This is a genomic window from Altererythrobacter xiamenensis (genome assembly GCF_900177715.1).
GTDB lineage: Bacteria > Pseudomonadota > Alphaproteobacteria > Sphingomonadales > Sphingomonadaceae > Erythrobacter > Erythrobacter xiamenensis.
In genome coordinates, this window is record NZ_FXWG01000004.1 from 1 (window position 1) to 54,640 (window position 54,640).

Annotated in this window: 60 protein-coding genes and 1 tRNA gene (1 of these 61 cut by a window edge); 21 read left to right on the forward strand and 40 right to left on the reverse strand. The window is 62.7% G+C overall.

From position 1 onward, the window contains the following. Positions 1 to 229: 229 nt before the first annotated feature. Both CCE89_RS14630 and CCE89_RS14635 read left to right on the forward strand, forming a co-directional pair. Complete coding sequence (locus tag CCE89_RS14630; protein ID WP_086438846.1) at positions 230 to 1,411, forward strand: saccharopine dehydrogenase family protein; 1,182 nt, start codon at positions 230 to 232, stop codon at positions 1,409 to 1,411. Between the two features lie 91 nt (positions 1,412 to 1,502). After that, positions 1,503 to 1,748 (forward strand): hypothetical protein, encoded by a 246-nt coding sequence (locus CCE89_RS14635; protein ID WP_086438847.1) that lies wholly within the window; start codon positions 1,503 to 1,505, stop codon positions 1,746 to 1,748. Positions 1,749 to 1,764: 16 nt separating this feature from the next. Here the strand turns inward: CCE89_RS14635 and CCE89_RS14640 are convergent, their stop codons facing one another. Both CCE89_RS14640 and CCE89_RS14645 read right to left on the reverse strand, forming a co-directional pair. After that, entirely contained in the window at positions 1,765 to 3,975 is a 2,211-nt protein-coding gene (locus CCE89_RS14640; protein WP_234990118.1) for a TonB-dependent receptor, read from the reverse strand. 161 nt (positions 3,976 to 4,136) lie between these two features. Further along, positions 4,137 to 4,211, reverse strand: a tRNA-Gly gene (locus CCE89_RS14645). A 197-nt stretch (positions 4,212 to 4,408) separates the two neighbouring features. Between CCE89_RS14645 and CCE89_RS14650 the strand changes: the two genes are divergently transcribed. Together CCE89_RS14650 and CCE89_RS14655 are read left to right on the forward strand one after the other, a co-directional pair. Next, positions 4,409 to 5,341 (forward strand): tetratricopeptide repeat protein, encoded by a 933-nt coding sequence (locus CCE89_RS14650; RefSeq protein ID WP_086438849.1) that lies wholly within the window; start codon positions 4,409 to 4,411, stop codon positions 5,339 to 5,341. Between the two features lie 4 nt (positions 5,342 to 5,345). After that, a complete protein-coding gene (locus CCE89_RS14655) occupies positions 5,346 to 5,960 on the forward strand; it encodes an LON peptidase substrate-binding domain-containing protein (protein ID WP_086438850.1) in 615 nt (204 codons plus the stop codon). Positions 5,961 to 6,100: 140 nt separating this feature from the next. Here the strand turns inward: CCE89_RS14655 and CCE89_RS14660 are convergent, their stop codons facing one another. From CCE89_RS14660 to argB, 5 genes are all read right to left on the reverse strand, one after another. Further along, on the reverse strand, positions 6,101 to 6,724 hold the full coding sequence (locus tag CCE89_RS14660) for a MarC family protein (protein ID WP_086438851.1): 624 nt from the start codon (positions 6,722 to 6,724) through the stop codon (positions 6,101 to 6,103). 3 nt (positions 6,725 to 6,727) lie between these two features. Further along, entirely contained in the window at positions 6,728 to 7,465 is a 738-nt protein-coding gene (locus tag CCE89_RS14665; RefSeq protein ID WP_086438852.1) for a DinB family protein, read from the reverse strand. A 40-nt stretch (positions 7,466 to 7,505) separates the two neighbouring features. Next, positions 7,506 to 8,399 (reverse strand): bifunctional methylenetetrahydrofolate dehydrogenase/methenyltetrahydrofolate cyclohydrolase FolD, encoded by an 894-nt coding sequence (folD, locus tag CCE89_RS14670; protein ID WP_086438853.1) that lies wholly within the window; start codon positions 8,397 to 8,399, stop codon positions 7,506 to 7,508. Positions 8,400 to 8,469: 70 nt separating this feature from the next. Then, positions 8,470 to 8,763 (reverse strand): YggT family protein, encoded by a 294-nt coding sequence (locus CCE89_RS14675; RefSeq protein WP_086438854.1) that lies wholly within the window; start codon positions 8,761 to 8,763, stop codon positions 8,470 to 8,472. 92 nt (positions 8,764 to 8,855) lie between these two features. Next, positions 8,856 to 9,752, reverse strand: a complete 897-nt coding sequence (gene argB, locus CCE89_RS14680) for an acetylglutamate kinase (RefSeq protein WP_086438855.1) — start codon at positions 9,750 to 9,752, stop codon at positions 8,856 to 8,858. A gap of 178 nt (positions 9,753 to 9,930) precedes the next feature. On the opposite strand from argB, the gene CCE89_RS14685 reads away from it, so the two are divergent. Continuing rightward, complete coding sequence (locus CCE89_RS14685; protein ID WP_143256059.1) at positions 9,931 to 10,413, forward strand: thermonuclease family protein; 483 nt, start codon at positions 9,931 to 9,933, stop codon at positions 10,411 to 10,413. Positions 10,414 to 10,442: 29 nt separating this feature from the next. Here CCE89_RS14685 and CCE89_RS14690 read toward each other — a convergent pair whose 3' ends face one another. Both CCE89_RS14690 and CCE89_RS14695 read right to left on the reverse strand, forming a co-directional pair. Then, positions 10,443 to 10,679 (reverse strand): hypothetical protein, encoded by a 237-nt coding sequence (locus tag CCE89_RS14690; protein ID WP_234990119.1) that lies wholly within the window; start codon positions 10,677 to 10,679, stop codon positions 10,443 to 10,445. A gap of 122 nt (positions 10,680 to 10,801) precedes the next feature. After that, entirely contained in the window at positions 10,802 to 11,335 is a 534-nt protein-coding gene (locus tag CCE89_RS14695; protein ID WP_159456666.1) for a DsrE family protein, read from the reverse strand. A gap of 108 nt (positions 11,336 to 11,443) precedes the next feature. Here CCE89_RS14695 and CCE89_RS15290 point away from each other — a divergent pair, with 108 nt between their 5' ends. After that, a complete protein-coding gene (locus CCE89_RS15290) occupies positions 11,444 to 11,587 on the forward strand; it encodes a hypothetical protein (protein WP_159456667.1) in 144 nt (47 codons plus the stop codon). Positions 11,588 to 11,617: 30 nt separating this feature from the next. On the opposite strand, the gene CCE89_RS14700 is transcribed toward CCE89_RS15290, so the two are convergent. Beyond that, positions 11,618 to 11,881, reverse strand: coding sequence for a hypothetical protein (locus CCE89_RS14700; RefSeq protein ID WP_086438858.1), 264 nt, complete (start codon positions 11,879 to 11,881; stop codon positions 11,618 to 11,620). Positions 11,882 to 11,988: 107 nt separating this feature from the next. Here CCE89_RS14700 and CCE89_RS14705 point away from each other — a divergent pair, with 107 nt between their 5' ends. After that, the gene (locus CCE89_RS14705; RefSeq protein ID WP_234990120.1) at positions 11,989 to 12,675 is read left to right on the forward strand and encodes a hypothetical protein; all 687 of its coding nucleotides are present in this window, start codon (positions 11,989 to 11,991) and stop codon (positions 12,673 to 12,675) included. Between the two features lie 29 nt (positions 12,676 to 12,704). On the opposite strand, the gene CCE89_RS14710 is transcribed toward CCE89_RS14705, so the two are convergent. Continuing rightward, positions 12,705 to 12,959 (reverse strand): YdcH family protein, encoded by a 255-nt coding sequence (locus CCE89_RS14710; protein WP_086438860.1) that lies wholly within the window; start codon positions 12,957 to 12,959, stop codon positions 12,705 to 12,707. A gap of 435 nt (positions 12,960 to 13,394) precedes the next feature. On the opposite strand from CCE89_RS14710, the gene CCE89_RS14715 reads away from it, so the two are divergent. After that, positions 13,395 to 13,787: a hypothetical protein gene (locus CCE89_RS14715; protein ID WP_086438861.1), complete on the forward strand. Its 393-nt coding sequence runs from the start codon at positions 13,395 to 13,397 to the stop codon at positions 13,785 to 13,787. A gap of 12 nt (positions 13,788 to 13,799) precedes the next feature. Here CCE89_RS14715 and CCE89_RS15295 read toward each other — a convergent pair whose 3' ends face one another. The 4 genes from CCE89_RS15295 to CCE89_RS14730 form a co-directional block, all read right to left on the reverse strand. Further along, positions 13,800 to 13,967 carry a DUF1294 domain-containing protein gene (locus CCE89_RS15295; protein ID WP_159456668.1) on the reverse strand — a complete coding sequence of 56 codons (168 nt, stop codon included), beginning with the start codon at positions 13,965 to 13,967 and terminating at the stop codon, positions 13,800 to 13,802. 119 nt (positions 13,968 to 14,086) lie between these two features. Further along, the gene (locus tag CCE89_RS14720; RefSeq protein ID WP_159456669.1) at positions 14,087 to 14,815 is read right to left on the reverse strand and encodes a DUF3800 domain-containing protein; all 729 of its coding nucleotides are present in this window, start codon (positions 14,813 to 14,815) and stop codon (positions 14,087 to 14,089) included. Positions 14,816 to 14,817: 2 nt separating this feature from the next. Beyond that, positions 14,818 to 15,291, reverse strand: a complete 474-nt coding sequence (locus tag CCE89_RS14725) for a DUF4145 domain-containing protein (protein ID WP_143256060.1) — start codon at positions 15,289 to 15,291, stop codon at positions 14,818 to 14,820. Between the two features lie 206 nt (positions 15,292 to 15,497). Then, entirely contained in the window at positions 15,498 to 16,562 is a 1,065-nt protein-coding gene (locus CCE89_RS14730) for a ribonucleotide-diphosphate reductase subunit beta (protein WP_086438864.1), read from the reverse strand. A 268-nt stretch (positions 16,563 to 16,830) separates the two neighbouring features. Between CCE89_RS14730 and CCE89_RS15300 the strand changes: the two genes are divergently transcribed. The 3 genes from CCE89_RS15300 to CCE89_RS14740 all read left to right on the forward strand — a co-directional run bounded on the left by CCE89_RS15300 (position 16,831) and on the right by CCE89_RS14740 (position 18,912). Continuing rightward, positions 16,831 to 17,001 (forward strand): hypothetical protein, encoded by a 171-nt coding sequence (locus CCE89_RS15300; RefSeq protein WP_159456670.1) that lies wholly within the window; start codon positions 16,831 to 16,833, stop codon positions 16,999 to 17,001. Positions 17,002 to 17,143: 142 nt separating this feature from the next. Further along, positions 17,144 to 17,389 (forward strand): DUF2171 domain-containing protein, encoded by a 246-nt coding sequence (locus CCE89_RS14735; RefSeq protein WP_086438865.1) that lies wholly within the window; start codon positions 17,144 to 17,146, stop codon positions 17,387 to 17,389. A 275-nt stretch (positions 17,390 to 17,664) separates the two neighbouring features. Next, on the forward strand, positions 17,665 to 18,912 hold the full coding sequence (locus CCE89_RS14740; protein ID WP_086438866.1) for a GGDEF domain-containing protein: 1,248 nt from the start codon (positions 17,665 to 17,667) through the stop codon (positions 18,910 to 18,912). A 54-nt stretch (positions 18,913 to 18,966) separates the two neighbouring features. On the opposite strand, the gene CCE89_RS14745 is transcribed toward CCE89_RS14740, so the two are convergent. The 11 genes from CCE89_RS14745 to nadB form a co-directional block, all read right to left on the reverse strand. Beyond that, on the reverse strand, positions 18,967 to 20,325 hold the full coding sequence (locus CCE89_RS14745) for a GntP family permease (RefSeq protein WP_086438867.1): 1,359 nt from the start codon (positions 20,323 to 20,325) through the stop codon (positions 18,967 to 18,969). Positions 20,326 to 20,576: 251 nt separating this feature from the next. Then, the gene (locus tag CCE89_RS14750) at positions 20,577 to 20,855 is read right to left on the reverse strand and encodes a hypothetical protein (RefSeq protein ID WP_086438868.1); all 279 of its coding nucleotides are present in this window, start codon (positions 20,853 to 20,855) and stop codon (positions 20,577 to 20,579) included. 56 nt (positions 20,856 to 20,911) lie between these two features. Further along, positions 20,912 to 21,280 carry a PilZ domain-containing protein gene (locus tag CCE89_RS14755; RefSeq protein WP_086438869.1) on the reverse strand — a complete coding sequence of 123 codons (369 nt, stop codon included), beginning with the start codon at positions 21,278 to 21,280 and terminating at the stop codon, positions 20,912 to 20,914. Between the two features lie 107 nt (positions 21,281 to 21,387). Then, positions 21,388 to 21,591: a hypothetical protein gene (locus CCE89_RS14760; protein WP_086438870.1), complete on the reverse strand. Its 204-nt coding sequence runs from the start codon at positions 21,589 to 21,591 to the stop codon at positions 21,388 to 21,390. A 9-nt stretch (positions 21,592 to 21,600) separates the two neighbouring features. Further along, entirely contained in the window at positions 21,601 to 21,876 is a 276-nt protein-coding gene (locus CCE89_RS14765) for a hypothetical protein (RefSeq protein ID WP_086438871.1), read from the reverse strand. Between the two features lie 26 nt (positions 21,877 to 21,902). After that, complete coding sequence (locus tag CCE89_RS14770; protein WP_086438872.1) at positions 21,903 to 23,981, reverse strand: ribonucleoside-diphosphate reductase subunit alpha; 2,079 nt, start codon at positions 23,979 to 23,981, stop codon at positions 21,903 to 21,905. Between the two features lie 557 nt (positions 23,982 to 24,538). Further along, the gene (locus CCE89_RS14775) at positions 24,539 to 25,447 is read right to left on the reverse strand and encodes a LysR family transcriptional regulator (RefSeq protein ID WP_086438873.1); all 909 of its coding nucleotides are present in this window, start codon (positions 25,445 to 25,447) and stop codon (positions 24,539 to 24,541) included. Between the two features lie 273 nt (positions 25,448 to 25,720). After that, entirely contained in the window at positions 25,721 to 25,996 is a 276-nt protein-coding gene (locus CCE89_RS14780; RefSeq protein ID WP_086438916.1) for a hypothetical protein, read from the reverse strand. Positions 25,997 to 26,095: 99 nt separating this feature from the next. Beyond that, positions 26,096 to 26,998, reverse strand: coding sequence for an alpha/beta fold hydrolase (locus tag CCE89_RS14785; RefSeq protein WP_086438874.1), 903 nt, complete (start codon positions 26,996 to 26,998; stop codon positions 26,096 to 26,098). A gap of 138 nt (positions 26,999 to 27,136) precedes the next feature. Next, on the reverse strand, positions 27,137 to 27,634 hold the full coding sequence (locus CCE89_RS14790) for an energy transducer TonB (protein WP_159456672.1): 498 nt from the start codon (positions 27,632 to 27,634) through the stop codon (positions 27,137 to 27,139). 289 nt (positions 27,635 to 27,923) lie between these two features. Further along, a complete protein-coding gene (gene nadB / locus CCE89_RS14795) occupies positions 27,924 to 29,510 on the reverse strand; it encodes an L-aspartate oxidase (protein WP_086438876.1) in 1,587 nt (528 codons plus the stop codon). A gap of 599 nt (positions 29,511 to 30,109) precedes the next feature. Between nadB and CCE89_RS14800 the strand changes: the two genes are divergently transcribed. Next, positions 30,110 to 30,298: a hypothetical protein gene (locus CCE89_RS14800; protein WP_086438877.1), complete on the forward strand. Its 189-nt coding sequence runs from the start codon at positions 30,110 to 30,112 to the stop codon at positions 30,296 to 30,298. 24 nt (positions 30,299 to 30,322) lie between these two features. On the opposite strand, the gene CCE89_RS14805 is transcribed toward CCE89_RS14800, so the two are convergent. Continuing rightward, positions 30,323 to 31,057, reverse strand: a complete 735-nt coding sequence (locus tag CCE89_RS14805) for a class I SAM-dependent methyltransferase (protein WP_086438878.1) — start codon at positions 31,055 to 31,057, stop codon at positions 30,323 to 30,325. Between the two features lie 7 nt (positions 31,058 to 31,064). Further along, the gene (locus CCE89_RS14810) at positions 31,065 to 32,003 is read right to left on the reverse strand and encodes an ABC transporter ATP-binding protein (RefSeq protein WP_086438879.1); all 939 of its coding nucleotides are present in this window, start codon (positions 32,001 to 32,003) and stop codon (positions 31,065 to 31,067) included. A gap of 119 nt (positions 32,004 to 32,122) precedes the next feature. On the opposite strand from CCE89_RS14810, the gene CCE89_RS14815 reads away from it, so the two are divergent. The 3 genes from CCE89_RS14815 (at position 32,123) to CCE89_RS14825 (ending at position 33,467) form a co-directional block, all read left to right on the forward strand. Beyond that, positions 32,123 to 32,383, forward strand: coding sequence for a zinc-finger domain-containing protein (locus tag CCE89_RS14815; RefSeq protein WP_086438880.1), 261 nt, complete (start codon positions 32,123 to 32,125; stop codon positions 32,381 to 32,383). Positions 32,384 to 32,464: 81 nt separating this feature from the next. Further along, complete coding sequence (locus CCE89_RS14820; protein ID WP_200810364.1) at positions 32,465 to 32,878, forward strand: hypothetical protein; 414 nt, start codon at positions 32,465 to 32,467, stop codon at positions 32,876 to 32,878. Positions 32,879 to 32,915: 37 nt separating this feature from the next. After that, positions 32,916 to 33,467 (forward strand): DUF924 family protein, encoded by a 552-nt coding sequence (locus tag CCE89_RS14825; protein ID WP_086438881.1) that lies wholly within the window; start codon positions 32,916 to 32,918, stop codon positions 33,465 to 33,467. A 45-nt stretch (positions 33,468 to 33,512) separates the two neighbouring features. Here CCE89_RS14825 and CCE89_RS14830 read toward each other — a convergent pair whose 3' ends face one another. Genes CCE89_RS14830 through CCE89_RS14850 form a run of 5 tightly spaced genes read right to left on the reverse strand, consistent with a single transcriptional unit; the run spans position 33,513 to position 37,882 of the window. Next, complete coding sequence (locus CCE89_RS14830; RefSeq protein ID WP_086438882.1) at positions 33,513 to 34,487, reverse strand: NAD(P)H-dependent flavin oxidoreductase; 975 nt, start codon at positions 34,485 to 34,487, stop codon at positions 33,513 to 33,515. Then, on the reverse strand, positions 34,484 to 35,167 hold the full coding sequence (locus CCE89_RS14835) for an endonuclease III domain-containing protein (protein WP_234990121.1): 684 nt from the start codon (positions 35,165 to 35,167) through the stop codon (positions 34,484 to 34,486). Before CCE89_RS14835 ends, CCE89_RS14830 begins: the two co-directional genes overlap by 4 nt. Beyond that, positions 35,160 to 36,347 carry an NRAMP family divalent metal transporter gene (locus tag CCE89_RS14840; RefSeq protein ID WP_143256061.1) on the reverse strand — a complete coding sequence of 396 codons (1,188 nt, stop codon included), beginning with the start codon at positions 36,345 to 36,347 and terminating at the stop codon, positions 35,160 to 35,162. The genes CCE89_RS14835 and CCE89_RS14840 overlap by 8 nt, the downstream gene beginning before the upstream one ends. Then, complete coding sequence (locus CCE89_RS14845) at positions 36,344 to 37,063, reverse strand: endonuclease III domain-containing protein (protein WP_086438884.1); 720 nt, start codon at positions 37,061 to 37,063, stop codon at positions 36,344 to 36,346. Before CCE89_RS14845 ends, CCE89_RS14840 begins: the two co-directional genes overlap by 4 nt. A 30-nt stretch (positions 37,064 to 37,093) precedes the next feature. Further along, entirely contained in the window at positions 37,094 to 37,882 is a 789-nt protein-coding gene (locus CCE89_RS14850; protein WP_086438885.1) for a hypothetical protein, read from the reverse strand. A gap of 151 nt (positions 37,883 to 38,033) precedes the next feature. Here CCE89_RS14850 and CCE89_RS14855 point away from each other — a divergent pair, with 151 nt between their 5' ends. Next, positions 38,034 to 39,296 (forward strand): cytochrome P450, encoded by a 1,263-nt coding sequence (locus CCE89_RS14855; RefSeq protein WP_086438886.1) that lies wholly within the window; start codon positions 38,034 to 38,036, stop codon positions 39,294 to 39,296. A gap of 12 nt (positions 39,297 to 39,308) precedes the next feature. Here CCE89_RS14855 and guaA read toward each other — a convergent pair whose 3' ends face one another. The 3 genes from guaA to CCE89_RS14870 all read right to left on the reverse strand — a co-directional run bounded on the left by guaA (position 39,309) and on the right by CCE89_RS14870 (position 44,611). Then, complete coding sequence (guaA, locus tag CCE89_RS14860) at positions 39,309 to 40,883, reverse strand: glutamine-hydrolyzing GMP synthase (protein WP_086438887.1); 1,575 nt, start codon at positions 40,881 to 40,883, stop codon at positions 39,309 to 39,311. A gap of 671 nt (positions 40,884 to 41,554) precedes the next feature. Further along, complete coding sequence (locus tag CCE89_RS14865) at positions 41,555 to 43,111, reverse strand: class I adenylate-forming enzyme family protein (RefSeq protein WP_234990122.1); 1,557 nt, start codon at positions 43,109 to 43,111, stop codon at positions 41,555 to 41,557. Between the two features lie 84 nt (positions 43,112 to 43,195). Continuing rightward, positions 43,196 to 44,611, reverse strand: coding sequence for a M20/M25/M40 family metallo-hydrolase (locus tag CCE89_RS14870; RefSeq protein WP_086438888.1), 1,416 nt, complete (start codon positions 44,609 to 44,611; stop codon positions 43,196 to 43,198). 104 nt (positions 44,612 to 44,715) lie between these two features. Between CCE89_RS14870 and gyrB the strand changes: the two genes are divergently transcribed. From gyrB to CCE89_RS14895, 5 genes are read left to right on the forward strand one after another with little or no spacing between them, the layout of a single operon-like run. Continuing rightward, positions 44,716 to 47,259, forward strand: coding sequence for a DNA topoisomerase (ATP-hydrolyzing) subunit B (gene gyrB, locus CCE89_RS14875; RefSeq protein WP_086438889.1), 2,544 nt, complete (start codon positions 44,716 to 44,718; stop codon positions 47,257 to 47,259). Beyond that, positions 47,256 to 47,645, forward strand: coding sequence for a hypothetical protein (locus CCE89_RS14880; RefSeq protein ID WP_086438890.1), 390 nt, complete (start codon positions 47,256 to 47,258; stop codon positions 47,643 to 47,645). The genes gyrB and CCE89_RS14880 overlap by 4 nt, the downstream gene beginning before the upstream one ends. Positions 47,646 to 47,675: 30 nt before the next feature. Beyond that, complete coding sequence (locus tag CCE89_RS14885) at positions 47,676 to 48,803, forward strand: AI-2E family transporter (RefSeq protein WP_086438891.1); 1,128 nt, start codon at positions 47,676 to 47,678, stop codon at positions 48,801 to 48,803. After that, a complete protein-coding gene (locus CCE89_RS14890) occupies positions 48,800 to 49,549 on the forward strand; it encodes a M50 family metallopeptidase (RefSeq protein WP_086438892.1) in 750 nt (249 codons plus the stop codon). The genes CCE89_RS14885 and CCE89_RS14890 overlap by 4 nt, the downstream gene beginning before the upstream one ends. A gap of 55 nt (positions 49,550 to 49,604) precedes the next feature. Continuing rightward, positions 49,605 to 51,353, forward strand: a complete 1,749-nt coding sequence (locus tag CCE89_RS14895; protein ID WP_086438920.1) for a bifunctional metallophosphatase/5'-nucleotidase — start codon at positions 49,605 to 49,607, stop codon at positions 51,351 to 51,353. A gap of 4 nt (positions 51,354 to 51,357) precedes the next feature. Here the strand turns inward: CCE89_RS14895 and CCE89_RS14900 are convergent, their stop codons facing one another. From CCE89_RS14900 to CCE89_RS14915, 4 genes are all read right to left on the reverse strand, one after another. Further along, on the reverse strand, positions 51,358 to 51,987 hold the full coding sequence (locus CCE89_RS14900) for a hypothetical protein (RefSeq protein ID WP_234990123.1): 630 nt from the start codon (positions 51,985 to 51,987) through the stop codon (positions 51,358 to 51,360). A gap of 136 nt (positions 51,988 to 52,123) precedes the next feature. Next, positions 52,124 to 52,921, reverse strand: coding sequence for a DUF1295 domain-containing protein (locus CCE89_RS14905; RefSeq protein WP_327078651.1), 798 nt, complete (start codon positions 52,919 to 52,921; stop codon positions 52,124 to 52,126). After that, positions 52,911 to 53,561: a lysophospholipid acyltransferase family protein gene (locus tag CCE89_RS14910; protein WP_086438893.1), complete on the reverse strand. Its 651-nt coding sequence runs from the start codon at positions 53,559 to 53,561 to the stop codon at positions 52,911 to 52,913. The genes CCE89_RS14905 and CCE89_RS14910 overlap by 11 nt, the downstream gene beginning before the upstream one ends. 62 nt (positions 53,562 to 53,623) lie before the next feature. Further along, on the reverse strand, positions 53,624 to 54,640 hold the 3' portion of the coding sequence (locus CCE89_RS14915) for a carboxyl transferase domain-containing protein (protein ID WP_086438894.1). The gene runs 594 nt beyond the window's last position; only the last 1,017 of its 1,611 coding nucleotides appear in the window; its start codon lies off the right edge, out of view — the gene reads right to left on this strand; the stop codon is at positions 53,624 to 53,626.

Below are 54,640 nucleotides of genomic sequence, written 5' to 3' on the forward strand. Positions count from 1 at the left end.
CGCCTTCACCGGCGGAAGGCTGTCCCGGCTGGAGGGTTCGCTCCTTGTGACAGGCTATGCAGGCTACACTGCGGTCACCGCCGGCCTGGTATGATTCGAACGCCTCAGCGCTCGAAGGGCGCACGGCCCATGGCCAAGCTGATTGCGCGGGTCCGATACCCTTTTGCTGCCGTAACGGCTTTGACACACGGCCACCGCGCGCCCATTCATGCGGCAAAGGAGAGTGACAATGGCTGACACCGACACCCGCGAGTTCGACATCATCGTCTATGGCGCCACCGGCTACACCGGCCGGCTCGTCGCCGAATATCTCGACAAGCACTATGCGGGCCGGGATGACGGACCCAATTGGGCCATGGCCGGGCGAAGCCAGGCGAAGCTCGAGAATGTCCGCGACGAGATCGGCGCGCCTGCCGATACGCCGCTGGTGGTCGCCGACGCGGACGATCCGGCGAGCCTCGAAGCGATGTGCCGCCGCGCCCGCGTCATCATCTCGACCGTCGGCCCCTACCAGCTCTATGGCGATGCGCTGGTCGCTGCCTGCGTCAAGACCGGCACCGATTATGCCGACCTGTGCGGCGAGCCGGCCTGGATGCGCGAGAAGATCGATCAGCATCACGAAGACGCGAAGAAAACCGGCGCGCATATCTGCTTCTCGTCCGGCTTCGATTCGATCCCCTTCGACCTCGGCGTGCTGATGCTCCAGAAGGAAGCGGAGAAGCGCTTCGGCAAGCCTGCACCGCGTGTGCGCGGCCGCGTGCGAGCGATGCAGGGCACCTTCTCGGGCGGGACCGCAGCCAGCCTGACCGCGACGATGAAGGCGGCGGCCAAGAACCCGAAGATCATCAAGATCCTCGGCAGCTCGTTCGGCCTGACGCCGGGCTTCGAGGGGCCGGACCAGCCCTCGGGCATGGTCCCGCGCTACGAGAAGGATCTCGACAAATGGGCCGCGCCCTTCGTGATGGCGCCGATCAACACCAAGAACGTCCACCGCACCAACTTCCTGGCCGGGCACCCCTATGGCGAGGACTTCCGCTATGACGAAATGGTGCTGACCAGCCCGGGTGAAGCGGGCAAGAAAATGGCCGATGCAGCGGTCGACATGATGAAAAACCCGTTCGGTGCGAAGCCGCCCAAGCCGGGCGAGGGGCCAAGCAAGGAAGAGCGCGAGAACGGCTTTTACGACGTGCTATTCATCGGCGACATGCCCGATGGTGAAAGCATCCGGTACGGGGTGAAGGGGAAATACGATCCGGGCTATGGCTCGACCAGCCGCATGCTCGCCGAAACGGGCATAGCGCTGCTGTCATGCGACAAGCCGGGCGGCGTCGGCACACCCGGCTATTTCCTCGGCGAAGACCTCGTGAAACGGCTCGAAGAACACGCGGAAATCAGCTTCGCCGCGGAATAGGAGGGCCGATCGCGCGATCGCCGATCCGGAACTGGCATCCCTCTTTCCCCGTTGAACGGATGAACCCGTTCCGCTCACGAGGAGAAGAGCAATGTCACTTCTGGCTCAACAGATCATCATATTCGCGCTCGGCGCAGCCGCCTTGATCAGCGGCATCTGGCTGTTCGCTCACGCGCGAGACGTCGCCCGCGTTTTCAGAACCGTGCCGCAGATCGAGCCGGGTCCGGGGCGAAAGCAGGCAAGCCGCAAAACGGTTGTCGGGATGCTCATCCTGTTCAACCTGAGCTGGATCGGTGCGCTCCTATTCTGGGCCGTCACGTATGGCGCGGTCTTCTGATCAGCCTCGATGGTTGTCAGAAACTGAACCGCACGCTGGCCTTGGCGTTGCGTCCGGCGAGCGGGACGAAATCCTTGGTGAAGCTGGCGTGGCGGCGACCGGTTACGTCGAAGACATTGTCGACACCAACGAGAACGGTAACCGATTCCTCGGCCAGCGGGCGCCAGCTGAGCGACAGGTTTACCAGCGCAAAGTCGCTCGTCGGCGTTTCGAAATCGGCAACCCGGTCCTGCTCGGCGAACCACTGGACCTCGGCTCGCGCGTCGAAGCTCTCGGTCTGTGCCTCGAGCGCACCCAGCAGGCTCAATGGCGGGATGCGCGGGAGCGGCGTGCCATCATCGAGTTCGGCCTTGATGTAATCCCCGCGTACATCAGCCAGCAGGGCGAAGTCGCCGGTATCATAGAGCGGAAGGCTGACCTCCGCCTCGACCCCGAAATACTTCGCGTCATCCTGCAAATACTGGAAAACCGGAAGGTCATCCTCCTCCAGTCCGGTATCGACGAGGTAGATGTAATTGTCGAACCAGCTTTGATAGACGGCGGCGCTCAGTTGTACTCCACCGATGCGGCCACGCACGAAGGCCTCGAGCCCCAGCGCGGTCTCCGTATCAAGAAATGGATCGCCAATCTCGAACGCCTGTGTCGCGATGTGCGGTCCCTCGGAATAAAGCTCCTCCGCGCTCGGCGCGCGTTCGGCACGTGAGGCGTTGACGCCGAACCGTAGCGCATCGTCAGTCTCGTATATGACCCCTACAGCGCCGGAGAAGGTGCTGAAATCGCGTGCAAGCCCCAGGGTTTGCGCTTCGACATCGGTGGCTTCGAAACGTGCGGCTGCTTCTATCTGGACGGGACCGTTGCCGAACTCCTGCAGGGTGAACAGCGAATACTGGTCGGTGACGTTGGGTGAGACATAAGCTTCCGCACCTTCGGCAAAGAAATCTCGATAGTAATACTGGCTGCCGATCGAACCGCGCCACCAACCGCGATCCTTCTGCGCCAGCTCTACACGCGCTTCGATGCCTTGCACGTCAAAAGTGGTGCCGACTTCGTCACCTTCGAACTCGGTATGGGTATAGTCCGAATAGCCAGCGCGCATGATCAGGCGTTCGAAGAAACCATCGCCAAGCGCGATGTCGCCACGAAAATCGGCCCGGACCTGCTCGAGGTCGATCGAGACACGCTCTTCGCCTTCTTCCTCGCCGCCTTCTTCTTCGCCCTCTTCACCTTCCTCGCCATGATGATGCCCAGCGCCGGGGCGGCCGGGGACGCCGTAGCGCGTATCGTAAAACCCGACCGAGGCGCCGAAGTTGCTCTCGCCCGCGAAGATCGAGAATCCCGCGTTGCCGGTGTAGGTGCGGGTCGCGCTGTTGGGCAGGACACCGCGCTGGTCCGCCGCTTCGCGCAGCTCATCGGCTTCTTCGAACTCGCCCTCGGCTTCTTCCTCGGCTGCCTCTTCGAGAAGCTCTGCCCGCAAACTGTCCGAGACGGTGAAACCGGCGACACTCATATCGTCGGTCTCGCGGTAGCTGCCGTCGAAATGGACGACGAGATGCGAAGAAACCGGGAGGTCGATCGAGGCACCGCCTTCGATCTTGTCGTATGCGTCATCAACCGCGAGAAGACCGTCAAAATGGATCGGTTCGTCCGGCGTCCGGCGCGGAATACGCTTGTCGATGACATTGACCGCGCCTCCGATCGCCTGGCTGCCATAGAGCATGACAGCAGGGCCGCGCAGCACCTCGATACGCTCGGCCGTGAGCGGATCGATCGTGGTTGCATGGTCGACCGACGTGTTCGAAACGTCGATCGAGCCGAGCCCGTCGATCAGAACCCGCACGCGTTCACCCTGGAAGCCGCGCAGGACCGGCCTCGATGAGCCGGGCGAGAAACTGGTGGCCGAAACTCCGGGCAACTTCACCAGCACTTCGCCAAGCTGGCCCGCGAGGTTTTCCTGAATGTCATCCGCCTCGAACACCGAAGTTCCGGCGAGGATATCGAGCTGTGCAAGGCCAGCTGCCGACACGATGATATTGTTCTGGTAATCGAGCGTCCGGTTATGGAAGTCGTCGTCGACCCGATCGGCGGCTCGCCCTTCGCGGGCCCTTTCCTCCGCATGATCCTGGGCTGGAGTTTGCTGTTCGGATTCTGCGTCCTGAGCGTAGGCAGGAGTATGAGAGAGGGCGATCGCAAGCGTGCTGGCAACAGCGAAAACCGAAGTTCTGGTCATGAGAGAGAGCATTCCGAGAATTAAAGTTTATGTGACAACGTATCATCCACCTAGCATCTGTTCTCGATTATGCAACCCTCGCACGTGCAGCATCGACGAACGGCGCAATGCGTCCGATGGTTGGTGGCCAGATCGGCCATTTTTCACGATTTCGAGAGTAATGGAGCGGGCGAGGCGATTCGAACGCCCGACCCCAACCTTGGCAAGGTTGTGCTCTACCCCTGAGCTACGCCCGCTCACTGGCGCTCACCCGGGAATCAATGTGTCCCGGTGGGGAGGCGCGCAACTAGCAACGCTTTTATAGCACGGCAAGCGGAAAATCGCAGGCAATTGGACGCGGCCCGGTTTACCCTTCACATTGGGCCTAAAAGGCCCACATTGGGCACGAACGATACAACGCATACAGTAAGCAAGGGGACAGAACTTGGCCAGCATGGGTCTGAACATCGACGAACAGAAGGCTGTCGATCGCTTCCGTACGAAGGTCGTCGAGCCATCGATGAAGAAGCTGGTGATCCTCGACTTCTGGGCCGAATGGTGCGGGCCGTGCAAGGCGCTGGCGCCGATGCTGGAGAAGGTCGCCGGCGAATATGCCGACAAGGGTGTGGTCCTGGCCAAGGTCGATGTCGACGAGGAAAAGTTCATCGCCTCGCAGTTCCAGGTGCAATCGATCCCGACCGTCTATGCCATGTTCCAGGGCCAGCCGGTCGCAGACCTCACCAATGCGCGCAGCGAATCGCAGTTGAAGCAGGTGCTCGACCAGCTCCTCGCCCAGCTTCCGATCGAGGCTGGCGCGGGCGATGACACCGCACAGCCGGGTGCGCCCTCCAAGGAAGATCTCGAACAGTTCATCGGACTGGGCGAACAAGCGCTGTCGGATGGCGATGCGCAGCGCGCCGCCGGTATCTTCGGGCAGGTCGTGGAGATGGCGCCGGACAGTGCGCCAGCCCATGCCGGTCTTATCCGCGCGCTTGTCCAGCTCGAGCAGGTCGAGGAGGCCAGGGCCGTGCTGCAGTCGGCCGAGAGCAATCCCAAGATCGCTGGCGATCCTTCACTGGACGCCGCAAGGAGCGCGCTCGATCTCGCCGGAAACCAGGTCGACGAAGGCGAGCTTGAAGCTCTTCGCAACGACGCGCAGGCTGCGCCTGACGACATGGACAAGCAACTCGCCTATGCCGAAGCGGCCTTTGCCGCCGGCAAACGCGACGAAGCCGCCGACACGCTGCTCGCCATGGTCGAGAAGGACCGCGAATGGAACGAAGGCGCTGCGCGGACCAAGCTTCTGCAGATTTTCGAAGCGGTCGGCCTCGAAGACGAATGGGTCGTGGCAACGCGTCGTCGCCTGTCCAAGATTCTGTTCGGATAATCGGATGAGCAAGCGCCTCTCGATCTTTCCCCTGCCCGGTGCGATCCTGTTTCCCGGGCTGCAGCTGCCGCTCCATATTTTCGAGCCGCGCTACAAGGCGCTGGTTTCCGATGCGCTAGCCCGCGACCGGAAGATTGCGATGGTGCAGCCGCAGAAGCCGGTCGATGGCGCGCCGCTCTACGCGGTCGGCTGCGTCGGGCGGATCGGCGAGATCGAGGCGATGGAGGACGGGCGGTTCAACCTCGTCCTCGAAGGGGAAGCGCGTTTCCAGATCGTGCGCGAGCTCGACGTCACGACCGCCTTCCGCCAGGTCGAGGCGGAACTGATCGAGGACGACGAGTACGAGGCGCTTTCGAGCGTCGAGCGCGCGGGCTTCGAGCAGGAAGCAAGGCGCTTTGCCGATGTCCAGGGCTACAGCGTCGATTGGGATTCGGTGTCGCGGCTCGATGACCAGTCGCTGATCAATGGCGTCTCCCAGATCGCTCCGTTCGACCCGGCCAGCAAACAGGCGCTGCTCGAATGCGATACGATCGCGGACCGCTGCGAATTGCTGATCCAGCTGATGCAATTCTACGGGTTGCGCGATGGCGGCGACGGCGAAATCGTCACCTTGCAATAGGGCTTGAGCGGCCCCATCCGGGTCCGCATCCTCGGCACCATGCCCTTCGCTTCGCTCCGGTGCACCTGCGGACGCGCGGTCGCGCTAGCACTCGCCTTCGGCTCGCGAACGGAACGCGCCCGGATAGGCGTGCGCAAGAATCAGATCCCGAACGCGCCCCGCAATCCGTCGATCACATATTGCGCGGCGAGCGCGGCCAGCAGCACACCCAGCAGCCGCGTGATCACCGCTTCCACGCGGTCGCCAAGCAACCGGATCAACGGACCTGCCGCGACCAGCGCTAGCGCGGTGATGACGAGCACGCTGGCCAGCGCGCCAAGCACGACCAGCGATTGTTCGAAGCCGGCTGCCTCGTTCATCAGCAGCATGATCGCCGCGATCGCGCCCGGCCCCGCCAGCATCGGCATGGCCATGGGGAAAACAGAAACATCTTCCACCTGCTCGCTCGCTGCGACTTTCTCCGCGCGTTCCTCGCGGCGCTGCGTACGTTTCTCGAACACCATTTCCCAGGCGATCCAGAACAGCATGAACCCGCCGGCGATGCGGAAGCTGTCGAGTTCGATATGAAGTGCGCCGAGAAGGTCTTCGCCGAATAGTGCGAAAACGAGCAGGATCACCGCTGCAATGGCGCTGGCGCGCAAGGCCATCGCGGTTCGCTGCGCGGAACTCGCCCCCTTGGTCATGCCAGCATAGATCGGCGCACACCCGGGCGGGTCGATAACCACGAACAGCGTGATGAAGGCAGAGATGAACAGCTGCGTCATGGGTCAGTTGACCCCGCCAGCTGGCCAAAGCTCGTCCATCGCCACTTCCCAATTGCCGTCAGCCAGCCAATAGGCAGTGAACTTGCGCTCTCCCTCGCCGACATGTTCCCAGCGATAGGCGAGCGTGCCGTCAGGCGAAACGCCCGACGCGCTTTCGAGCGGTAGCGCAGGTCGTGGTTCTTCGCCCTTGTGGCAGTCGGCGACATGGCCGCGGACCGAATCCATTGCCGTGACCACGATGTCGCCTTCCTCGGGCACGGCGCGTGGCGGCGGCTGCGGATCATCGGGCGTGCCCGAATCGTAAACCCAGCGATACTCGCCCTCAGGCTGGCGCTGCCATACGGTGATGAAATTGCCGACGATGCCATCGGGATCGCGAAAACGCCCGGTACTCACGGCAAGCTTCGCGTCGCAGCTCATCCAGATCTCGCGCGGCCCCCACTGGACAGCTGCCGGAGGATCGTCCTGCGCAGCAAGCCAGGGTTCTGCCGGAATAGCGCCATTGACGCCGTGAATTATCGCGCCTGGTGCAGCGAAGGCGCGGAAGGCGGTCCACTGACCTTCTTCGCGCGCCATGCGGGCGAATGCGCTTTCGGTGGCGACGATCCTGCTCGGCTGGGCCTCCCCGGGTGCCCCCGAGATCGAACGCTCGATAACCTGGTCGGAGAAGCGCGGACGCTGGCCGCCACTGCAGGCGGCGAGCGCAAATGTCGTGGCAAGGATTATCGAGGCTCTGATCATGAATCGCCCCTAGCCGCTGACGATCCGATTGTCGAAGGGTTCAGAGACCCTCGGGCGCGTCCATGCCCTCGTTGCGATAGGCGGCGACGAGCGTGTTCCTCAGCAGGACCGCGATAGTCATCGGGCCGACCCCGCCCGGCACGGGGGTGATTGCTGCTGCGACTTCGGCCGCTTCGTCATAGGCGACGTCGCCCACGAGCTTGCCCTTCTCCTTGCCCGGTTCGGGCGCGAGCCGGTTGATACCGACGTCGATCACCGTTGCGCCTTCCTTGAGCCACTCGGCCTTGACCATCTCAGGTCTGCCCACCGCCGCCACGACGATATCGGCGCGTTTCACAACGCCGGGCAAATCCCTGGTCCGGCTATGCGCAATGGTGACCGTGGCATTGGCATCGAGCAGGAGCTGCGCCATCGGCTTGCCGACGATGTTCGAGCGGCCGATTACCACCGCCTCCAGGCCCGAGAGGTCGCCCAGCCGGTCCGCCAGCAGCATCATGCAGCCGAGTGGCGTGCAAGGCACGAAGCCCGACTGGCCGACCGAGAGGCGACCGGCGTTGATGACGTGAAAGCCGTCGACGTCCTTGTCGGGCGAAATCTCCGAGATGATCGCCTGCTCGTCGAGGTGATCGGGAAGCGGCAGCTGCACCAGGATGCCGTCGACAGCAGGATCGTTGTTGAGCCGATCGACCAGCGCCAGCAAGTCCTCCTCGCTGGTATTGGCAGGCAGGCGATGTTCGAAGCTGTTCATGTTGGCGGCAAGCGTCGCCTTGCCCTTCGAGCCGACATAGACCTGGCTCGCCGGATCCTCACCCACCAACACGACGGCAAGGCCCGGTTTTCGGCCAGCCTTGTTCTCGAATGCCTTTGCCATGTCGCCAACCCGCTCGCGCAGGCGCGCGGCGAAGGCTTTTCCGTCAATGCGTGTAGCTGTCATGCGCGCTCCTTTATTGCGTGCGCGCCGGCGATCAAGGGCAAAGGCGATGTCGCCTAGGCCCAAAGCCTCTTCAGACGCTGCGAATTACACTCGCGAGCACGATCAGGATGATTTGCAGGAGGATGATCAGCACCAGCGGCGAAAAGTCGATTGCACCGGTCTGAGGCATCATGTTGCGGATCGGTCGCAAAATCGGGTCGAGCAGGCGGTTGATGGCATTGTAGAACGCCATCAGGAAATCATTGCTCTGGTTGACCACGTTGAAAGCGAAAAGCAGCCCGATGATGAACTGAATGATGATCAGCATCACCAGCACATTCGTCAGCAGCGAGATGATCTCGTAAAGCGCGTAAAGGCCTTGCATGGCTTTCGATATTCCTCGTTAAAACGTCCCGTTGATTGCGTATTAGCTTGCTAACACGCCTAAGGCCACCCCCGGCGCGCACCCGTGATGTTTCAGGCGCGCACCAATGTACCCGCACCGCGCGCGGTGAAGAACTCGAGCAGCATCGCATGCGGCTCGCGCCCGTCGAGCACGACTGCCGCCTCGCACCCGGCCTCGACCGCATCCACGCACGTCTCGAGCTTGGGGATCATCCCGCCGGAAATCGTGCCGTCTTTCCTGAGCGCCTCGATCTTTGACGGGTCGAGATCGGTGATCAACTTGCCGTCCTTGCCAAGCACACCTGCGACATCGGTAAGCAGGAACAGCCGCGCCGCACCCAGCGCCGCCGCGATGGCACCCGCCATCGTATCGGCGTTGATGTTGTAGGTCTCGCCATCCATGCCCGCACCGATCGGCGCGATGATCGGGATCATGCCCGATGCGACAGCCGTGTCGATGATCGTCGTGTCGACATTCGCCGGCTCGCCCACGAAACCGAGGTCGACCGCTCGCTCTATGTTGCTTTCCGGATCCTTGGTCGTTCGCTCGACCTTGGTCGCGGTGACAAGACCGCCATCCTTGCCCGAAATGCCGATCGCCTTGCCGCCGGCGCTCGCGATCCAGCCGACCAGCTGCTTGTTGATCGCGCCCGACAAGACCATTTCGGCAACTTCCGCTGTCGCCTTGTCGGTGACGCGCAGCCCGTCGACGAAGGTGCTTTCGACGCCGAGCTTCTTGAGCATCGCGCCGATCTGCGGGCCCCCGCCATGTACGACTACCGGGTTGATGCCGACCGCCTTCAGCAGCACGATATCCTCGGCAAACTCGCGCGCCGCCTTGGGGTTGCCCATGGCATGGCCGCCGTACTTCACCACGAAAGTACGTCCGGCATAGCGCTGGAAATAGGGCAGCGCCTCGATCAGCACTTCGGCCTTTTCGAGCATGGTCTTGTCGCTCTGCGCGCTCATCGAATTGCTTCTCCACCTGTATCGCCCGCGCGCTTAGCCGCTTGGCGGGGGCTAGGAAAGCCCGCATGCCGTGCTACCCGCTAGTGCAATGGGCAGGATCTCCCCCTTTCGCAAACGCCGCAAGGTCAAGCCGCCGCGATTTCGCACGGGGCGGAGGAAGCGCATCTGGCGGGCAAGATTGCGCGCATGGTTCGGTCCGGTTCTGCTGATGGGGGCATTGGTCGCAGTCTGGCTGTTCGCCGCGCCAGCCGCCAAACCCGAATGGACGCCCAGCTCCCATTCGAACTTCGGCCTGTGCGGTGAACGTGGCCGCCCCTTCGCCTGCGTCACAGATGGCGACACGGTGACGCTGGGTTATGGCCAGACCGCGCGCCGCATCCGCCTGACAGGTTTCGACACGCCGGAACTCGACGGCGCTTGCCCGGCTGAAGCGTCCCGCGCTCAGGAAGCGCGGCTCGCGCTGCAAAGCTGGCTAAACGCTGGTCCCTTCGAATGGGACGGAGGCAGCCAGCCTCCCTATGATCGCTATGGGCGCGAGCTGCGGAGTGTCCGCCGGGTTCACCCGGATGGGCGCGTCGAGAAGCTGGCCGACACCATGGTAGATGCAAGCCTGGCAAACACCGACGACTGGGGCCTTTTCGCGCGAGACTGGTGCGGGTGAGCCACCGCTCACCCGACACTATCTAGCGATCATTCGGAGGTTTCGGCCTCGCCCTCGGCAGTCTCTTCGTCAGGCGTGACGTTTCTCATTTCGGTGTCGGGAGTATCGACCGGAACTGCTTCGGGATCGACATCGCTGACGATCAGTTCGCCGCCGCTTTCATCGGTCGCGTCGACTTCGTAGGATTTCTCTTCCTGCTCGGCGCAGGCCGCTAGCAAGGCCGCACTGCCAAGCGCCAGCAGCGCACTCATGGTTGTCTTGCGCATCGTCTCTTCTCCTTCTCTTCGCTGCTTCCAGCTTTGAAACCTGGAATTGATTCTAAAGGCGATAAAACGCGCAGTCCTTGTTCTCGATCAATTTCGCTCTTGGGACAGTGCGTTTCCGCCGCTCAATAGGCGTTCAGGCCAAATCCGCGTCGCTGCAGTTCGGCGTGAGCAACCGTCCCGCTGGGCGCGACCTTCACACCTTCGAGCAGGTCCGTATTGCCGACCTTGTGGTATTTCGCAGCGACACCGCAGACCCAGATCTCTGCCCCGCGCGCGATGAGTTCGGCCACGTCGTTATACGCCTGATTGCGCAAGGGTGTGCCGTCCTCGTCCTGATACTTTGCGCCATATCGCGCGTCGTTCACCACGTCGAACACCGCCGGGCCGTGAACCACGATCGCAGTCTTCACCGCCTCGGGTGCAACGCCTTCGGCCTCCATTGCGCGCTGGAAGGCGAGTGCGCGTGCGAAGGCGCCATTGGGCTTGCCCGCGGCGCTTTCATAGGCATCGAAGCTGTGTTTCCATTCCCCATCGGCCGGGAACTCCATGTCCGAGGTGATCTCCACCTCTGCACTTTCATGGTGATCGGCAAGTGCGGGCGCGGCGAGCATCGCCAGCGGTGCGATGGCGGTAGCAAGGGCAAGTGAACGGCGCATAGGCGGTGTCTCCCGGAAAAGCGTTGAATACCTTGTGCCAACCCCCTCACCTTGCGGCAAGGGCATCGCACCATGTAGCATCACAGCGCAGCCACCGGAGGATGCATTATGGACGATGACAGACGCAACGATCGGCGCGATTACGCGGATCGCCTCAAGGGCGAGCGGCGCGAAAACGACCGGGACCACTCCGGCATCGAAAAGCGCTCGGGCGACCGGCGTTCAGGCACCGACCGCCGCGAGCGCGACTAGTCCTATTTCGAGGTCGAGCGCAGGTGGCGCTTATTCGACCGGTTCGATCTCCACATCCGGGGTCTCCTCGGGCGCTTCAACGCCCTGCACTTCCGGCAGAGTGGGGTCATTCACATTCAGATCCGTATCGAGACGCTCCTCGGCCTGCTCCGACGCGGTCACATCGGTCACGTTGTCATCGGCATCGCCTTCGGGGTTGAAGAAGATGATCACCACTGCAACGCCGAGCGCGACGAGCAGCGCGACCCAGAGCCAGCGCGTGGGGGGATTGGAATCGGGAACGGCGTCACTCATGAAAGAACTCCTGCTTTAGCGTATGCCGAACCAACGGGTCGGCCCGCCCACCGTTCCGAAAAGCCGCCACGCTGGGCTTTGCCACAAGGCTGGGCTAGAGCGAGAGCATGACCGGATTTCCTCCCATTCTCGCCCCTGAAATTGCGATGGCCGCCCCGATTGCCGGCGCGCTTGCCGCATGCGCGCCAGCCGCAGAACCTGCGCCACCTCCTTCGCCGCAGGAGGCGTTCTGGACCGCGCTTTCGAGCCATTGCGGCACAGACGGCGACGGGCGCGCCTATGCGGGCGAACTGGTGAGCGAGGACGAGCGCGATGCCGACTGGCGGGGCCGCGCCATGATCGCGCACTGGGCCGAGTGTTCGGACGATCGCATCGCCATCGCCTTCCACACCGAAGACCCGGAGCGTGAAGACGGCTGGGACCGCTCTCGCACATGGCTCGTCACCCGGTCGGGAGAGGGCGAAGACATGCGCATCACCCTGAAGCACGATCACCGCCATGACGACGGCGAAGCGGACGCGGTCACCTTCTACGGCGGCACGACTCAAAGTGCCGGTGAGCAGGGCGCGCAGGACTTCCCGGTCGACGAGGAGAGCATCACGCTCTTCACCCGCGAAGGCCTCGACGCATCGCTCACCAATGTCTGGCGGCTCGAGGTCGACCCGGCAGGCAGCGAGAACCCGCGCTTCACCTACCAGCTGACCCGCCGCAATGACGAAACGCGCCTGTTCCGCGTCAGCTTCGACGCGAGCCAGCCGGTCGAGCCGCCCCCGTCCGCCTGGGGCTGGGAATAGGGCGAAGCGGGTGCTCGGGTTCCGGCGCGTCAGGCTTCGGCGCGCGCTTTCGCCACGATCGCGGCGATCTCGTCGAGCATCGCCAGCCGCTTCTTCTTGAGCTCTTCGGCGTGTTCGTCGCTCAGCGGCTCGGCCTCGCTCTCGTGGCGATGCACCTCGCGGTTGAGCTCGTGATACTCCTCGGCGATCCGCGCGAAATGCGCATCCTCCTGCTTGAGGCGCGTGATCAGCGCGCGGTCGCGCCTGAAGATCTCGGTGAGTTCGTTCGGGGTATGCTGGGACATTGCCGGGTTTTCCTTCTCTCGATTTGTGAATGGAACCTAGCGCCGGCCCGCAGGCGCTTCCTTGTCCTGGATCAAATTCGCAAACGGTCGAATGCGCGCGGGGAAGCACGCTCTGAAGCACGCGCCGAAGCACTTTGGGCCATTCCAACAAACTTGACACAATTGACACCCGGTCAAGCGGGCGAATCGGGCACATCCCACTGATTTTGCGTGGGAATTGCGCCGGATGCCAGCTTGACACTATGCCTACATTTTTCGCCTGGCGAAAAGGGGGGTGGAGGATGGCCATGGCTCTGCCCTAGCAAGCCATCATGCGAGTAGGAAAATGGCGATAGCGCGGGCATGACCGGCTCGAAGGTTCGATTAATCGCTGGTATGGCAGCCGGGCGTGCAGCCCGGAGGGGTACTGCCCGCCCGCCGCAAGGGGACACGCCGATGAGCCGCATCGCCAAAGCCGGTCTTGCCTATTGGGCGGCGATCTTCGCGCTCGGCTTCGCGCTCGGCACCGTGCGGACGCTGTGGGGTGCGGAGGCGCTGGGGGAGGCGCGCTTCATCCTGATCGAAGTGCCGGTGATGCTGCTCGCGAGCTTTGCCGCGGCGCATTGGTTGACCCGGCGTTTCGACATTGCGAGCACGGGCGCGGCGCTCGGCATGGGCGCGCTCGCTTTCGCATTGCTGATGGCGGCGGAGGTTGCGCTGTCGGCCGCGCTGGGGCTGAGCGTTTCGCTATGGATTTCGGGCCTGCTCGCGCCGCCCGGCCTCTATGGCTTCCTCGGCCAGATCGCCTTCGGCCTGATGCCTGTGCTCGCGCGACCTCGCGACGAGTAGCCGCGCCGCTAGTCAGAGGTCGCTGAACAGGCTTTGGATGAAGTGCGCGAGGGTGTCCCAGCCGAGCGTGAAACCGAGGATCAGGACCACGGCCTGAAGTCCCGCGATGAAATGAAGGGTATTGCTGAAAGGCTGCTTGCGCGTCTTGTGGCGGAACAGGTGGCGGGCGGCATGGGGCACTCCGAAGGCTAATCGCGGAAAGCCTTTCCCAAAAGATTATTAGGTGAAGTCTGACCTTAATTGAAGCCTGCGCCTTATACACAGCTAGATCGAGCGCAATACGCAACAAGAATGGGTAATTACTTTATCTTAGCCCAACTTTGTTCCGTAGGCCAGTTTTTGTAGCGTTGGGGGGAATGAAGCTTCGTGTCGGCCCGTATTAGCTGCTTCAGCTTTTCTCGAGGGTAATTTTCTGGAAGCGGGGAGGCGTCCAACTGAAGGCAGTAGGTATAGACGTCTGCAAGTTGTAAAAGCCTACTATGATGTGAGTGGATGAAGTACACCGAATCGATGATCCGATCGATCTTCTTGCCGAACTCATAATCAGTTCCGTCAGCCCTAAAGCGCGAAAGGTTGGCAACATTACCATCCGCAAATTCGCCATCAAAATCACCAATCATGATACAAGTCTCGCTCAAAGATTTTGTATCAATTTGTACCTTCTCAGTAAGGAACATGAAGGCCTTGTCTTCCCACCCCGAGTTCGCGACCATTTTTGACGGATCGATGCGCACTTCGATTTTGCGAATGCTTTTGTTATTGCCTACGATCTCGGCCAGTTTTAGCAAGCAATCTAGTCTGCGATCGATTTCCCAATCTCTAAAGTGATTCTTTCTATGAAAAATATCCTTCGCATGGAACTCAGTTTCCCGACTTAGCACCCTTGTCCCGAAGTACTCGTCAGAAAGTCTGTTTACACTCTCTTCGATTTCTGGCGCAGCGTCAGCGCAAATGGAAAGAGCACCCAGCCAATAAAATGGCTGGGCCGGCAGGTTATATTTACATTCGTCGAAATAAACTAAACGCAAACCTATCCAGCCGACTTCTCGCTCTCATTCGCGGGACTTTTTTCATCACGCTTGGAGCGGTTCTGGGCAACCATGCTCGGTAGCGTGAATGCATACCTCAAGAATGCCTCAGTAAATTTTTGGATAGCATTTGCATCGCTTTCAGTTTCTGGCAACTCGTCGTGAACAGCACCGTTGCCATCTATGCGAATTTCATGAGACCACTGCCCCATTGCCTCGGTCAAGAGATGACGCTCGACTAGGGTATTGATGCGCGAGAAGAGGCTCTCAGACTTCAATTCTGGTGATATGAGCTTGGTGCCAACATCTAGAGATTTGCGAAACATCGCACCAGCAGCATCCCAGCGCTCAGCCCTTAGGCTCTCAAGCCCCTGCAAATAAAAGTTCTCGACATTTTTTGGCAAGTTTTCCGGCACATCAATCGATCTACTAGGCCAAAAATTTCTCATCTCATATTTTGGCCGTATGAAATCCACGGAATTTCGCGTCAAATCTGGAAAGCTTGAGTTGTTGTGCGCTATTGCGTGGACGATTACCCCATTATTGCAAAGGCCGCATTGCCCAATGATATAAGCATGGTTGCCCGCGTTTCGATGCGGCCATTGGTGAACGATTGCGAAACCAGCAGATCGAGTTAGGCAATGTGGACAATCCGCCTTAAATTGGGTCTGGGGCACGAAGTCTACTCCGCAGCCTGCGCTCCATCACCCGAAGCTTCGCCGAACATGTCCGGACCGTCGTCGACCGCCTCTTCCTCGTTCGCGGCCTTGGCCTTCTGGCGCTTGTCGAAGCTCGACCAGACGGTGTTCCAGTCGCCCTTGGTCGCGCCCTTCGAATATTCGGTCGCGCGCTGTTCGAAGAAGTTGGCGTGCTCCACGCCGTTGAGCAGCGGGGCGAGCCAGGGCAGCGGGTGATCGTCGATCATGTAGATCGGCTGCAGGCCAAGCTGGCCAAGGCGCCAGTCGGCGATGTAGCGGATGTACTTCTTGATCTCCTTGGGCGTCATCCCGCTGACGGGGCCCATTTCGAAGGCGAGATCGATGAAGTTGTCTTCCAGACGCACCGACTTCTGGCAGATGTCGATGATGTCTTCCTTCACCGCCTTGGTGTAGCAGTCACGCTCGCGCACGAACTCGTGGAACAGGCGCACGATGCCTTCGCAGTGGAGGCTTTCGTCGCGCACCGACCAGCTGACGATCTGGCCCATGCCCTTCATCTTGTTGAAGCGCGGGAAGTTCATCAGCATGGCGAAGCTGGCGAACAGCTGCATCCCTTCGGTGAAGCCGCCGAATGCCGCCAGCGTGCGGGCGATATCCTCGTCCGTGTCGACGCCGAAAACCTGCAGGTAATCGTGCTTGTCCTTCATTTCCTCATATTCGAGGAAGGCGGAATATTCGCTTTCGGGCATGCCGATCGTGTCGAGCAAATGGCTGTAGGCCGCGATGTGCACCGTCTCCATATTGGAAAAGGCGGTGAGCATCATCTTGACCTCGGTCGGCTTGAACACGCGGCCATACTTGTCGTGGTAGCAATCCTGCACCTCGACATCGGCCTGGGTGAAGAATCGGAAGATCTGGGTGAGCAGGTTGCGCTCGTGCTCGGTGATCTTCTGCGCCCAGTCGCGGCAATCCTCGCCCAGAGGCACTTCCTCGGGCATCCAGTGGATCTGCTGCTGGCGTTTCCAGAATTCATACGCCCACGGGTATTCGAAGGGCTTGTAGGTCTTTCTGGCTTCGAGCAACGACATCTTGTGGTCCCCTGAGGATTGGCGTGAACAACCGATATAGGGAATCACGGCTGTGATTCGATAGCAAGAGGAAATGATTCGGCGGGGATAAGACCGGCACAATGTCCACTTTTTCTCAACAGTGGGCGCGAGTGTTGCGTGTGAGTTCGCATGTGCCCGCGCCATGACGCCGCAAATTGTCGACCGGCGGAGGGAACGCAGCCGATTGCGGGAGCGTTTTCAAGGGGTAAGGCCGCCAAGAGTGCAGCGGCCCTTTCGGAGAGAGACAATGGGTACGATCCGCCAATCCACCACGCGCCGCCCCGGCAGGGGCAATGGCCTGAAGCCCGCCACACCCGCTCTCGAGATCGCATCCGGCGACCGGTTCGAGAGCGAAGAAGAGGCCGAGTTCATGGCGCTCATGACGGGCGGCGACAGGGCCGCTTCGGTTCAGCACTGAACGATCGGGGGCGGTTCGATGGGGCGGCGCGCGAACCGTGCCTCAGCATCGACGAGCCGAGGAACGAATGGCCCTTTCCACCCGTTACTATAGCATAACCCATTCAAAAGGCACGCAAAAGCGGCCAGAAAGAATATGATTTATGTTTGAGAAGCTACGCATCAACGAACACATGGAAGTCGCCAACTACAAGGGTGAACATGTCGGTACCGTGGACTCGGTCGAAGACGACGCGATCAAGCTGACCAAGTCGGACAGTTCGGACGACATGCACCACTTCCTGTCGATGAACGACGTCGAGAAGATCGATGACAACCGCGTGTATCTCAAGGAAGACGCGCGAATTCCCGAAGGTCTGGGCAACAAGGCCGTCCTTCAGAACTCGTAACCAGTTTAGCGCGGCCCCCGGCGCGCCATCCCCCCCCCCCCCCCCTCAAAAAACGTTTCTTGCCAGCCCGTCCGGGGGGCCCGGCTGGCAAACCCTTTCCCCGGTTCGCTGCCTGCTATTGCAGGACTGTGCTGAGCCGGGGATTTTTGCGTGTGCGAGCGGTTGCCGGGCAGGTTGATTGCGCAGTTCAGGGCGGACCGGAAAGGCGGGTCTGCAACTCCATTTTAACCCTTGGTGGCACGCAGAGATAAACCCTTCCGCGCTAATACACGCGGGTGGAAACCGGCCCCCCTACCGTTATTGCCGCAAGCCTGCGTGCCGATGTCGACGCCGCCTTGCGCGCGCGGGCGAGGTATTACGAGTGGCCGGAGGCCTTGCAGGCCGCCCACGAGGACAGCGTCCGGGCAGAGACTTTCCGCAGCCTGCGCTTCCAGCTCGTCATGGGATTGCTGGTCAGCGTTTGCGCGCTGCTGTTCGATGCGCTGGTCATGCCGGGACATTTCGACCTCTCGCTGGGCTGGCGCATGCTCACCACCCTGCCGCTGACGCTTGTCGCTTTGCTCGCCCTGCGCGATCATCAACTCGGCTTGATAAAGCTGGCGGTGGCCGTGTCGATGACGTGTTTCGGCATGCTCGAAGTGCATCTGGCGAGCCATGCCGAGCCGGAGATCATGGCGCGATACACGATGGGCACGGCTTTCCTGCTCGCCATTTCATGCTTGGCACTGCCATTGAAACCGCGCGAACTGGCCCGCTTCGCGCTGGGTTACGGACTTGCGACATCGCTCGTCGGAATGTGGCCCAACCCGCTACCGGCGCACGAGCTTGCGCTGCACATGAGCTTCACACTGCTCGCCGTCCTCCCATGCTGGGCGATGGCGCAGCGCCACTGGCAGGTCTCCACACGCGGCTTCCTGCTCGACCTGCGCGAAGAGGCGTCACGACTGGAGCTGGAGCACAACATCGCGATCCTTCGCGAATTGTCGGAGCGCGATTCGCTGACCGGTCTGCCCAATCGCCGCGCGTTCCGCCGGATCTTCAGCGAGGCATACGAGCGCTCTCTGCCGGGCGAGACAAACGGCGTGTCGCTGATGATGATCGACCTCGATCTCTTCAAGGAGTTCAACGACAACTTCGGCCATCCGGCGGGCGACCGCGCCTTGCGGACCGTGGCGCGAACGCTGCAACACGCCTTTCACGATCACGGCGGTCATGTCGCCCGTTATGGCGGTGAAGAGTTCGTTGGCGCCTTGCGCTGCCATTCCGCCGCCGAAGCGGAGAAGCTGGCCTGGTCGATCTGCGAACAATTGCGCGAATTGCCCATAACAGTCAGGCGACAGGAACCGCAGACGATTACCGCCAGCATCGGCCTCGCCTCGGTGGGGTTCGATGCAGAGGTCGATCTCGCCAACCTCACCGCGCGCGCCGACCGCGCGCTCTACCATGCCAAGAAGAACGGCCGCGACCGCGTGGTGGTATCGGAACGGATCGAGCTGAGGGTCGACAAGCTGGCGACTGGCTGAATGCCGCGCCGATAACATCTCCGCTTACATCAGCCCCGCTTACATCAGCCCCGCTTACATCAGCATCGCCAGGCCGATCGTCAGCAGCGTTGCGATCACCGGCACGACAACAGTCACCATGCCGACATCCTTGTAGGCCTGTTTATGCGTCAGCTGGGTCACGGTGAGCATGGCGATCACCGCACCGCAATGCGGGAGGGAGTCGAACCCGCCGCTCGCCATCGCCACGATACGGTGCAGCTGGTCTGGCGGGATGCCGAGCGCGAGGTAATCCTGCGCCAGCGTCGCCATGAAGATCTGCAAGCCGCCCGAGGCCGAGCCGGTGATGCCCGAGACCGTGCTGACGGCGGCGAACATCGAGAACATCGGCGGCACGTCCGCGCCGACCACCGCCTGCGTGAAGGAAGCGAAACCCGCCGTCTGCACCACCACTCCGCCGAAACCGATCACCGCGCTCGTCGCCATCAGCGGCATGATCGAATCCTGCGTCCCCTCGCCCAGCAACCTGAGCGGCGCACGCCGTGCGGCGGGAAACAGCACCAGCGCCACGACACTGGCGAGCAACAGGGCGAAGCTCGGCCACAGGATCGGTTGCGCGTTGGCGAAGGCGAGCAGGGCATTGTCCCCGCCCATGCCGGCAGCGTCCAGCAGGCGCGGCGCGAGGATGGTGCCGATTACCAGCACCAGCGGGATCAGCGCCAGCGCCCAATGCGGCAGGTCGCGGCCGATCGCATCGAGATCGGGAATGCTGTCAAAGGGGCCAGGCTCGAAACCCTCGCCAGCCGCCTGAGCCTTGACCCGTTCACGCTCGAGATAGGCCATGCCGAGCGCGAACATCACCGCCCCGCCGAAGAGGCCGAGCAGCGGGGCTGCAAAGAGGTCGGTGCCGAGCGTCAGCGTGGGGATGACATTGTGGATCGAGGGCGTTCCGGGAAGTGCGGTCAGCGTGAAGGTGCCCGCGCCAAGCGCCAGCGCGCCGCAGAACAATCGCTTGGGAATGTCGGCTTCCTTGAGCAGCCTCAGACCCAGCGGATACATCGCGAAGATCACCACGAACACGACCACACCGCCATAGGTCAGCATGCCGCAGGCGAGCACCGTGATCCACAGCGCGCGATGCGCGCCCAGCCGCCGCACCAGCGCCATCGCGATGGCAGTCGCCGCGTGGCTTTCGCCCATGACCTTGCCGAACACGGCGCCTGCCGCGAACAGCAGGAAGAAGCGCCCGGCAAAGGTGAAGGCGCCCAGATCGCCGAAGGCATAGGCCTGCGTCAGGCTGTCGCCGATCGGCAGCGCGTTGGTGACGATCACAATCAGCGCGCAAATGACCGAGGCGAAGATGATGTTGACGTTGCGCAGCGCCAGCCAGATCAGCAGGGCAAGCCCCGCAAGCAATCCCACCAGTCCGATCATGAAAGCCCCTCCCCCTGTCAGTCCCGTTCCATCGTGGCGGCAGACTGTTTCTGCTCACCCTTCGATCTATTGCACAAGTGCCATGATGCCCCACCAGCCGAACAGCGCCGCAACCCCATAGCCGATGAGCGAAAAGACGCGCGCGACGACCGGCCGCTTGCGGCTCGCGCCCTTGCCGCCGAGCACGAACCCCAGCAACGCACAGATTGCGGCGAAGAAGAGATAGAAAGCTTCGGGCAGGACGCGCGGCCTTACTTGCTGCGGCTCTTCGAGCTGAACCAGCTGCCGCCGCCCAGCACGGTTATGCCGAGGAAGAATCCGAAATCATACCAGCCGCCCGAATTGGGCACCGCATAGACCGCGATGTCCGGATCGAACAGCGATCCGATCCAGGCGAAGGGGAAGACGAAGCCGTGCCACAGCCCCCACCAGAAGCCGGGCGTACCGGCGGCTTCGCTTACCCCGGTATCGACCTGCGAAGCGCAGGCGGACAGGACGAGGGCGAGCAGGATGGCGGCGAGATATCTCATGCCGCGCAGCCTAGCGCGAAATGTTGTGGTCGGGAAGTTGGCGGTGGTTCGCCTGCTCAGCAGACGCTGCGCAGCGGCAGCGCGTTATCGCTCCGGTCGTTGACCGGAACCGATGGCGAGAGCGTTTTGGCGGCAGGCTTGAAATCGCCAGCGATCAGCTGCTCGACCTGATCCTGCGTGAATGGCCGGGCGAAAGACACACCCACGGCGCCTTCGTTCGACCAGCGCACATGCGCGCGGTGCGGGCCGGATCCGCCGATCATCAGATTGACGAGCTCGCCGACCTTGAGCGGCGGTTGGAGATCGCCGAAGCGGCAGCCGCCATCGGTCAGATCGCGCACCGCGATATCGAACAGCCGCCCGTCAGCAGTGCAGCACTGCCCGGCAATCTCGACTTTCCTGCGGTCTTTCTGGCGCGTTCTCATGGTCTTCGCTGGCTATCGGTTGAGGCCGTCATTCGGCGCAATATCCATGCCCGAGAACTGTTAAACCGGCGTTAAACCTGTTTGTAAAATCAACGGATTGGCAGCTGTCAGAACAGCACGCTCGCGCCGGTGTCTGGCATGACGTGAAACATGATCACGTAGACGATAACGGGGAGGCTGAGCGATGCCATGATCACCACCGGATAGATCGCCTCGCTAAGCCTGCCGTTGTTCCGCATCCGTGTGAAGATCGCGATCTCGACAAGCGCAGTGAAGGCCGTGGCGATGACGAGAAACAGGCCGAGGGTCATGGATTGCTCCTAAAAATCGAGGTTCAGCAAGAGCGTGAGAAATCCGGCGAAGATCGATGCCAGCGCCAGGAGTTCCAGGGCAATGTTCTTCCATGGCGGATTGGTGCGCGGATCATAGGCCTGAAGCTCGCGCAATTCCTCGAAATAGCGATCCTGGCCGGCCTTGAGGCGATCTTCGAGACGCGCACAATGCCGTTCGACACGCCGCTCGTGCAACTTGCGCAGAGAAAGGCCGCTGCCGATGGAGACGACAGCGGCCAGAATTATCGCAGGCACCAGGTCCATGCTTTCGGAAACCTAGTGCGGAGCCCTTACTGACAGGCGAGGCATTCCTCGTAGTCGGTCTGCTCGCCCGCACCTGCCGAAAGCTCGATCTTGAGCGCGTCCGACGTGTTGTCGGCCTCCACGCCGCCGGCGAAACCGGCGCGCTGCACCGACTTCGAGCGGAGATAATAGAGCGACTTGATGCCTTTCTCCCATGCCTGGAAGTGCAGCATCATGAGGTCCCACTTGTCGACGTCGGCCGGGATGAAGAGGTTCAGCGACTGCGCCTGATCGATATAGGGCGCACGGTCGGCGGCGAATTCGAGCAGCCAGCGCTGGTCGATTTCGAAGCTGGTCTTGAAAGTCGCTTTCTCTTCCGGCGTCAGGAAGTCGAGGTGCTGGACCGAACCGCCGCGTTCGAGGATCGAGTTCCAGACGTTGTTCGAATCCTTCGACTTCTCGCGCAGGATCTTCTCGAGATAGGGGTTCTTCACGATGAAGCTGCCCGACAGAGTCTTGTGCGTGTAGATGTTCGCCGGGATCGGCTCGATACACGCGCTGGCACCGCCGCAGATGATCGAGATCGACGCGGTCGGCGCGATCGCCATCTTGCAGCTGAAGCGCTCCATCGCGCCCATTTCCTCGGCATCGGGGCATGCGCCGCGTTCCTGGGCGAGCAGCATGGACGCCTCCGATGCCTTGCCCTGGATATGCTTGAACATCTTGAGGTTCCAGACCTTCGCCATCGGGCTTTCGAAGCCGATCCGCTTTTGCTGGAGGAAGGAGTGGAAGCCCATCACGCCGAGGCCGACCGAACGTTCGCGCTCGGCCGAATATTTGGCGCGCGCCATTTCGTCGGGCGCACGGTCGATATAGTCCTGCAGGACGTTGTCGAGGAAACGCATGACGTCCTCGATGAAGGTCTTGTCCTCGTTCCACTCGTCCCACTTTTCGAGGTTGAGCGAAGAGAGGCAGCAGACCGCGGTGCGATCGTTGCCGAGGTGGTCGCGCCCCGTCGGCAGGGTGATTTCGGCGCACAGGTTCGAGGTCGAGACCTTGAGGCCGAGATCGCGGTGATGCTTCGGCATCATCCGGTTCACCGTGTCGGAGAAGACGATGTAGGGCTCACCCGTCGCGAGGCGCGTTTCGACCAGCTTCTGGAACAGCGAACGCGCATTGACCGTGCTACGCACTTCGCCGGTCTTGGGCGATTTGAGCTCGAAGTCCTCACCCGCGCGCACCGCTTCCATGAAGTCGTCGGTCACCAGCACGCCGTGGTGGAGGTTCAGTGCCTTGCGGTTGAAGTCACCCGACGGCTTGCGGATTTCGAGGAACTCCTCGATCTCCGGATGCGAGATGTCGATGTAGCACGCGGCCGAACCGCGCCGCAGCGAGCCCTGCGAAATCGCCAGCGTCAGCGAGTCCATCACCCGCACGAAAGGAATGATGCCGCTGGTCTTGCCGTTGAGGCCGACCGGCTCCCCGATGCCGCGGACATTACCCCAATAGGTGCCGATACCGCCGCCCTTGGAGGCGAGCCACACGTTCTCGTTCCAGGTGCCGACGATCCCGTCGAGGCTGTCCTCGACCGAGTTGAGATAGCAGCTGATCGGCAGGCCGCGCGACGTGCCGCCGTTCGAGAGAACGGGCGTCGCAGGCATGAACCACAGATTCGAAATGTAATCATAGAGCCGCTGCGCGTGATCCTGATCGTCGGCATAGGCATCCGCGACGCGCGCAAAGAGGTCCTGATACTGCTCGCCCGGCAGCAGGTAGCGATCGGTCAGCGTTTCCTTGCCGAACTCGGTCAGATTGTCATCGCGCGAGGGATCGGTCTGGATCGTGAAACGACGATCGTTGATCTTCTTCGAATCCACGTCCGCAGCAGCCTTGGCTGCATGCGCCACCGCACCTGCGAGCGCTTCGCCGGCTTTTTCCGAGATCAGCTCTTCCGAGCCCTTGTCTGCCTTGTCCATTGCAACCGCCTTAGCGTTTTCCGGGCCGTTACCCGGGGCCTTCTTCGAAGCAGGCTTCGACTTGGTGGCCGTTTTCGTGTCGGCCGGTACGGTGTTTTCCGTCTCCTGATCGAGCCCCATCGCCGCTTCGTCTCCAGTCCTGAATTCCATTTGTCGCCCCGCTCTTTCTTCCCCGTGGTCCGGTCCGTCTGCGGACCCGGATGTTCCACATGTGTTCGACTCGGCGAGGATGCCCCCACCTAGCAATTTTCGGGCGCCAACGGCGAATTAGTTTTCCCGTTTTTGCCCACAGCCCTCAGACTATTTGCGACCCGAAAGACCGACTCGTTCCCCGTCTGCAGATATGGTGTTTCTGCAGCAAAAAACTAGGTCTTGTGGGTGCCCCCGCGTCTGGAACCACTAGATAGTGAATCACTGAGGACTCTCGCGCAAGAGGGTTAAATGAAATAAACCATCGGGAACGGCGCAAATCGCAGTTCGCCAATTATGCTGCAGTGCAGCGAAGCGGCGGATTTGCTAGGCTCGCGAAACACGCAAGCCCCAAAATGAATCCGTGAAAAAATTTATACGGGCAAAAGCGTTTTGGCGGGCTTGAGAATCATTCGAATCCGCTTGCGCAATTTTCGAATCCGGATGTGCCCGAGGGAGCGCGCTGGCAGCGGCTCCTTAAGTCTTCAGGGCGACCGAATCGCGGCTGCCCGAGGCGGTCAGACGAAGAGCCGCTGACGGCCCATCGAATCGGCCAGGAAATCGACAAAGCCATTCGCTTCGGGACCAAGCGGCGCGTCGCCGATGGGTCCGGCATAAATCGGCTGCAGCCCGCCATGCCATTGCGGCAACAGCCGCCACAGCCGGCCCGAAGCGATCTCTTGATGGACCAGCCAGAGAGGTGCCAGCGCGATCCCGGCATTCTCGAGCACTGCGCTGCGCAGCGCGTCGAGATTGTCGCAGCGCAGCCGTGTCGTGGGTGAGACCTCGCGATGTTCGGCGCCGCGTTCGAGTCGCCACGGCGCGATCCGCGATCCGGCCGGTGCGGATTCGATTGTCGGCAGGCGCGCGAGATCGTCGACCGTCCTGGGTGCGCCATGATCGCGCACGAGCATGGGGCCCGCACACAGCACAAGCGGGACATCACCGAGCTTGCGCCGTTCCCCCAGTCGGGCTGGCAGTGGTCCAATCTCGATCGCGAGGTCGACCTCGTCGGATTGGGGAAGTGCTGCGTCGCGATCGCGCAGCGTCCGAATCTCGCCATCGAGGTCGGGATGCCGCGCGAGGAAAGCGCAGAGCGCCGGTGCCACGAGCACATGACCCAGCGCTGCAGGTGCGGCGAGCCGGATGTGCCCGCCCAATGCCTGCGCGCGGGTGCCAACGCTGCGTTCGGCTTCGGCGACGAGCCCGATGACTTCGCGTGCCCTGCGGATCAGGCGCTCGCCATCCGGCGTCAGCGCGACCCGGCGTGTCGTGCGCCTGAACATGCTCGCGCCGAGATGCGTTTCGAGATCGGCGACCTGTCGGCTGACCGCCGACTGGCTCTGCCCGCTCGCCCGCGCAGCCGCTGAAAAGCCGCCGTGATCGGCCACGAGAACGAAAGCGCGATAGGCGGCCAGCATGTCCATACCTGCCCATTCTATGCAGATTGCGCATTAATAGGAAGCTTATTTGCCCGATTGAGTATGAATCCATATCAAAGCGACGGATTCACGCCAGCCGAGTGCGTTCTTGATGGGCCTTGCGACTTGCCTCCTTGTGCGCCCTTTGAACCATAGTAGCCGTGCACGTTCGAGCGCCCCGAAAGGCTCGGTCACGCAAAAAGGGCCCCGCCCTCAGGCGAGGCCCTCTTCGAACGAAGGGCGAAAACCGCTTCGTTGAAATCGGCTGTCCGAAACGGATTATTCCATTTCGTCGGCGCGCTCGTTGATCGCGTCAGCGGCGTCATCGCCAATGTCATCGACCTGCTCGGCCTGGGCGTTGAGCGCATCCTCGCGAGCATCGGTCGCAGCTTCATCGGCTGCTTCTTCGAGAGCTTCGGCGCGCTCGTTGCCTACGTCCTCGATCGCATCGGCTTGCTCTTCAAGAGCGTCTCCGCGCTCTTCAACGGCACTATCGGGGCCGCAAGCTGCAAGCAGTGCGAGGGCGGGCAGGGAAATCATTGCAGTAAACTTCATCAATATCCTCCTGATGTCGTATTTCGCGAGACCAAAGCTGGTCGCGATTCTCATTCTCAGGGAAATCAGCGAAGCTCGGCCCGAATTGTTCCGAAATTCTCAGGAAGCATCTGTTTCCCCGGCACTGCCGGCATGAGCCGCAATCGCATCGGCAATAGGATCGACCAGCTCCATCGGCAAGTCATGACCCCAGCCCTTGAAGGTCGTGATCCTGGCGCCCGGTATCGCTTCGGCGGTGGCGCGTCCGCCTTCCACCTTGACCAGCGGGTCGTCTTCGCCGTGCAGGACCAGAGTCGGCGCCTTCACATTGCGCAGGCGCGCCGTGCGGTCGCCATCGTCGATGATCGCCGCCATCTGACGCACCAGCCCTTCGGGATAGACCGAGCGGCGGACGGTTTCGCGTACCCGTTCGCGCTGGCGCTCGGGATCGGCCCTGTAACCGGGGCTGCCGATCGCCTGCTGGACCATGATGCCGTGTTCGACCAGCACGTCCTCTTCCATCGAGGCCGGGCGCGTCGTCAGCGCCTTCATCGCGTGCTTGTCGGCCTGCGGCAGCTTGGGGTTACCGGTGGTCGAGAAGATCGAGGTCAGCGTGCGGACCTTTTCGGGGTGGTTCACCGCGACCAGCTGCGCAATCATGCCGCCCATCGAACCGCCGACGATATGCGCACTGTCGATATCGAGCGCATCGAGCACGCCCGCCCCGTCTGCCGCCATATCCGAAAGCGTGTAGGGAACGCGCGGCGGGAAGCCGAGACGCTTGCGGATCACGTGCCAGGCGACATGGGGCACCCGCTCGCCATCGAATTTCTGGCTGAGGCCGATGTCGCGATTGTCGTAGCGGATGACGCGAAAACCGCGCCCGGCCAGTGCCTCGACCAGTTCCATCGGCCAGAGCGTCATCTGCGCGCCGAGCCCCATGATGAGAAGCATCGGGGGATCATCCCGATGCCCGTGTTCGTCATATTCGAATGTGAGTCCGTTCGCCTGGATCTGGGGCATGCTTGCCGCGCCCTTTCGTTTCTCGTGTTGCCTCCCGGGTCAGGTCGATCGACCGGACCCCGCCTATCGCTATAGGGCAAGAGAGCAATCCGGGAAACGGGGGACACGGCAAGTCACGCCCCCAGAAAGGACGCCGCGCTAGCCGCCCAGCGTCACGACGCTCTCTTCCGCTCCGCTGCTGGCCATGCGGGCGCTTTCCATCTGCTCGAGCTTCCTGGCGAGCGCTTCATGTTCGGGCGCGTCGGGCGCGAAGATGATGTTCGCCTGGAAGGTCTGGTCCCTGAGGTTCTGGACCGGCGCATCGTCGAGCCTTGCGATCCAGCGCACGGCGCGGGTCGCGACCCGGTCGGTCGGCGCATGGCCCGAGCTGCGATAGAGCGAAACGTTTTCGGCCTTGCCATCGGCACCCACGGTGAAGCGGACCTGGACGATGCCGCTTTTCGGCCGCGTGTTGGAGAAACGCTCGGACTGGATCAGCCCGCGATTGAGCGAACGCGTCACGTCCTGCGACCATTCTTCCATCGCGGCCTGCGACTGGACGACGATGCCCTCGTCGCCGGCGATGGCAGGAGTGGTTGCGGTGAAGGCGCCCAGCGCAAGGGCCGAAGCGAATGCAGTCTTGGTAAGAGTATTCATGTGATCATCCTCCATTGGGGGGGGGGGTGGGATGACCGGCCAGTGCGACCAGCGTTGCCGAGCACCAGTCCCAAATACTCGTGCGGCGGCTGTCGTGGTCGATCGAGAGGCGGACCCTGGAACAATGGGGTCGCATTGGGGGATGGGCCCGCCTCCTGATGCTGTTTTCGCGGAAGGTGCCCGCGATCTCAACGAAACCTCTGCGAACGGCGCTTCCACTCGGCATGCGGCATGGGGAGCCGACGAACGGGTGACTGGCTCCGATAAGTGGGAGCGGCGCGCGGTCCGGCTAGGGCACCAGTACCGTGTCTTCGGCCACCGGCAACGTCTCGGGATAGTCGAGCGTGTAATGCAGCCCGCGGCTTTCCTTCCTGCGCAGTGCCGATTTCACGATCAGCTCTGCCGCCTGCAGCAGGTTCCTGAGCTCGATGAGATCGGTCGTGACGACGAAGCTGCCGTAATAATCCTCGACCTCTTCCTGCAGCAGCCGGATCCGGTTGGCGGCGCGCTCCAGCCGCTTCGTGGTGCGCACGATGCCGACATAGTTCCACATGAAGCGGCGGATCTCGGTCCAGTTCTGCTTGATGACGACCTGCTCGTCCGAATCCGAAACGCGGCTTTCGTCCCATTCCTTGATCGGTGGCGGTTCGTCGAGCTGGTCCCAGCAGGCCAGCACATCCTTCGCCGCTGCTTCACCGAACACGAAACATTCGAGCAGCGAGTTGGACGCGAGGCGGTTGGCGCCGTGCAGCCCGCTCTCGGTGCATTCGCCCGCGGCCCACAATCCGGGCAGGTCGGTGCGCGCGTCGAGCCCGATCATGACCCCGCCGCAGGTATAGTGCTGCGCCGGGACCACCGGGATCGGTCCCTTGGTCATATCGATGCCGAGCCCCATCAGCTTTTCATGGATCGTGGGGAAGTGCTCCTTCACGAACTCGGGAGGCTGGTGGCTGATATCGAGATGGACGTAATCGAGCCCGTAGCGCTTGATCTGGTCGTCATTGGCGCGCGCAACGATATCGCGCGGGGCCAGCTCCATCCGCTCCGGATCGTATTTCTCCATGTAGCGCTCACCCGTCTGCGGGTTGAACAGCCGCCCGCCCTCGCCGCGCACCGCCTCTGTAATGAGGAAGTTCTTGACGTCGAGATTGTAGAGGCAGGTCGGGTGGAACTGCATCATTTCCATGTTGGAGACACGGCAGCCCGCGCGCCAGGCCATGGCGATCCCGTCCCCCGTCGCGCCGCGCGGTGCAGTAGAAAAGAGATAGCAGCGCCCGGCACCGCCCGCCGCGAGCACGGTGGCGCGAGCGACATGCCGTTCGACGCGCCCGGTCGCTTCGTCGAGCGCATAGGCGCCCCACACGCGGCCCTCGCCCGAATATTGTTCGCCATGACGGCCGGTGATGAAGTCTATGCAGGTGCGGCCCGGCAACATGGTAATGTTGGGGTTGGCGTCTGCCGCCTTGAGCAATGCCTCCTGCACTGCCCAGCCGGTCGCATCGTTGACATGCACGATCCGCCGGTGGCTGTGGCCGCCTTCTCGCGTGAGGTGAAGGTCGCCGCCCTCGCGGTTGAACGGCACCCCCAACTCGCACAGCCTGTCGATCGAAGCCGGCGCATTCTCGATCACGAATTCGACCGTCTTGCGATCGTTGAGACCGGCGCCAGCGATCATCGTATCGCGGATGTGGTTTTCGAAAGTGTCGCCTGTATCAAGCACGGCGGCAATCCCGCCCTGCGCCCAGGCGGTCGAGCCGCCGGTGAGCGATCCCTTGGCCAGGACCAGCACCTTCTTGCTTTGGGCCAGCGCGAGCGCAGCGGTCAGGCCCGCAGCGCCAGAGCCGATCACCAGCACGTCATATGTTTCGCCGCTCATGCTCGCCTCATGGCGTGTGCCAGCCTATCGGGCAAGCGAATTGGGGCCTTTGGTCGGCCGCCCGATCCCGGCCCCTCCTGCCCCGCAATCCGGCCCAAACCGCTGCAATGACCGGGTTTTAATGTGACAGTCCTTGTGCGTCGGTCCAGCCTCGCAGTCCTCAAAGGGGGCACATCACATGATCGGCTTGCTCCGATGCACGTTCAACAGTCACAGCCCGGAGCATTACCGGGTGAGCTGGAATGGCGAGCATTATTGCGGGACGTGCAACCGCTGCGGTCGTCCGATCCGCCGCGAGGCACGGGGCCAGTGGCGCCTCCAGGAGAACCCGTCTCGGGTCGCACAATGCGAGCGGGATGCGAGGTTGTAGATCCGCCCCTCTTCCCGAGGGCGGTATCCTGAAGGCTTGCGCCCGAACACACGCAGGCCTGCCGCGCATCCCGTGAGCTGACCGCTCACTTTCCCGACATGGTTAACGCTATGTGGCAAGCAGGGAACGCCTCAACGAAATGACCGTGGGTACGGGCCCCGGGCGCGCTACACGCGAAGCCACAGGGGATTCGGGTCAAAAAAATCGGGGGCGCAAGGGTACGCATTTCATGAAATTCCGTGTTCTCGCCTGCGCGTTCGGGCGACACTCGGTCGACAAGACCAATCTTCGCAAGACGGGCGGCATGCACGTCGGGCGCTGCCGCTGCTGCCATACGCCTATGGAAGAAGTCGAACCCCATCGCTGGGGTGTGCTTCGCGTGCGGGGTGCCGGGCTGGAGCGACGCGGGGTCATCTAGGCCGCGCTGCTACGACAAAAGCAATCAGAGGCGCGCTGTCACGAGCCGGTAGCCGGCATCGTATTGCGTGAGGGATAGCACCTCGCCATAGCGCGCCTCCCACTCTCCGCCTGTCAGATCGGCTTCAAGCCGCGCAAGGCCATCCTCGAGACCGTCGAGTTTCCAGAAGGACGAGCTACCCTTGCGGATGCGCGGGTCGAGATAGGCCTGCGGGCGGCGCCAATAGGCATAGAGAAACCCGTCGCTGCAATCATGCGGGACGGGAATGGGTTCGACGTCGACATCGCCGAGATGCTTTGCATAAGCCTCCATCGGCGGCATTTGCGCCTCATCGAGTTCGGCCAGCGCGGGGAGATAATCGAGCAACCACGCATTGCGGCAGGCCGGATCGAAGGTGAGGATGACTATCCGGTCGCGCGCGACGCGGCGCATCTCCGCAAGCCCTGCACCCGGATCGGGCCAGTGGTGCACCGTCAGCACCGCCATCGCCGCATCGAAACTGCCGTCGCCGAAGGGCAGAGCATCGGCCGTGCCCTGCACGGCTGGCGAGGCGTCGGGCGCGCGCTGCGCAATCATTTCGGCAGAGGGTTCGAGCGCGGTCACATTTCTGTCCGCCGGTTCGTAGGAGCCGGTGCCCGCGCCCACGTTCAGCACGCTTTTGGCATCGCCCAGCGCCGCTTCGATCCGCGCCGCAATGCGCGCGTCCGGTCGTCGCAGATTGGCGTAATCGAGGCCGATCGTGTCGTATAGCGCCGACACGGCACGCTCAGCCGGAGCCGGTCAGCTGGACGAAGACATCCTCGAGATCGGGCTCGCGCGTCGTAACGTCCTCGATCTTGTAGCCGTGCTGCTGGACGATCGAAAGCACCTGCCCCGCGCTCGCCTTGTCGCGGTCATAGGTGATCTCGAGCACGCGCGGCTCGGTCACTTCGGACTTGGTGAAGGTCTCTTCCATGACCGGCCCGGCGAGATCCTTGTCGACCGAAACCCGCACGATCTTCTCGCGCGCCATCCCGACCAGCTCGCGCGTCGGCTTGTCGGCAATGCACTCGCCGTGGTTGATGATGGCGATACGGTCGCACAATTCCTCGGCTTCCTCGAGGTAATGCGTGGTGAGGACGATCGTGACACCCTCCTTGTTGAGATCGGTGACCAGTTCCCACAGCTGCCGGCGCAATTCGACATCGACGCCCGCGGTGGGCTCATCGAGCACCAGGATTGGCGGCGAGTGGACCATCGCCTTGGCCACCAGCAGCCGGCGCTTCATCCCGCCCGACAGCGTGCGGGCATAGGCATCGCGCTTGTCCGCAAGATGGACCGCGGCGAGCAATTCCTCGCTGCGCCGCAAATGCTTGGCGATGCCGTAGAAACCGCCCTGGTTCTCGAGAACTTCGAACGGCGTGAAGAACGGATCGAAGACGATTTCCTGCGGCACGATGCCGATCGCTCTACTGGCATTGCGGCGCTGGCGATCGATGTCGAAGCCCCAGATTTCCGCGCTGCCGCTGGTCTTGGTGACCAGCCCTGCGAGAATATTGATCAGCGTCGACTTGCCCGCGCCATTCGGGCCGAGCAGGCCGAAGATCTGGCCCTGCGGTACGTCGAAACTCACACCGTTCAAGGCGAGCTTGCCCTCGCTCTCCCCCTTGGGTGGCGCATAGCGCTTTACCAGGTCACGGATGGAGATGGCGGGCTGGTTCGTCATGGGCCAAGCCTCTAGAGCGCATCACCCCCGCAGGTAAAGCGCTCACTTGCTCAGTTCGCGCTCTCAGCGCCATCAGGAAGCGTTGCGAATCCCGCGAAGCGCGGCTATCGGCACTTCCCATGAACATCCCGCCGCCCGAAACGATCCTGGTCGATACGCGCCGCGTCAGCTGTGACGGCGCCAGCAACATTCGCGGGGGCGAGAGCTTCCGCCCATCGGCGCTCGGCCATCCGCGCATCTATCTCGAAATCGACGAGCACGGCTATGTCGATTGCGGCTATTGCGACCGGCGCTTCGTATTGAAGGGCGGACCGGCCGACGGGGTCGACCAGTCAACCCTGCAGGACATTTCCGAAGGCGCGGACCCGGGACATCGTTGATTTCTGCGTAAGCGCTGAAGCGTGCTCATTGCCGGTTCAGGTGTGTCTGTTAGTCTCCGCCAACGCAAAGGAGACCTCGTCATGCGCATGATCGCAAAATTCGCCGGACTCGCAGCAACCGCTTTCGCCCTGACCGCCATGCCCGCAGCCCACGCCGGCACCAAGGAGGAGGGCGAGGAAAAGCTCGCCAAGCTGCTCGAAGGCCGTGAGGCTGGCGAGCCCCGGACCTGTATCCCGCAACGCGGCAGCGACCGCATGCGCGTGATCGACAAGACCGCCATCGTTTATGGCCGCGGCGACACGATTTACGTCCAGCGCACGAGCGACCCCGAACAGATCGACGATAGCGACGTGCTGGTCGTGCGCCGCTTCGGCGGATCGCAGCTGTGCCGGCTCGACAACGTAACGACCGTCGATCGCTACAGCGGCTTTTTCAGCGGCTTCCACATTTTCGAGGAATTCGTTCCCTATACCCGCGTCGACCAGGACGGTTGATCGGGCGCGTGATCAGGCGGGCCGGAGCGCGCGCAAAGTGACCTCCGATCCGTCTGAATGGGTCGGTGATCTGCTGCATTTCTGGTTCGAGACGCTCGGACCCGGCGATTGGTTCGGAGGCAGTCCGGAAGTGGATGCAGCGCTCGAGGAGCGTTTCGAGCCGGTCCTTCTCGAACAGGCGGACAAGCCATTCGAAACTTTCCTCTCAAGCCAGGATACGTCGCAAGCAGCGATCCTGCTGTTCGACCAGGTGCCGCGCAACATCTATCGCGATACGTCGCGCGCGTTCGCTTACGACCCGCTAGCGCTGGCTCTAGCCAGACACTGCATAGCCGAAGGTTGGGACGAAGGGCTGCCCGATGCGCAGCGCCAGTTCGTTGCCATGCCGCTGATGCACAGCGAAGATATCGCCGATCAGGAAGCGAGCCTCACCTATTTCGCGCAGCACCTGCCTGGCAATCTGTCCTTCGCCAAGAGCCACCACGCAATGATCGCGCGCTTCGGCCGCTTTCCGCATCGCAATGAGGTGCTGGGCCGCGAAACGACCCCGCAAGAGCAGGCTGCGATCGACGAAGGGTTCAGCTGGTAGGATCGCGGCGCGCCTGCACCGCGACCCCGACTATCCGACTGGGAATCAGCCTGCCTGCATCGCGTTCATGCGGGCAAGGATGTCCTCGGCCTGCTTCATGATGCCGTCGATCAGCTCCTTGCAGGTCGGGATATCATGGATGAGGCCGGCAACCATGCCGCAGGACCACGCGCCTGCATCCATATCGCCTTCCATCATGATCTTGGGATAGACGCCCGCGACCTCTTCGATGATGTCCTCGAACTTGAGGTCATCGCCGAGGCGCTTTTCCTTTTCGAGCAGGCGTTCGACCGCGTCATTGGTCATCACGCGCTCGGTATTGCGAAGCGGCCGCATGACGAGGCGGGTGTCGAGCTCGCTTGCGGCAACGATCGCCTTCTTCACGTTCTCATGGACCGGCGCTTCCTTGGTTGCGATGAAGCGCGTGCCCATGTTCATGCCGTCTGCACCCATGGCGAGGCTCGCCACGAGCGAGCGTCCGTCGGCCATGCCGCCGCTCGAGACGAAGGGGATTTCCAGCTCGTCCGCCGCGCGCGGCAGCAGGATGAAGTTCGGCACATCGTCTTCGCCCGGGTGGCCGCCGCATTCGAAGCCATCGACCGAGACCGCGTCGCAGCCGATCGATTGCGCTTTCAGTGCATGGCGCACGCTGGTGCATTTGTGAATCACCTTGACGCCCGCGTCCTTGAAATACGGCAGCACTTGCTGCGGATTGTTGCCCGCCGTCTCTACCGCCTTCACCCCGCCGTCGATGATCGCCTTGACCAGCCCCGGATAATCCGGCGCGTTGACGGTCGGCAGGAAGGTCAGGTTCACGCCGAACGGCTTGTCGGTCATGTCGCGGCACTTGGCGATTTCATCGGCCAGCTTTTCGGGCGTGCCCAGCGTCAGCCCGGTGATGATGCCCAATCCGCCGGCATTGGAAACCGCTGCGGCCATTTCGGCAAAACCGACATAGTGCATGCCGCCCTGGATGATGGGGTGCTCGATGCCGAACATTTCGGTGATGGCGGTTTTCATGGCTTCTCTCCCTGTGTGTCTCGCCCTTTGCGATGTTCGGCGTACCATTGGCAGAGGTCCGAAACCGGGCAACTGATGCATTTGGGGGCGCGCGCCGTGCACACCCGTTTCCCGAACTGGATGAGCCAGAAATGGCCGTCTCGCAAGGCCCATTGCGGCGCCCGCTCCTCCAGCTGCGATGCCGTAGCGTCAGCGGTCTTGGCCTCGGTCAGGCCGATCCGGTTGCACACGCGGTGGACATGCGTATCGACCGCAATCACGTCCCGATCGAAGGTGAAACTGAGCACGATATCGGCGCATTTGCGCCCGATTCCGGGCAGCGAGAGCAAGCCTTCGCGCGTCTCTGGCACCACGCCGCCATGCTCCCCGATCAACGCTTCGCAGAACTTGCGGATATTGCGCGTCTTGTTGTTGTAGAGCCCGCAGGGCTTGATCGCCTGCGCGATGGTTTCGTCATCGAGCGCGAGCATCTCGTCGGGCGTGGTGGCGAGCGCAAACAGCGCGCGCGTCGCGGCGGCGGTGTTGCGGTCCAGCGACTGCGCCGAGAGCATGCAGGAGATGCACGAGCGGAACGCATCGGGCTGCCCCTTCGGCCCCTTGGCGGTCCTGGTTCGCCCCGGCATCGCTTCGGACAAGCGGCGGAACACGTCCTCGACCTGGTCTTGAGAAAGCCTAGCCAAAGAGCGTGCCCGCCACCTTCCACAGCGCCACGAGGCCAAGCCCCGTTGCGATCAGCGTGACCGCGCCCATCGCCAAACTGCCGAAGGGCCCGTTGGCATGCTCCCCGAGCAGTTCGCGATCCCGGATCGCCACGAACAGGAACAGCGCGATGACCGGCAGCAGCATGCCGTTGAGGGCCTGGGCGAGAACGATAGCGGGGACCGGCCTGATGTCCGCGAGCCCGAAGCCGATCCCGATGGCGAGCACCGCGATCCACACGCTGCGGAACCGCCAGCCATTCGCATCCCAGCCCTCACCGCCGTCGAACAGTCCGCGCGCGGTGAGCGCAGCAGCGAGCGGCGCTGTCACTGCCGACGAGAGGCCCGCTGCCAGCAGGCCGAGCGCGAAGAGCACCGTCGCCCAGCTGCCCAGCCTTTCGGAAAGCAGCGCAGCCATTGCCTCGAAGGTAAACTCGCCCGACAGCGCCGCGCCGACGACCACGATCCCCATGGTGATGAGCCCGCCGATACCGATCGCCAGCGCCAGGCCCAGCCGCGTGTCGCCCAGCGTTTCTCCGCGCGCGAGACTCGACCCGAGAAAGAGGTTGTAGGGCACCACGGTCGTACCGATCAGGGCAACGGTCATCAGCGCCCCTCCTTCCGGAACGCCCGGGATTACCAGACCGCCAAGCAACGCCCCTGCCTCCGGCAAGAGCATTACCGCGGCAAACAGGAACCCCGCTCCCATCAGCGCAACGAGCACCGCCAGCGCGCTCGCAATGCGCTGGGGCGAACCGAACGCCAGCATTATCGCCGCCAGCGCGCCCACCGCCAGCGTCAGTGCTTCGCGCGGCAATTCAATCGCCATCATCGCCCCGGCAAGCCCACCGAGGATATTGCCCGCCTCATACGCCGCGCTGCCGATGAGGATCGCCCCGCCAACCAGCAGCAGCGTCAGCACGCGCATCGCGCCATTGGGATAGCGGGTGCGCAGGACCGCGCCGAGATCGTTGCCGGTCGCAATGGTCAGCCGCGCCGCCGCCTCCTGCAGTACGTAGGTCGCCAGCACGGAGAAAAGCACCGCCCACAGCAGCGCCACGCCGAAGCTCGCCCCCGCGCTGGCCGCCGTCGTCACCGTGCCCGGCCCGATGAAGGCCGCCGCGATGGCCGACCACAATATCGCCTTGCCCAGCCGTCTCATCGTTTCGCCCCCATCACGCGCGCCTTCCCGGTCGCGCAATCTGCCCGCACCGGACAGGCCGCGCAATCGGGCGCTTTCGGGCGGCAGTAGTTCTGGCCCAGCTTCTTCATCAGCAGATGATGCTCGTCATAATCCGCCGCGTCCCATTCAGGCGGCATGGCGGGCATGATCGCGGTAAAGGCACGGTCGGTATTGGCCTTCGCCGGGACCAGCCCCATGCGCTGGAGGATGCGCGTGTGATGCCCGTCGAGCACGATAGCGCGACGATCGAGGCTCGATGCGTTCATCACCCCGGCTGCGATCTTGCGCCCGATGCCCGGGAGCTGTTCGAGCCAGCGCATCGCCGCCTCGGTTTCCATCTCGGCCAGATGCGAGAGGTCGACCGCGCCGCGTTTCTCGATCAGCGCGAGGAGGCACGCCTTCAATCGCTCCGCCGCCATATTGGGGTAGGTCTGCGTCGCGAGTTCGCTCTGCAAGTCGTCCAGCGGTGCCTCGGCGACACCCTCCCACGAGCCGTAGCGTTTCAGCAGCCGGTCTGTCGCGGTGTTGGACACCTCTGACTTTGTGCGCGCGCCGATCACGCCCTGCACCAGCACCCATTCGGGCTGCCGCCATTCCGCCGCCGCGCGCTCGATCCGGCCGAAGGTTTGGACCAATGCGGCCTGCACCCGGCGCAGGATGTCGGTGCGGTCATCGGGGCCGAGATCAAGCTGCATGAAATTTGGTCGGGATCGCGGCCTGGTGCCTCATCCTTTCGGCTTGAGCAGCTTGTCCGGCCGCATCCGCCGCGCTTCGCCGAACAGCGAGTAGGTTTTGTTCACATAGTTCGAAACATCGACGATGCTGTCGAGATACTTCTGCAGGTCGTCGGTCATTTCCTGTTCGACCAGACGAACATGCGCACCGGGATTTTCGGTTTCGAAGCGAACGTAGAACCACGGTTCGCCGCGTTTCAGCTGCAGCGGCTTGGTTACATCTTGCCATTCGAAGCCCCATGACAGCGGACGCGGCCAGATATGGACCGGAAACCGGCCGCCCATCTGTAGCCCCGGGCGCGGGGTCGGAAACCAGTCGAGATAGGGCGGTGTTTGCACGATGTAGCAGGGCTCGTCCGCCACGAAGACATAGGGCGCGGTAATCTGCACGATCGGGCGTTCGGGGTGACGCCACTCGCTCGGCGGGTGCAGCATCATCATGTTGGCGCGGCCCTGTGGGCGCATGCCCGACTTCTCGCCGTCCATGTCGATCAGCTGGAGCTGCCCGTTGGGCTGTCGATTGAAGCCGAGATTGATGTCGATCGGGGAGGGAATGACAAAATGTCGCCGATCGAAGTCGATCGCCGCCGGGCATACCTGGACCGATTTGGCCGAGGCTGGCTTGGGATCGTTACGCGTGAACGGCTTGGGCGCCGCCCAGATCGCGTCGCCCCCTTGCGGAAAACGTACCGTCCAACCCACGGTGACGCTGCGCGATTTTCCGCGGGCGGAGGCTTCGCGCTGCTCGGCATCCTCGGCGAATTGGTCTTCCCAGCTCATCCTGCTCCCTCACTTGGCATGATTGTCCCGTGTCATGCACTTCGGGGAGCGGTCATGCAATCGCTCTGCGCGGCGTTCGATCCCCCGCATTCCGATTTGGCGATCAGGCGCGCTTGGAGTAGCTTTTCGGTCGGGAGAGGAGAGAATCGCCATGGCTACAGCCGCCGACCTCACGGTCAAACCCGCCGAGATCGACCCGATCGACGTGACCCGCGCAGAGCTCTATACCGAGGACAGGTGGCAGGAACCCTTCCGTCAGCTACGCCGGCACGCGCCGATCCAGTGGGTGCCGGAAAGCAAGTACGGCGCGTATTGGTCGGTTTCTTCGCACAAGCCGATCCAGCATATCGAGGCGCTGCCCAAGCTGTTCTCCTCCGACTGGCGCTATGGCGGAATCACCCTCGCTGCGGAAAGCGACACGCTGCTCCCCAACGAGATCCGCCAGCCGATGTTCATCGCGATGGACCCGCCCGAACACACCGCACAGCGCCGCACCGTGGCGCCGAGCTTCGGACCTGGCGAAGTCGCCGCAATGAAGGAGGAATGCCGCGAGCGGACCGCCGAAGTCCTCGACGCGCTTCCGATCGGCAAGGCTTTCGACTGGGTGCAGCGCGTCTCGATCGAACTGACCACCGGCCAGCTCGCCAAGCTGTTCGGCTTCCCCTGGGAGGAGCGCCACAAGCTGACGGAATGGTCCGACTATGGCGGCGACATCACCATGTTCCGCGATGCCGATGCGCTGGCCGCGCGCAATGCCAAGATGCAGGAGATGGGCATGGCCTTCGCCGCGCTCTGGCAGGAACGGATGGCCAATCAAGGTGCTGCCGGAGGCAAGGACCTGATCTCGGTCATGATCCAGTCCGACGCGATGAACCACATGAGCGAGGAAGAGTTCATCGGCAATCTCATCCTGCTGATCGTGGGCGGCAATGACACGACGCGCAATTCGATGTCGGGCTATGCCTATGGCCTCAACCAGTTTCCCGAAGAGCGCGAGAAGCTGGAGCAGGACCCGGACCTCATCCCCAATGCCGTGCAGGAGATCATCCGCTGGCAGACGCCGCTCGCTCACATGCGCCGCGTCTTGACCGAGGACACCGACATGTTCGGTCATGACATGAAGAAGGGTGACCGCGTTGCGCTCTGGTATATCTCGGCCAATCGTGACGAGGAGGTGTTCGACGATCCGGACGCGATCCGCGTCGACCGAGAGAACGCCCGCCGCCACCTATCCTTCGGCTACGGCATCCACCGCTGCGTCGGCGCGCGCGTCGCCGAACTGCAGCTGATCACGCTGTTCGAGGAAATGGCGAAGCGCCGCTTGCGGGTGAACGTGCTGAGCGAGCCCGAGCGGGTCCCGGCCTGTTTCGTCCACGGCTACAAGTCGATGCAGGTCGAGCTTTCGACCTATTGAGGGTGCCGGGTTTTACTCCCATTCGATCGTACCGGGTGGCTTAGACGTATAGTCATAGACCACGCGGTTTATCCCCTGCACCTCGTTGACGATGCGCGTGGCGCACTGCGTCAGAAAGCCCGCGTCGAAGGGATAGACGTCTGCCGTCATCCCGTCGGTGCTGGTGACAGCGCGAAGGCCGCAAACGCTGTCATAGGTGCGATGGTCGCCCATGACGCCAACCGTCTTCACCGGTAGCAACACGGCGAACGCCTGCCAGATCGCATCGTAGAGCCCCGCCTTGCGGATCTCGTCGAGATAGATCGCGTCCGCCTTGCGCAGGATATCGCAGCGTTCCTTGGTAACCTCGCCCGGAATGCGGATGGCGAGGCCCGGCCCCGGGAAGGGGTGGCGACCGACGAACTGGTCGTTGAGGCCGAGCTCGCGGCCGAGCTCGCGCACCTCGTCCTTGAACAGCTCGCGCAGCGGTTCGACAAGCTTCATGTTCATGCGTTCAGGCAGGCCGCCGACATTGTGGTGGCTCTTGATCGTGACGCTTGGCCCCCCGGTGAAGGAAACAGATTCGATCACATCGGGATAGAGCGTACCCTGCGCGAGGAAATCCGCGCCGCCCAGTTTGTTCGCCTCTTCCTCGAACACCGCGATGAACTCGGCCCCGATGAACTTGCGCTTCTTCTCTGGGTCCGCGACGCCATCGAGGCCCGCCATGAAGCGGTCTTCTGCGTCCACCACCACCAGCGGGATGTTGTAGTGATCGCGGAACAGCGTCTCGACCTGTTCGCGTTCGTTGAGGCGCAGCAAGCCGTGATCGACGAAGACGCAGGTCAGCTGGTCGCCGATCGCCTCGTGGATGAGGATCGCCGCGACCGAGCTATCGACTCCGCCCGACAGCCCGCAGATCACGCGGCCTTCGCCAACCTGCTCGCGGATCTCGCGCACTTTCGTGTCGCGATAGGCAGCCATGGTCCAGTCGCCCGCCAGCCCGCAGACGTTGTGCACGAAATTGGCGAGCAGCTTGCCGCCATCGGGCGTGTGGACGACTTCCGGGTGAAACTGTGTGCCGTAGAACTTGCGCTCTTCATCGGCGATGACGGCAAAAGGTGCACCGTCCGAAATTGCGACGATCTCGAAGCCGGGGGCAAAGCGCGTGACCGTGTCCCCGTGGCTCATCCACACCTGGTGGCGTTCGCCTTCGTTCCACAGGCCCTCGAACAGCGCGCAGGACTTGGTCACGGTGAGGTAGGCGCGGCCGAATTCTCCGCCATCGCCCACTTCGTGCCCCGGCCGGACTTCGCCGCCAAGCTGGTGGCTCATGACCTGCTGGCCGTAACAGATGCCGAGGATCGGCACGCCTGCTTCGAACAGCATTTCCGGGGCGCGCGGGCTTCCCTCTTCGGGCACGCCGGCGGGCGATCCCGACAGGATGATGCCCTTGGGCTTGAGGCGATGAAACGCCTCTTCCGCCTGGGTGAAAGGCGCGATTTCGGAATAGACGCCCGCTTCGCGCACGCGGCGCGCGATCAGCTGGGTCACCTGGCTGCCGAAATCGACGATAAGGATGGAATCGGGGAGATGTGCGTCGTCCATTTGCGCCGATTAGTGGGGTGGTGGGTGCCTTGCAAGGCGGGCCCGCTGCGGTTTTCCCGGGCATCGCCCGGCGTTCGACAATTCGCCCCAAGGTTACTTGCAAAATACGCAACAACTTTACGCATTATCTCATTTGAGTTTCGTGCAATCGAACCTTAGTTCGCCCTCACAGCCTGAAGACGAGGTTTCCTCTCCCACCTCGCCGGGCTTGCAGGAGAAGTGAGATGCGCTTTGCAGTTCACGCTCTGGCCTTCCTTGCCGCGACCGCGATGAGCGGTCTGACTCTCGGGCACACCCTCGCCTGAGGCGAAGCGACAAGGCGCATAGGCAGCGAAAGAGACGCGGCCGCCAAAAATCAGTCCTCCCCCCCATGGCGGCTGCGTCTCGATCGCAAACATCGCAGATCGCGTGAATCCCCGCACTTTCAGAATCGCGCAGTCCGCCGAAGCGGCGTATTACGGATCAATCCCTATCGCCGCGAAAGGCGAAAGTTCGCACCCCTGGGCGATATTGCAGTTGCTGGTCCCAGCCGCTTTGTCGAGCGGCAGTGCCCATCGGTCGCAAATTGCCCGGAGTTCCCCTTAGCTTCAGGCCGAACAGGCGCGGCGACCTGCAGTCCTCTCTCCAACGGAAAAAGGTGGTCGCGCCTAATGCGCCCTTGATCGAGCAGGTCAGAACGATTCGGCGCTCGCCGTCAGCCTTTCCCGCAACTCGGTCTTGAGCAGTTTGCCGATATGGCTGCGCGGCATTTCGTCGATGGTATAAAGCGCGGCGAGCCGCTGGGTCTTGCCGAGACGCGCATTCACGCTGGCCATCACTGCCTCGGCATCGCCATCCGACCCCTTCGCGAAGGTGACGAAGCCGACCGGCGTTTCACCCCACCGCTTTGACGGCATTCCGATTACCGCCGCTTCAAGCACGCCTTCTTCCTTGAGCAGCTCGTTTTCCAGATCGACCGGATAGATGTTGAAGCCGCCCGAAATGATCATGTCTTTCGAGCGTCCGACCAGTTCGACGAAACCGTCCGCATCGACCCGCCCGATATCGCCCATGCGCTGCCACACGAGGCCAGTTTCGGGGTCGGTCCAGTAACCCTCGCGGGTCTTGCCCGGCTGGTTCTTGTATCCGCTCATCATGGTCTGCGAGAGCCCGATCAGATTACCCGCCTCGCCCGGAGCGACAGGCTTGTCCTCGTCGTCGAGCACCTTGAGCTCGCTCCCCGGAGCAGGGCGGCCGACCGTGTGCAGCTTGTCGGGAAACTCGTGGCAGGCGAGGAGGCAAACGACCCCGCCCTCTGTCATCGAATAGATCTCGATCAGCCCGCCCGGCATGCGGCGCAGCACTTCTGCCTTGAGCTCGGCGGAAAACGGCGCGGAGGTGCAGTATTTGAGCGTCAGCGACGACAGGTCGTAATCGTCGAACCCTTCGAAATCCATCAAGCGCTGGTATTGCACCGGCACCAGCATGGTGACGGTGACCTTATGGTCCTGCGCAGTCTGCAGCCAGCGTGCACAATCGAACTTGCCCATCACGTTGACCGTGCCGCCCGCCAGCAGCGGGGGAAGGAAAGCGACCATGGTAGTGTTCGAATAGAGCGGCGTAGAGGCGAGCGAGCGGACTTCGAGGCCGCTTGCGAGATAACTCGTTGCGGTCGAGCCGAACTGCCGCCAGCGCATCAGGTGCGAATGGACGATGCCCTTGGGGATGCCGGTGGTGCCGGATGAATAGATGATGTTGAACGGGTCTTTCTCGCCCGGCTCGATCGCAGGTGCATTGGTGCCTTCCGGCGCCATCCAGCCGTCGAGATCCTCCAGCGCGATATGGTCGAGATCGGGCATGAAGTCCTCGCCCAGCTCGGCGCTCTTGCCGGCGTCGATGAACAGGTGCCGCGCGCCCGAGTCTCCCGCCATCCCTATCAGCTGATCCTTCGAAGCGCTGGTTGTGAGCGGCGCAGCCACGCCGCCCGCCCGAACCGCGGCGAGGAAGACCAGCGCGTAATTGATGCAGCTGGTGCCGAGGATCGCGACAGATTGCCCGCGCTCAAGCCCGGTTTCGAGCAGCCGCGCCGCAATCCGCTCGACGCGGTCGCCCAGCTCGCCCCAGGTGATCTCGCCATTCTCGTCCCGCAAGGCAGGCTTGTCCGGCTGGCATTCGGCCCAACCGGCCAACACTTGTGAAAAATTGCCGAAGTCGGCCTGCAATGTCTGGAGCATGTCGGTGTTTGTCATGGGCGGCACACTAGCCGCCGCGCATCGCCCGACAAGTATCAAATCAATAGCGGCGATATTCGATGGGGCCGGCACCCGCCGCCCTCACTCCGGGCTGGCGTAAGCCTTGATCAGGTCGAACAGGAAGTCGCGCCCGACATAGAGCGAGCGGGCGCTGATGCGCTCGTTGAGACCATGAACGCCATTGCCATCGGGATCGCCCCAAGCACCCGGGACGCCATAGGCCGGAATGCCCGTCGCGGTGAGGAAGGTCGAATCGGTATAACCGTTCGACATGACCGGCACGAGCGGAACGCCCGGGAAGTAACGCTCGACCAGTTCGCGCGCGGGCCCGAGTACACGCTCGTCCATCGGCGGGGGCGGCGGTGCCGGACGACGCGGCTCGAGGATGGTGATCGAAAGCGCCTCATCATCGACGATCCGCGCCAGTTCCTCGCCGACCTCTTCGATCGTGTTGCCGGGGAAGATGCGGCAATTCACATTCGCCTGCGCCCGCTGGGCCAGAGCATTGCGGGCGTGTCCTGCCTCCAGCATGGTCGCGACGCAGGTCGTTCGCAGGTTCGAGTGGAGGAACGGGTCGGTATTGACCACGGCTTCGGCTTCCGCATTCGTCGGGTCGTTGGCAAGCGCGACCATCGCGTCGCCGATCGCGTCGCCGCGCCCCTCGCCCGCGACCCGGAAATAAGTCCGCGTCGTATCGTTGAACTCGAGCGGGAAGCGATGTTCGCCGATCTTCACGAGCGCCTGGGCCAGCTGGGTGATCGCATTGTCGGGCCGGGGCACCGAGCTGTGTCCGCCGGGGTTGGTGAACTCGAGCACGTAATTGGCGAAGATCTTCTCGCCGACCTGGATCGCCTGTTCGACGACCTTGCCGTCCTCGTCTGCGGTACCGCCGCCGCCCTCGTTGATCGCGAACTCGGCATCGATCAGTTCGCGGCGGTTATCGACCAGCCATTCGACCCCGTTGAAGGCGCCATTGGTTTCCTCGCCGCAGGTGAGCGCGATCTTGACCGTGCGCTGCGGGCGATAGCCGGTTTTCTGGAAGCGGATGAGCGTGTCGACCAGCACTGCCGCCATCGCCTTGTCGTCGGCGACGCCGCGGCCATAGAGATAGCCCTCTTCCTCGTAGAGCGTGAAGGGATCGCGCTCCCAATCTTCGCGCTTGGCCTCGACCACGTCGATATGCGCGATGGCGAGCAAGGGTTTCAATGTCTCGGAAGTGCCGGGATAAACTGCGACCATCCCACCCTCGCGCGGAGCATCCTCGGTCGCAAAAAGGGTCAGGTTTTCCTCCGGCAATCCGGCGGCGCGCAGGCGGTCGACCATGCGTTCGGCGGCGAGAGTGCAGCTTCCGTTGCTCAGCGTCGTGTCGGTTTCGACCAGCTCTTCGAACAGGTCGCGGAACTCTGACTGGTCCGCCGTCAGCGCAGCTTCCTGCGCGGCACTGGCGGAACCTGCCAGCAGGCTGGCTCCCAATGTCGCCAAGACGCGGTATTTCATGCTCTTCCCCCCACTGCCCGACGCTGCATCCTAGCGCATTTGCCTGTGGATGAAAGACGCCCTTGCACCTTTCGATTTCGGCCCCCCGTGCCTATATAATCGGCATGAACGAGAACACTCCAGAAACGCCCGAAAACGGCGCGAATTCCAGCAAGCGAAATGGCGAGTACGGTGCCGATTCCATCAAGGTGCTCAAGGGCCTCGATGCGGTGCGCAAACGCCCGGGCATGTATATCGGCGACACCGATGACGGATCGGGCCTCCACCACATGGTGTTCGAGGTTTCGGACAATGCCATCGACGAAGCGCTGGCGGGCCATTGCGACCTCGTTCTGATCGAGCTGAACCCGGACGGCAGCGTCTCGGTCGAGGACAATGGCCGCGGCATCCCGGTCGACATGCACAAGGAAGAAGGCGTGTCGGCGGCAGAGGTCATCATGACCCAGCTGCACGCCGGCGGTAAGTTCGAGAACACGTCGGACGACAACGCCTACAAGGTGTCGGGCGGCCTCCACGGCGTGGGCGTCTCGGTCGTGAACGCGCTCAGCGAATGGCTCGAACTGGTCATCTGGCGCAATGGCAAGGAGCACTGGATGCGCTTCGAGCACGGCGATGCCGTGAACAGCCTCGAAGAGCGCGGCGACGCACCGCCGGTCGACAGCAATGGCGACGAGAACGGCCTGAAGAAGGGCACCCGCGTCACCTTCAAGGCCTCGACGGACACCTTCAAGAACGTCACCGAGTTCGATTTCGACAAGCTCGAACATCGCTACCGCGAGCTGGCTTTCCTCAATTCGGGCGTGCGCATCCTGCTGCGTGACAAGCGCCACGAGGAAGTGCTCGAGCACGACCTGTTCTACGAGGGCGGCATCGCGGCCTTCGTCAAATGGCTCGACCGCAACAAGCAGGCGCTGATCAGCGAACCCATCGCGGTTTCGGCGGAGAAGGACGGCATCGGCATCGACGTCGCGCTGCAGTGGAACGACAGCTATTACGAAAACGTCCTCACCTTCACCAACAACATCCCGCAGCGCGACGGCGGCACCCACCTTGCCGCATTCCGCACCGCGCTGACCCGCACGCTCAACAATTATGCGAGCGCGTCGGGCATGCTGAAGAAGGAGAAGGTGAGCCTGTCGGGCGAGGACATGCGCGAGGGCCTGACCGCCATCGTTTCGGTCAAGCTGCCCGATCCCAAGTTCTCCAGCCAGACCAAGGACAAGCTGGTCTCCTCCGAGGTTCGCCAGCCGCTGGAATCGCTCATGGGCGAGAAGATGACCGAATGGCTGGAAGAAAATCCGGCCGATGCGAAGGCCATCATCCAGAAGATCATCGACGCCGCCGCTGCGCGTGAAGCCGCTCGCCGCGCCCGTGAGATGAGCCGCAAGGGCGCGATGAGCGTCGCCTCGCTGCCGGGCAAGCTCGCCGATTGCCAGGAACGCGACGCGACCAAGGCCGAACTGTTCCTGGTCGAGGGCGATTCGGCAGGCGGCTCTGCCAAACAGGGCCGCGACCGCAAGACGCAGGCGATCCTGCCGCTCAAGGGCAAGATCCTCAATGTCGAGCGTGCGCGTTTCGACCGGATCATCGGCTCGAAGGAAGTCGGTACGCTGATCCAGGCGATGGGCACCGGTATTCGCGACGAATTCGATCTCGAAAAGCTGCGCTATCACAAGATCGTGATCATGACCGACGCCGACGTCGACGGCGCGCATATCCGCACGCTTCTGCTCACCTTCTTCCACCGCCAGATGCCCGAGATCGTCAAGGCCGGGCACCTCTTCATCGCGCAGCCGCCGCTTTACAAGGTGACCAAGGGCCGCAGCGAGGTGTACCTGAAGGACGATGCGGCGCTCGACCGCTATCTTGTCGATGGCGGTTTGCAGGGTCGTATCCTCGAAACCGCCGACGGCCCGCGCACGGGTGCCGACCTGCGCGCGCTGGTCGATCACTCCCTGCGCTTCCGCAATCTGCTGGCCTTCGTGCCGCGCCGCTACAATTCCGCGATTATCGAACAGATGGCGCTGTCGGGCGCGCTCGACCCTTCGCTCGACGATTCGACGCGCCTGCAGGCGCTCGAACTGGCGGCACAGCGCATGGCCATGGGCGACACCGAAGCGGAATGGAGCGCGTCGATCCGCGACGACGGAACCGTCCTGTTCAAGCGCATATGGCGCGGCGTAACCGACGCCCACGAGATCGAGGCGCGTTTCCTCACCAGCACCGAAGCGCACAAGCTGCACGGCCTCGCAGGCCAGCAGGCCGAAGCCTATGTCCAGCCCGCCCATCTGGTGAAGGGAACAGTCGAGGACGCCGAGGCGGTACCCGAAGACGACGTCGAACTCGACGATACCCCGGTTGCACAGGGTGGAGATGCGATCACGCGCCCGACCGAACTGCTCGAGGCGGTTCTCGCGGCAGGCCGCAAGGGCATGTCCGTCTCGCGCTACAAGGGACTGGGCGAAATGAACGCGGAACAGCTGTGGGAGACCACGCTCGATCCCGAAGCTCGCGTCTTGCTGCAGGTGAAGGTCGAGGATGCAGACGTCACCGACGAGATCTTCACCCGCCTGATGGGCGACGTGGTCGAACCGCGCCGCGAGTTCATCCAGGACAATGCTCTCAACGTCGCGAACCTAGACGTGTGATCCAGGCGCTTGCCACCGGCTGCATCCTGATTGCCGCCGGCTGGCTCGCTTTCGCTGCGGGCGTAATGGCATTCGCTCCCGCACGGGCGCAGCGCGCGCTGGCAGCCATGGCCAGCACTCCCACGATCCACTTCGGCGAACATATCGTCCGGGCTCTGGTCGGGGTCGCCATGGTCATCCGTGCCGATTACTCCAAGGCGCCGCTGTTCTTCGAATGGGGCGGCTGGTTTATTATCGCCAGCTCGATCCTCATCATGCTGGCACCGCGCCGCTGGCATCACAACTATGCGCAATGGTGGGCGGAGCGCATTCCGCCGATCGCATATCGCCTGCTGGCACTGCCGACGCTGTTTTTCGCCGGCTGGTTCGCCTATGCCAGTCTTTGAGACCAGTTACGTGACGGGCAAGGAGCGTTGATGGACAATCCCGGTGACGAAGGCAGCGCAATCAACCGTGGCGGGTTCTACCTGTTCCTCGCCGCGATCACCCTTGCAATGGCTTATGTCGTGTGGCCGTTTGCCGCGCCGCTGCTTTGGGCCGCGCTGGCAGCGATCATGTTCCAGCCGCTCTATCAGTGGATCTATGCGCGCAGCAACGACAGCCCCAACCGGTCCGCCGTCGCCGCTCTCCTGATCATCACCTTCGCGGTGCTCATTCCGAGCTTCATCATTGGCGGGCTGATCGTGGACGAGGCGGCCAATGTCGTCATTGCCTTCCAGGAAGGGCGCATCGACATCGCCGCTTTGGTGGACGATGTGATCAACGCGCTGCCCAGCAATATCCAGCAGTGGCTCGACGATTCGGGCTGGGGCGACATGAGCGAAATGCAGGCAAGCGCGCAGCAGTTCATCGGCGAGAGTGCAGGGCTGATCGCGCAACAGGCGATCTCGATCGGCGGCGGCGTATTCGGCTTCGTGCTGAGCTTCGCCACCGGGCTCTATGTCACCTACTTCCTGCTGCGCGACGGCAAGGCCATTTCCGCACGCATCATGCATGACCTTCCGCTCGAAAACACCATCGTGAGAGAGCTCGCCGATCGCTTCATCGGCATTGTGCGCGCGACGATAAAGGGATCGGTGGTGGTCGGCATCGTACAGGGCACTCTGGGCGCGATCACGTTCTGGATCGTGGGCATGCCATCCGTCGTACTGTTCGGCATGGTCATGGCGATTGCCTCGCTGCTACCCGCAGTCGGCTCGGGCCTCGTGTGGGTTCCAGCCGCCATTTACCTGCTCGCGACCGGATCGATCTGGGAGGGGCTGTTTGTGGTTTTCTCCGGCGTGGTCATCATTGGCATGGCCGACAATATCCTGCGCCCGATACTGGTTGGACGCGACACCGGTATTCCCGACTGGATAATCCTGATCACCACGCTCGGCGGGATTGCGACACTGGGCCTTTCGGGCGTCGTGCTCGGTCCGCTGGTCGCGGGCCTGTTCCTCGCCGGATGGTCGATCATCCAGGATTTCCGCGAGCCAGTCCCCGTAGAGACTCCTGACGAGGTGAAGGACGCAGAAGCTATTCTCCAGGCAGCACCCGAATGATCCAGCCGGTCGCCCCCGGTTCTCCCGCCGAACAGCTCGGTCGGCTGTTCCTGGCAGGCGTGCTGGTGGTGTTCCTGCCGCAGCTGCCGCTCGGCAATTTTCTGGTCTATCCCTTCACCATCCTCACCACCTGGTTCCACGAGATGGGTCATGGACTTACCGCCATGCTGCTCGGCAATGACTTTCACCGGCTGGTTATCTTCCCCTCCGGCTCAGGCTATGCCGAAACGCTCTATCCCGGCGGCGAGCCCGGCGGGCTGACCCGCGCGCTGGTCGCAGCCGGCGGCCCGCTCGGCCCGGTGGTGATCGGCGCTGCGCTGATTCTCGCCTCCAGCCGGGAGAAATGGTGGAAGCCCGCGCTGTTCGCGCTCGCCGGCATCCTCGTGCTCTCGGCCCTCATCTGGGTTCGCAGCGCAGTCGGGCTTACCGTTCTGCCGCTCGTCGCGGCGGCTCTCGGCTGGATCGCCATCAAGGGCCCGCCCTGGCTCGACCGCTTCTCGCTCCAGTTCCTCGGCGTGCTTGCCGCGATGAGCATGCTGCGCGACTGGGATTACCTCTTTTCCTGCCGTGCTGTGATCGGCGGCCAGTTCATGCTGTCCGATACCTGCGCCATGGAGGAAGCGCTGGCACTGCCCTATTGGGTCTGGGCGGTGCTGATCATCGCCGCCTCGGCCGCGATCATCGGGCTGAGCCTGAAGTACGCGCTCGCCCAGCCAGCGGGGCGCGCCTCTCGCCTGCGTCGATAGTGCGTTGACCGGCGCTGACTTGCGCTTGCCATAAATGCGCGCCATCTGCGGAGCCATGAAGAAGCTTCTCCCAGCGCTTGCCGCGCTCTCCCTCTCCGCCTGTGTCAGCGTTCCCCAAAACCTGCCGGTTGTATCGTCAGTTCCCGATACTCAAGCGCCAGTGACCTTGCGCGTGATCGGCCTCAATGACTTCCACGGCAATCTCGAACCGATCCGCCGCCCGATCACGGTGATGGGCAATGACGGCGAACGGACCGAGCTCTACGCTGCCGGGGCCGCGCATCTCGCCACCGCCGTCGCGGAAACGCGCGCGCAGGACGAGCATTCGCTGGTCATCGCGGCAGGCGATCTTATCGGCGGTAGCCCGCTGATCTCTTCCTACTTTCTCGACGAGCCCGCGATTGGCGCGATGAATCGCATCGGGCTCGATTTCAACGCGGTGGGCAACCATGAATTCGACCGCGGATGGCAGGAATTGAAGCGCATCCAGGAGGGCGGCTGCGAGCAGTTCACGCTACGCAAGCCCTGCGCGGTCGAGCCGGAATATGGTGGTGCCGATTTCCAGTTCCTCGCCGCCAACGTCATCATGCCCGACGGCACGACGCTGTTCCCGGCTTACGGCATCCGCGAGTATGACGGGGTCAAGGTAGGGGTGATCGGGCTGACGCTGAAAGAGACCCCCACGCTCGTCACCCCGAGCGGCGTCGAGGGGCTCGACTTCACCCCCGAAGCACAGGCGATCAATGCCTCGGTCGAGGCACTGGCCGCGCAAGGCATCGAGGCGATCGTCGTCTCGATCCACCAGGGACTCTACACAGAGGTCGGCTATAACGACAAAAGCTGCGGCGGCGTATCCGGCCCGCTGATCGACATTCTGAAAGGCGTCGACCCGCGCGTCGATCTCGTCATTTCGGGGCACACCCATCGCTCCTATGTCTGCGACTTCACCGACATCGATACCGATCGTCGTTTCTGGGTGACGAGCGCCGGCTATGGCAGCTCGCTGTTCACCGATATCGCGCTCGAGCTCGATCCCGCGACCGGTGATGCGCGCGTGCTGAGCGCCGACAACAAGGTGGTGCAGAGCGTCGGCACGACGCGCGATGGCGAAACCGCTTCGCCCGATCCGGGTTTTCGCCAATATGCTGCCGATCCGGACGTCGCCGCCTATGTCGCGCGCTATGCCGATGCCTCGCGCGCCGCCGCCGATCGCCCGGTCGGACGCGTCACCGGCGACCCGCGCGATCCCGGCCCCGCAACCGAGGAAACCCCGCTCGGCAATGCCATCGCCGATGCGCAACTCCTCGCCACGCAGGAGGCAGGCGCACAGATCGCTTTCATGAACAATTCGGGCGTTCGCACCGCGCTGGCCCCGGCAGACGATGGCACGATCACCTTTGGCCAGATCTACGCGGTCCAGCCCTTCGGCAACACGCTGGTGACGCGTAGCTACACCGGCGAGCAGCTGATCGCACTGCTCGAACAGCAGTTCGACGATGAAGGCTTCGTCCAGACCTTCAGCGTGTCGGAAGGCTTTGCCATGACATACGACATGAGAAGGCCGGCTGGTGACCGCCTGGTCAGCGCGACGCTCAACGGCGAACCGATCGATCGGCAAGCGACCTATCGCGTGACGATGAACAGCTTCCTTGCGGCAGGCGGTGACAGCTTCACCGTCTTCGAAGACGGCACCGATACGACCGTGGGCGGGCTCGATCTCGATGCGCTGGAATTGTGGCTGGCGCAGGAAGAAGTGCGCACCCTGCCGCCCGAAGGCCGCGTGACCGACGCAACGCCGGAATAGGCGATTACCGGATTACGCGCAGGCCGTTGGACTGTCCGGCTTCGACATTCTTCCCACTGAGTCCAGCGAACAGGACATCGAGGATCGCGGCCAGTTTCTCTTCCGTCAGACGGTGGGCGATCATCATGAGCACGTTCGGCGAGGTGTAGGCGATCATCATCTGGTTGATCAGCGTCAGCGCACGGTCGATCGCGAGCCCTTCGAAATATCCCTCGGCCTGCGCCTGAGCGATCAGTTCGGTGAGATAGTGGTCGGCAAGATCGATGAACCCCCTGACCTGTTCGAAATTGTCGCTCCCCAGTTCGCAGTAGAGCGCAAACAGCGCGGGATCTTCTTCGAAGCGTTCGCGCTCACGCACATAGCGGCGGGCGAAGAATTCGTAGAACTTGCGCTGGATCGGCAGATCGGAAGCGACGACCTCTTCCATGACCCTGATGTCGTGCGCGTACCATTCCTCTACGATCGCTTCGAACAGATCGGTTTCTTCGGGAAAAATGGTTTCGATCCGCGAGCGCGAGATGCGGCTTTCGGCCGCGAGATCGCTGCGCGTAACGCCTGAACCGCGCTTCTCGATCAGTTCCATCGCCAGCTGCACCAGTTCGGCGCGCTTTGCTCTGGCTTCTTCCGCAGTCACGCAAACCTCCCTCAAGATCGAACCGCAGCGATTCCTGCCCTGTCCCGCAATCTAGGGACGCACGGCACTGGGTTAAAGCCCGGGATTGTTCACCTGAAGACGTTTATCGACGAAAGCGGCCGCGTCCTCGTGTCGTTCAGCCCTTCGGCGGCATGGGAATGAAGGCCGAGGTACGCCGCTTGTAGTCCGCGTATTTGTCGCCTTTCGACTTATCCATGCCCTTCTCCAGCAGCGCTACGCCCGACCATTTGGTGAGCGTGAAGCTGAGGAACAGCGGACCGATCACCGTTGCTGCCGCAACCCACCAACCGGCAGAGGCCGCCGCGATCCAGATGCCCCACCAGGCCATGAAGTCGCCGAAATAATTGGGGTGCCGCGTGTATCGCCACAGGCCGGTGTCGAGCACCTTGCCCTCGTTCGCCGGATCGGCCTTGAACCGCGAAAGCTGCCAGTCGCCGACCCATTCGAAGAATATGCCGATCAGATAGACGCCAAGCCCGACCAGCGCGAGGCCGCTGATTGGCTCCGTGCCGCCTGCCTCCAGGATGCCATATTGCGCCGGGCTCGAAACCATGAACAGCAGCACGGCCTGCATCAACCAGACCTTGACCAGCGCTGCGAAGGCGAAATTGCCCTTCTCGCGGTCCTTCTTGAGGATCAGCTTGTAACGCTTGTCCTCGCCCTCGTGCCGCCAGCGCCGCAGCAGGTAGATGCCGAGCCTCAGGCCCCAGGCGACCGTCATCCCCATCAACAGCGTCGCGAGCGGTCCGCGCTCGGCCAGTTGCAGCCAGCTGACGAAGGCCATCAGCGCCATGCCCGCGCCCCAGAACGCATCGATGAAACTCACGTCGTCGATCCGCACCGAAATCACCCAGAGGATCAGCACGACCCCCAGCAGGATGACGGCATTGGTTGCGAGGGCCTCAATTATCATCGCGTATCTCCCCCTGTTGCGCGATCAGCCCCCGCGCCTGTGCTTCGAGCACCTTGAAACGTTCGTAATCCGGCAATTTCGAACGGAACCAGCCTGCCAGTTTGAGCAAATCCTCGCCATAATTGCCAGTCGGCCATAATGGCGGTCCGAAGCCCACGACATTGCGGTCATTGTCGGCATAGGCGGGCACGATCGGCACGCCTGCGGCCATCGCAATGCGGTAGAAGCCCGATTTCCACGTGCCGTCGCTGCCGCGGGTTCCCTCGACCGCGATGACCAGCGCCAGCTCATCTCGCCGTGCGAACTCTGCCGCCACCTGGTCGACGACATCGGTCGGCTTGGTCCGGTCGACCGAGATCCCGCCCATGTCGAACATGAAATTGCGCATGAAGCCCTGGAACAGCGTGTGCTTGCCCATGAAGTTGGGCTGCACGCCCTGTTCGTGGGTTGCGCCGGTAAAGAACACGAAGTCCCAATTGGAGGTGTGCGGCGCGCCCGCGATGACATATTTGGTCAGGTCGCGCGGCAGGTGCCCGTCGAGCTTCCAGCCCTTGCCGTGATAGATCGCGATGATGATCCGCCGCACGATCCGCGACAGGATGGAGCGCTTGCGATGCGCACCAGACGATTTATCGGACATGCCCTCTCCCTTGACGCTACGGCGTAGCAGCTACGCAGCGGAAAGCGAGAAGGTTTCAATCGTCACATCCTGAACACGCCGAATTGCGGACGTTCGGCGATCGGCGCTTCGAGGGTTGCGGCAAAGGCTAGGCCGAGCACATCGCGGGTCTGGACCGGGTCGATCACCCCGTCATCCCACAGCCGCGCGGTGGCGTAATAGGGATTGCCCTCATCCTCGTATTTCTGGCGGATCGGCGCCTTGAACGCTTCCGCCTCTTCCTCGGACCATTTGTCCGCATCGCGGTGAACCGTGGCGAGGACGGAGGCCGCCTGCTCGCCGCCCATCACGGAGATGCGCGCATTGGGCCAGGTGAAGAGGAAGCGCGGTTGATAGGCTCTACCGCACATGCCGTAATTGCCCGCGCCGAAGCTGCCGCCGATCACTACGGTGATCTTGGGCACGGTGGCGGTGGCGACGGCTGTCACCAGCTTCGCGCCATGCTTGGCGATGCCTTCCGCCTCATATTTACCGCCGACCATGAAGCCGGAGATGTTCTGGAGGAACAGCAGCGGGATACGGCGCTGGCAGGCGAGTTCGATGAAATGCGCGCCCTTTTGTGCGCTTTCGGAGAACAGCACGCCATTGTTGGCGAGGATCGCCACCGGCATGCCCCAGATATGCGCAAAGCCGCAGACCAGCGTGCTGCCGAAATGCTGCTTGAACTCGTGGAACTCGCTACCGTCGACCAGCCGCGCGATCACTTCGTGCACGTCATAGGGCGCGCGCACATCCTCGGGCACCAGCGCATAGAGATCGTCCGCGTCGAACTTGGGCGGGCGCGGTTCCTTCAGCTCGACATTCCTGGCCTCGGCAAAATTGTCGCCCAGATGGCTGACGATATCGCGAACGATGGTGAGCGCGTGCTCGTCATTCTCGGCAAGATGATCGACCACGCCCGACTTCTTGGCATGGAGGTCGCCGCCGCCCAGATCCTCAGCTGATATTTCCTCGCCCGTTGCCGCCTTCACCAGCGGTGGCCCGGCAAGGAAGATCGTGCCCTGATTGCGCACGATCACCGTCTCGTCGCTCATGGCGGG

Coding starts and splice junctions, on each gene's coding strand:
- CCE89_RS14745 (WP_086438867.1), bottom strand. CDS start 20,325: ATGATCGGACTGGTGGGATTGCTTGCGGGGCTTGCCCTGCTGATCTGG.
- CCE89_RS14910 (WP_086438893.1), bottom strand. CDS start 53,561: ATGTCCGATAAATCGTCTGGTGCGCATCGCAAGCGCTCCATCCTGTCG.
- CCE89_RS14785 (WP_086438874.1), bottom strand. CDS start 26,998: ATGCCCCAGATCCAGGCGAACGGACTCACATTCGAATATGACGAACAC.
- CCE89_RS14650 (WP_086438849.1), top strand. CDS start 4,409: ATGGGTCTGAACATCGACGAACAGAAGGCTGTCGATCGCTTCCGTACG.
- CCE89_RS14765 (WP_086438871.1), bottom strand. CDS start 21,876: ATGGACCTGGTGCCTGCGATAATTCTGGCCGCTGTCGTCTCCATCGGC.
- CCE89_RS15290 (WP_159456667.1), top strand. CDS start 11,444: ATGGACGATGACAGACGCAACGATCGGCGCGATTACGCGGATCGCCTC.
- CCE89_RS14635 (WP_086438847.1), top strand. CDS start 1,503: ATGTCACTTCTGGCTCAACAGATCATCATATTCGCGCTCGGCGCAGCC.
- CCE89_RS14630 (WP_086438846.1), top strand. CDS start 230: ATGGCTGACACCGACACCCGCGAGTTCGACATCATCGTCTATGGCGCC.
- gyrB (WP_086438889.1), top strand. CDS start 44,716: ATGAACGAGAACACTCCAGAAACGCCCGAAAACGGCGCGAATTCCAGC.
- CCE89_RS14905 (WP_327078651.1), bottom strand. CDS start 52,921: ATGATAATTGAGGCCCTCGCAACCAATGCCGTCATCCTGCTGGGGGTC.
- CCE89_RS14790 (WP_159456672.1), bottom strand. CDS start 27,634: ATGAATACTCTTACCAAGACTGCATTCGCTTCGGCCCTTGCGCTGGGC.
- CCE89_RS14700 (WP_086438858.1), bottom strand. CDS start 11,881: ATGAGTGACGCCGTTCCCGATTCCAATCCCCCCACGCGCTGGCTCTGG.
- CCE89_RS14705 (WP_234990120.1), top strand. CDS start 11,989: ATGACCGGATTTCCTCCCATTCTCGCCCCTGAAATTGCGATGGCCGCC.
- CCE89_RS14715 (WP_086438861.1), top strand. CDS start 13,395: ATGAGCCGCATCGCCAAAGCCGGTCTTGCCTATTGGGCGGCGATCTTC.
- CCE89_RS14675 (WP_086438854.1), bottom strand. CDS start 8,763: ATGCAAGGCCTTTACGCGCTTTACGAGATCATCTCGCTGCTGACGAAT.
- CCE89_RS14735 (WP_086438865.1), top strand. CDS start 17,144: ATGTTTGAGAAGCTACGCATCAACGAACACATGGAAGTCGCCAACTAC.
- CCE89_RS14885 (WP_086438891.1), top strand. CDS start 47,676: ATGGACAATCCCGGTGACGAAGGCAGCGCAATCAACCGTGGCGGGTTC.
- CCE89_RS14815 (WP_086438880.1), top strand. CDS start 32,123: ATGAACATCCCGCCGCCCGAAACGATCCTGGTCGATACGCGCCGCGTC.
- CCE89_RS14855 (WP_086438886.1), top strand. CDS start 38,034: ATGGCTACAGCCGCCGACCTCACGGTCAAACCCGCCGAGATCGACCCG.
- CCE89_RS14890 (WP_086438892.1), top strand. CDS start 48,800: ATGATCCAGCCGGTCGCCCCCGGTTCTCCCGCCGAACAGCTCGGTCGG.
- CCE89_RS14750 (WP_086438868.1), bottom strand. CDS start 20,855: ATGAGATATCTCGCCGCCATCCTGCTCGCCCTCGTCCTGTCCGCCTGC.
- CCE89_RS14845 (WP_086438884.1), bottom strand. CDS start 37,063: ATGCAGCTTGATCTCGGCCCCGATGACCGCACCGACATCCTGCGCCGG.
- CCE89_RS14865 (WP_234990122.1), bottom strand. CDS start 43,111: ATGACAAACACCGACATGCTCCAGACATTGCAGGCCGACTTCGGCAAT.
- CCE89_RS14780 (WP_086438916.1), bottom strand. CDS start 25,996: ATGAAGTTTACTGCAATGATTTCCCTGCCCGCCCTCGCACTGCTTGCA.
- nadB (WP_086438876.1), bottom strand. CDS start 29,510: ATGAGCGGCGAAACATATGACGTGCTGGTGATCGGCTCTGGCGCTGCG.
- CCE89_RS14665 (WP_086438852.1), bottom strand. CDS start 7,465: ATGATCAGAGCCTCGATAATCCTTGCCACGACATTTGCGCTCGCCGCC.
- CCE89_RS14730 (WP_086438864.1), bottom strand. CDS start 16,562: ATGTCGTTGCTCGAAGCCAGAAAGACCTACAAGCCCTTCGAATACCCG.
- CCE89_RS14830 (WP_086438882.1), bottom strand. CDS start 34,487: ATGAAAACCGCCATCACCGAAATGTTCGGCATCGAGCACCCCATCATC.
- CCE89_RS14850 (WP_086438885.1), bottom strand. CDS start 37,882: ATGAGCTGGGAAGACCAATTCGCCGAGGATGCCGAGCAGCGCGAAGCC.
- CCE89_RS14695 (WP_159456666.1), bottom strand. CDS start 11,335: ATGCGCCGTTCACTTGCCCTTGCTACCGCCATCGCACCGCTGGCGATG.
- CCE89_RS14810 (WP_086438879.1), bottom strand. CDS start 32,003: ATGACGAACCAGCCCGCCATCTCCATCCGTGACCTGGTAAAGCGCTAT.
- guaA (WP_086438887.1), bottom strand. CDS start 40,883: ATGGACGACGCACATCTCCCCGATTCCATCCTTATCGTCGATTTCGGC.
- CCE89_RS14895 (WP_086438920.1), top strand. CDS start 49,605: ATGAAGAAGCTTCTCCCAGCGCTTGCCGCGCTCTCCCTCTCCGCCTGT.
- CCE89_RS14775 (WP_086438873.1), bottom strand. CDS start 25,447: ATGGACATGCTGGCCGCCTATCGCGCTTTCGTTCTCGTGGCCGATCAC.
- argB (WP_086438855.1), bottom strand. CDS start 9,752: ATGAGCGCGCAGAGCGACAAGACCATGCTCGAAAAGGCCGAAGTGCTG.
- CCE89_RS14690 (WP_234990119.1), bottom strand. CDS start 10,679: ATGCGCAAGACAACCATGAGTGCGCTGCTGGCGCTTGGCAGTGCGGCC.
- CCE89_RS14660 (WP_086438851.1), bottom strand. CDS start 6,724: ATGACGCAGCTGTTCATCTCTGCCTTCATCACGCTGTTCGTGGTTATC.
- CCE89_RS14840 (WP_143256061.1), bottom strand. CDS start 36,347: ATGAGACGGCTGGGCAAGGCGATATTGTGGTCGGCCATCGCGGCGGCC.
- CCE89_RS14760 (WP_086438870.1), bottom strand. CDS start 21,591: ATGACCCTCGGCCTGTTTCTCGTCATCGCCACGGCCTTCACTGCGCTT.
- CCE89_RS14820 (WP_200810364.1), top strand. CDS start 32,465: ATGCGCATGATCGCAAAATTCGCCGGACTCGCAGCAACCGCTTTCGCC.
- CCE89_RS14710 (WP_086438860.1), bottom strand. CDS start 12,959: ATGTCCCAGCATACCCCGAACGAACTCACCGAGATCTTCAGGCGCGAC.
- CCE89_RS14655 (WP_086438850.1), top strand. CDS start 5,346: ATGAGCAAGCGCCTCTCGATCTTTCCCCTGCCCGGTGCGATCCTGTTT.
- CCE89_RS14755 (WP_086438869.1), bottom strand. CDS start 21,280: ATGAGAACGCGCCAGAAAGACCGCAGGAAAGTCGAGATTGCCGGGCAG.
- CCE89_RS14800 (WP_086438877.1), top strand. CDS start 30,110: ATGAAATTCCGTGTTCTCGCCTGCGCGTTCGGGCGACACTCGGTCGAC.
- CCE89_RS14770 (WP_086438872.1), bottom strand. CDS start 23,981: ATGGAATTCAGGACTGGAGACGAAGCGGCGATGGGGCTCGATCAGGAG.
- CCE89_RS14870 (WP_086438888.1), bottom strand. CDS start 44,611: ATGAAATACCGCGTCTTGGCGACATTGGGAGCCAGCCTGCTGGCAGGT.
- folD (WP_086438853.1), bottom strand. CDS start 8,399: ATGACAGCTACACGCATTGACGGAAAAGCCTTCGCCGCGCGCCTGCGC.
- CCE89_RS14640 (WP_234990118.1), bottom strand. CDS start 3,975: ATGACCAGAACTTCGGTTTTCGCTGTTGCCAGCACGCTTGCGATCGCC.
- CCE89_RS15300 (WP_159456670.1), top strand. CDS start 16,831: ATGGGTACGATCCGCCAATCCACCACGCGCCGCCCCGGCAGGGGCAAT.